We start from the raw sequence: 57671 nt of genomic DNA on the forward strand, positions 1-57671 counted from the left end.
AGCGTGATCAATCGTCGTCGATCAGGCGCCCGCGGCACACCCGCCAAGGTCAATGCGACCGCTGGTCTAGCGGCCAGCGAAGGAGTAAACTCGGCCAGCGTCTCGGACGGCAGTCATGAGAGCGTATGACTGCGGTGGAAGGTGCTTTCCTCGCCGTGGATCAGTCGATAATCGATCCTCATGACCCAAAGCATCGTCCCCGACAGCGAAGCGCGCGGCCTGCTTGCGCGCCTGCCGGAAACCCCGCGAATCCTGGCCTCGCTGGCCCGACTCGACCGGCCGATCGGCTGGTGGCTGCTATTCTGGCCGGGAGCCTGGGCGGTGGCGCTGGCGGGCGGTGCCTTTGTCCGCTGGCCGCTGATCCTCTGGCTGCTGCTCGGCAGCATCGCGATGCGCGGCGCGGGCTGCGTCTTCAACGATATCGTCGATCGCGACCTCGATGCGCGGGTCGCGCGCACCGCCGCCCGCCCGCTCGCCAGCGGCGCGATGTCGGTCAAGACCGCCTGGGCCTGGCTGCTCGCGCTCTGCCTGATCGGCCTGATCGTGCTGTTCCAGCTCAGCGGCTATGCCCAGGTCGTGGCCTTGGGCTCGCTGGCACTGGTTGCCGCCTATCCCTTCATGAAGCGGATCACCGGCTGGCCGCAGGTCTGGCTCGGCATCGTCTTTTCCTGGGCGGCGCTGGTCGGCTGGAGCGAGATTGCCGGCGCGCTGACCCTGCCGGGACTGTGCCTCTATGCTGGCTGCATCTTCTGGGTGCTGGGCTATGACACCATCTATGCGCTGCAGGACCGGGAGGATGACGCGCTGATCGGCATCGGCTCCAGCGCCCTGTCGATGGGCCGCCATGTCCGGGGCGGGGTGACGCTCTGCTATCTCGTCGCGCTAGCGCTGTGGGCCAGTGCCATCTGGCAGGTCCGGCCGCAGCTGCTGGCGCTGGTCGCGCTGGCGCCGATGGCGGCCCATCTGCTCTGGCAGGTCGGCACGCTGAAGGAAGACGGCACCGATCCGCTCGTCAAATTCCGCTCCAATCGTTTTGCAGGATTGCTGATGTTCCTTGCCTGTCTGGTCGTCGGGAGTGCCGGCATATGAGCATGACCAACCTTCCCACCCCCGGCGAGGATTGCTGGCGCATAGAGCAGGCGGCGCGCGCCAGCGTGATCGTCGACGCGGACAATTATTTCCGTCTGGCGCGCGACGCGATGCTGAAGGCGAAGCGCCGCATCATGCTGATCGGATGGGATTTCGATCCCGCCATCAGCCTGATCCGTGAAGATGAGGCAAAGGATGGCGCGCCCGTCGTCATTGGTGATTTCATTACCTGGCTGGTTGAACGCACGCCAGACCTGGAGATTTTCCTGCTGCGCTGGGATGTCGGCGCGCTCAAATCGATGGCGCGTCCGTCGCATCTGGTCACGACGCTGCGCTGGATGGCGCACCCGCGCATCACCGTGAAGCTGGACGGCCATCATCCGCCCGCCGCGTCCCATCATCAAAAGATCGTCGTGATCGACGATTGCTTCGCCTTTTGTGGCGGCATCGACATGACCGGCGACCGCTGGGACACGCGGCATCATCGCGACGACGAACTTGGACGTCGCCATCCCGACGGTTCGCCCTATGGCCCCTGGCATGATGCGACCACCGCCTTGCAGGGGCCGGTGGCGATGGCGCTGGGCGACCATGCCCGCGCCCGCTGGGTCGGCGCCGGCGGTGATGAACTGGCCCCGGTCGAGGGCGAATATGATTGCTGGCCCGACGCGCTGCCGGTCCATTTCGAGCATGTCGACGTCGCCATCGCCCGCTCCGCGCCGAAGATGGACGATCAGGACGAACTGATCGAGATCGAGAAGCTCTATCTTCACCAGATCGCGGCCGCCCGGCACTGCATTTATGCCGAAAGCCAATATTTCGCCTCGCGCCGCATTGCCGAGGCGATCGCCAAGCGGCTCGGCGATCCGGATGGACCGGACATCGTCATCATCAACCCGCTCCAAGCCGATGGCTGGCTGGAACAGCAGGCGATGGACACCGCTCGCGCCCGCCTGTTCGAGGCGCTCAAGGAGCGCGACCCGCATGGCAAGCTGCGCATCTATCACCCCTTCACCACGCGCGGCGCCCCCATCTATGTCCATGCCAAGATATTGATCGTCGACGATCGGCTGATCCGCGTCGGTTCGTCGAACATGAACAACCGCTCGATGCGGCTCGATACCGAATGCGACGTGGTGATCGACACCGCGCTGCCCGGCAATGACGGCCGGCAGGAGGCGATCCTGGCCATTCGCGACGACCTGATCGCCGAGCATCTCGATTTGCCGCGCGAGCGTGTGTCGGCGGTGATCGCCCAGCGCGGCCTGATCGCCGCGATCGAGGAATTGCGCACCAAGCCGGGCCGCACCCTGCGCCCCTATGAAGTGCCGGACCTGGCCGATGTCCAGGCCTGGCTCGCCGACAATGAGGTGCTCGATCCCGAAGGCCCGGACGAGATGTTCGAACCGGTCAGCGAGCGCGGTCTGTTCCGCCGGATGAAGGGCTGGTTCGGCCGGAGCTAGAGTGAGGCGAGGGCGGTGGCGATCCGCTCCGCCGCAATTGTGAAGCCCTCGGCCTGCTGCGCGAAGCCCAGCCGCATATGCGCCGGTTGGCCGAAGCAGTCGCCGGGCGCCAGCAGCACGCCCTGCGCCGCCAGCGCCTCGCACAGCGGCCGGCTGTCGCGCCCGTCGCCCAGCCAGGGGAAGGCGGTGGTGCCACCCTGCGGCCGCACCCATTGCAACCTGCCGTCGGCTTCCGCGATCAGTCGGTCGAGGACAGCGATGTTGACAGTCGCAACGGCCTTCAACCGATCGGTAATGGCCCCACTATGCTGCAGCGCATGGGTCGCGAGCCGCTCCAGCAGGGGCGAACTGCTGATCGTGAAATAACTGCGCGCATCGATGATCCGGGCGCGCTGCGCGGCGTCGGGCGCGATGATCCAGCCCATCCGCAACCCCGGCAGCGACAGCGCCTTGGACATGTCGCTGGTGACATAGGCGTTGGGGATGCCGGCGGCCGATTGCTGCGGCGCGCCGAAATAGAGCGGATGATAGACCTCATCGACCAGCAGCGGCACGCCGCGCTCGGCCAGCGCCGCCGCCAGCCGTGCGATCTCGGCGCGCGGCATCACCGATCCGCTGGGATTATGCGGCGTGTTGACCACGACGCCGGCGGTGTCGCCATCAACCAGCGCCAGGATCGCATCCACATCCTGCGCAAAGCCGGTTTCGCGGGTCAGCGCATAGTGCCGCGTTCCCAGCCCCCAGGCCTGCGCCACCGCCGCATAGGCCGGATAGCCCGGATCGGGCATCAGCATATGCGCGCCCGGTCGCGCCGCGAGGCAGAAGAAGATCGACAGGGCCTCCGACGATCCGGTGGTGACCACCACCCTGTCAGCTTCGCTGTCATGAAAGGCGGCGATCGCCGCGCGCAACGCCGCGCTCCCCTCTGGCGGGGCATAGCTCAGCACGGTGTCGTCGATCGCCAGCGGCGCGTCGCCCAGCGCGCAAATCTCCGCTACGCTCCAGCGCGGCCCGGTGCTCGACGCCAGATTATAGGCGATCGGCGGCGTCGCGAAATCATAGGCCGACAGCCAATGGTCGAGGGCAAAGGGCGGCAGGTCCATGGCACAACTCCGTGATCAGGCCACCACAGTCGACAATCGACGCCGACCGACAAGGTCCAGTCGCGGAAAGGCGGCTCCTAGAGGCCAAGCGCCTTGCGCAATTGCGCATTGATCCGGCTCTGCCAGCCCGGACCGGTCGCGCGGAAGGCGTCCAGCACCGCCTGATCGAGCCGCAGAGTCACTTGTTGCTTGGGCTGGTCCGATTTCGGCCGGCCGGGACGGGTAAGCGTGCCGGTGCCAGGACGAACAATCTTCCCACCGACCCGAAATTCAGCATGCGTGAAGAAATGGTCGTCCAGTTCCGGCGCATCATCTGGGTCGACCCAAGGCGTTTTCAAATCTGGCTCTTTCTCGGTCATTTGCATGTCCCATTGAAATGATGCGCCGTCCGTCGTCGCGTGGTGTCCACACCAAAATTACCGCCCTGCCATGGAGATAGCCATAGGTGATGAACCGATCCTCACCATAGTCCTTGCGGTCGTCCAGAGCTGTCAGTTCCGGCCCTTCGAACAGCGTAAGCGCATCAGCAAAGTCCAGCCCACGCTCTTCCAGCGTTGCCTGCCGTTTGGCGGGATCGAAACTGATGTTCATCATTCCACCTCACCGTTGAGGATTATCCGTTTTTTATCGGCGGGGTGGAAAATGCCATTGCCAAAGTCGCATAATAGCGGTGAGTCGTCAATATTTGTAACTACAAAAACTATTGCGCCGCCAGCAGCGCTTCGGCGCCGTGCAGGTTGACCGACACCAGCCGGCTGACGCCGCGCTCGACCATGGTGACGCCGAACAGGCGGTGCATGCGCGCCATCGACACCGCATTATGGGTGACGATCAAGTAGCGGGTCCGGGTCTGGGCGACCATCGCGTCGAGCAGGTCGCAGAAGCGCTCGACATTGGCATCGTCCAGCGGCGCGTCGACTTCGTCCAGCACGCAGATCGGCGCCGGATTGGTGAGGAACAGGCCGAAGATCAGCGCCACCGCGGTTAGCGCCTGTTCGCCGCCCGACAACAGGGTCAGCGCCGCCAGCTTCTTGCCCGGCGGCTGGGCCATGATCTCCAGCCCCGCCTCCAGCGGATCGTCGCTGTCGATCAGTTCCAGATGCGCCTGGCCGCCATTGAACAGGGTGGTGAAGAGCCGACGGAAATGGCCGTCCACCGCCTCGAACGCGGCCAGCAGCCGCTGCCGCCCCTCGCGGTTGAGGCTGCCGATCGATCCGCGCAGCTGGTTGATCGCCTGGGTCAGTTCCGCGCTTTCGGACCGGCTGGTCGCTTGGATCGTCTCCAGTTCCTCCAGTTCCTGCGCCGCGACCAGATTGACCGGGCCGATCCTCTCGCGTTCGGCCGAGAGACGATCATGTTCGGCCTGCTCGCTCTGGGCGATGCGGATGTCGGCGCTGGGAAAGCCCAATTTTTCTGGCAGCACCGGAGGTGGGCATTCGAACCGCTCGCCCGACAGGCGATTGGTCTCGATCCGCCGCTCGTCCGCCGCCTCTGCCCGCGCCACCGCCGTCGCCCGCGCCTCGCGCGCGCCGGCCAGCGCCTCGCCGGCGTCGGCCGCGCGCTTTTCGGCTGCCATCTGGGTGGCTGCGGCCTCGATCTCGGCGCGGCGGGCCTGTTCGGCGCGTTCGACCTGCGCCTCGCGCTCCTCGGTCAGCGTGGCGATGCTGGCGCCCAGCGCCTCGGGCTGGCCCTCGATCGCGGCGCGCTCCTGCACCACCGTCTCGCCGCGCGATGCCATGGCAGCGATGCGCTTGGCGGCCTCGCCGGCGCGGGTATTCCATCCCTTGGCCTCGGCATCGGCCGCCGCCATGCGCTCGCGGTCGCTGGACAGTGCCCGGTCGGCCAGCGCCTGATCGGCCTGCAACTGGCTGACCGCCATGCGTGTCTTCTCGCTCGCCTGCGACAGCGCCGCCACCTGCGCCCGCGTTTCGGCACCATCGGGCAGGGCGGCCCGCGCGGACGATGCCTTGTCATGCTCGGCCTGCGCCGCCGCTTGGTCCCGCCGGGCCTCGGCCAGCCGTTCCTCGATCGCCTCGCGCTTGGCGCTCAGCCGCTCCAGCGCGCCCGCCGCCTCGTCCGCCGCGCGCAGCGCCGTGCGCAGCCGCTGGTCCGCATCGCTCAATTTGGTGCGGCCTGTCGCCAGCGCATCCACTGCCGCCTTCTCACGCGCGCCAGCCTCGGCCTGCTCCGCCTGTGCCGTCTCGACCGCCTGCGCCGCTGCCGGACGCGCAGCATCGATCGCCTCCAGCCGGTTGATGCGGATCAGCCGTTCGGCGGCCGCCGCGCCGCCCTCGACCGCGACATAGCCGTCCCAGCGCCGCAATTGCCCATCCAGCGTCACCAGCCGCTGGCCGACCTGCAGCGCCTGGCCGCTATCCTTCTCCACCACCGCCACCTGCGCCAGCCGCCGCGCCAGCGCCGCGGGTGCGGTCACGTGCGCGGCCAGCGGGCTGGCGCCGTCGGGCAAGCCGGGATCATCCTTCAACGCTTCAGCGCCCGCCCAGCGGCGCGGCCCTTCCGCCCCGATCGGCGCCTCCAGATCATCGCCCAGCGCCGCCGCCAGCGCCCGCTCATAGCCCGGTGCAGCCTTCAACTGGTCGAGCGCCCGCGCCCGGCCGCTGCCGCCAGTATCGATGGCCTTGCGCAGCGCCGTCGCCTCGCTGTCGAGCGCCGCCAGCGCGGCCCGTGCCGATGCCAGCGCCGCCTCCGCTGCCGACCGCGCCTCGCTCGCCGCCTGCCGCTCCGTCTCGGCCGTCGCGATCGCTGCCTCCGCCGCCTCGCGATCGTGATTGGCGCGGACCTGCGCCGCCGCCGCCTCGTCGCGCTTGGCTTCCAGCGGCGCGGCATCGGGCAAGGCTGCCGCCTCCCCCTCCAGCCGTCGCATCGCCTGCTCCGCCCGGCCCAGCCGGTCACGCGCCGCCGCCAGCGCCGCCTCGGCGACGCGCAGCTCGGCCTGCTCGCCCGCCTGCTTGGCCATCGCCCTGGCCAGCTCCAGCTCGGCATCGCGCGCACCATCCTCGGCGCGGGCGATGCGCGCGGCGAAATCGGGACGCATCGCCTCGGTCTCGGCAATCCGGGCCTTCAGGCTCGCAACCTCGGCCGTCAGCCGCGCAATCGCCTCGGCCGCGTCATTGGCCAGCGTCCCCTCGCGCTCGCGATCCTCTTCCAGCCGCGCCGCCTGCTGCGCCAGGTCATGCAGCCGCCGCACCACCCCGTCACGCTCGGCCTTCAGCGTATTGAGCTGGTGGCCGGATTCGCTGGCGGCATCGCGCGTCGCCAAGGCCTCGGCCCGCCGCTCGGCCAAGGCGGTCACGGCCGCACTGCTATGGACATTGGCCGCCGTCAGCGCCTCCTGCGCCGCGCCCACCGTCGCCTCGGCCAGCTTCGCCTCGGCCCGCGCCGCTTCAGCACTGGCATTGGCCTCGCGCCAGCGGGCGAAGATCACCCGGCCCTCGGCAACGCGTATCTGTTCGGACAGGCGAATATAGCGCTCCGCCGCGCGCGCCTGGCGCCGCAAATTGCCGGCGCGACTGTCCATGTCGGCCAATATCTCGTCCAGCCGGGCCAGATTGCCCTCGGCCGCGCGCAATTTCTGCTCGGCATCCTTGCGCCGGACATGCAGGCCGGCGATCCCCGCCGCCTCTTCCAGCATGGCGCGCCGTTCCTGCGGCCGGGCGGCGATGACGGCGGCGATCCGCCCCTGGCTGACCAGCGCCGGGCTGTGCGCGCCGGTGGCGGCATCGGCGAAGATCAGCGCCACATCCTTGGCGCGCACATCCTTGCCATTGGCGCGATAGGCGCTGCCCGCGCCGCGTTCGATCCGGCGCGTGACTTCCAGTTCGCCATCGGCGCCGACATCGACCGCGTTGAACAGCTCGCCCTGTTCCTGGATGGTCAGCAGCGACACTTCGGCAAAGTCGCGCTGCGGCCGGCTGGTGGTGCCGGCGAAGATCACATCCTCCATGCCGCCGCCGCGCATGGACTTGGCGCTGGATTCGCCCATCACCCAGCGGATCGCTTCCAAGAGGTTGGACTTGCCGCAGCCATTGGGGCCGACAATGCCGGTCAGGCCCGGCTCGATGCGCAATTCGGTTGCATCGACGAAGCTCTTGAAGCCCGAGAGCTTGAGCCGTTTTATCTGCATGGGGAAACGCCGGGGCAGGGTGCCGCCCCGGTCTCCTTGGGCCTCAGGCCTTCAGATGTCGCCCCCCCTTGCGCCAATCAGATACCCGCTTCCTTGAGCTTGTTCTTCAGCACCGGCCAGGACGAGGCATTTTCGACCACCACGCCATTCATCAGGAAGGTCGGCGTGCCGGAGATATTATATTGGGCATTGGCCGCTTCGACGCCCTTGGCCAGCTTCTCGGCAGTTGCCGTGTCGGCCAGGCACTGCTTGGCCTGGTCCTCGGCGATGCCGCGCTGCTTGGCATAGTCAATGAGGCCCAGCGCGTTGGCCAGCTGGCCGAAACGCTGCGCCGGCGGCGCCGACACCATCGCCTGATAGGGGGCGTCGCCCAGGCCCTGCGCCTTTTCGAACATCGCGCTCTGATTGGCGAAGAACTGTTCCGACAGCGGATAATAGATGTCCTTGCCGCCGCAACGGGCCAGCAGCGCCGTCGTGATGTCGATCGGATCGCGGACATAGACGCGGAATTCGTAGCTGATCTTGCCGCTATCGACCATCGCCTTCAATTCTTCCGACGATTCATGGGCGAAGTCGCGGCAGTGGCTGCAGGTGAAGGAGCCATATTCGACCAGCTTCAGCTTGGCATTGGGATTGCCCATCACGAAATTGCCTTCGGGCGTTTCGGCGACGGTTTCCGACCAGCTGGTGCCGGCGGGCGCGGCCACGGCGGCGATCGGCGCGGCGGAGGTTGCATTGCCCTCATCCTTCTTGCCGCAACCGGCAAGCGTCAGGGACAGGGCGATAAGGGCAAGGCCGGACAGGACTTTCACGACGGGCGACGCTCCGAATTATGGATAGTTGGGGACGGTTTAGATCAGCGGGCGGCTGCGGGCAATGCGGCCTTGAGCAACTCCCAGGTCGATCCCTGGACCAGCGTGCCGTTGACGACGAAGCCGGGCGTGCCGGTGATCTTGACCTTGTTCCACGCCTCGTCGGTCATCGCCAGGATCGCCTTTTCCGAAGCCGGGTCGGCGATGCAGGCGTCGAGCTGCGCATTGGTGAAGCCGCGCTTGTTCATCAGCGTATAGAGGCCGGTCTTCTGGCCGATGTCGCGCAGCGCCGCCTTCTGCTCGGTCGGCTTGGCCGCGCCCTTGTCGTACGCCATGATCTGCTCCATCCAGGCATCCTGGTTGGCGAACAGCGCCTCATGATTGCCCATGAAGCGCTTGGCGCCGCCGCAACGGGCCAGCAGCGCGGCGGTCAGGTCATATTTGTCGCGCACGGCGTTGCGCACTTCGGCGCTGACCTTGCCACCCTTCACATAATCGGCCTTCAGCGATGCACTCGCGTCATTCACGAAATGCGCGCAGTGGCTGCAGGTATAGCTCACATATTCGACCAGCTTGGTCGGCGCGGCGGGGTTGCCCATGACATGGCCGCCGATCGGCGAACGCACCACCTGCGCGACCCAGTTGGGCGCGGCGGCGACGGCGATGGCGGGAACGGCGATCAGGGCAAGCAGGGAAAGGCGGAACTTGGTCATGGGGCAGTCCTAAGGCATCGCCCCGGACGGGGCGGGTTGCATCAACCGATCTTGGGCAGGCCATTCGAATTCGCAAGCCCCTGTGCCAGCGATTCGAGGACTTTGCGCAATTCCGGATCACCGATGTCGCGCAGGGAGTCCCCCAGCTCGACCGGAATGGGTTTGAGGTTGCGGGGCGGCGGGCGCCGCTCAACCGGCGCGGGGCCGACCATGCCCTGCTTCATCGCCACCTTGGCGACGGCGGCATAGCCGAAGAAGCGGTTCACCCGCTCGATGATGTCGGGCAGCGCATGCTGGATCATCGGCGCATGGCCGCTCATCACGGTGAGTTGCAGCGTGCCGCCCGATTTCTGGCCGACCGGGAAGCGGATCGACTCGGGCGCGGTGATCGCGGCATAGTCGGCGCCGACGATATCGTTCCAGCGGGTGACGATGCTCGACTGGACGAAACCGAACTTGCGAAAGGCGGTGCGGCCGATCTCCGGCATCAGGTCGGCGATCGCGCGCGGCGCACCCACGCGGGGGCGCTCGGCCGGCGGCGCGGCGCGGCTCGTCTTTTTCGCGGTCGGGGGGCGTTCCGTCATGGCGCGCTACATGGCATAGGGCCGCCATGCGCGTCGAGATGTCGGGTTCAAAAATCGCACGGGATCTGCTGGCCCATTATGACGTCCATGCCCGGCGCCTGCCCTGGCGTGCGCCGCCGGGGGCCAATGCGGCCGATCCCTATCATGTCTGGCTGTCCGAAGTGATGCTGCAACAGACCACGGTCGCGGCGGTCGGCCCCTATTTCGAGAAATTCACGGTCCGCTGGCCGACGGTGGAGGATCTGGCCGCCAGTGCCGACGCCGACCTGATGGCCGCCTGGGCGGGGCTGGGCTATTATGCCCGCGCCCGCAACCTGCTGGCCTGCGCCCGCGCCGTAGTGGCCGATCATGGCGGCCGCTTCCCTGACACCGAAGAGGCATTGCGCGCTCTGCCGGGCCTGGGCGCCTATACCGCCGCCGCCGTCGCCGCGATCGCCTTCGGCCGGCGCGCCGTGGTGGTCGACGCCAATGTCGAGCGGGTGGTCGCTCGCCTGTTCGCGATAGCGACGCCCTTGCCCGCTGCCCGGCCGGCCATCCGCGCCGCCGCCGACAGCATCACGCCGGACCTGCGCGCCGGTGATTTTGCCCAGGCGATGATGGACCTGGGCGCCACCATCTGCACCGCGCGCAACCCGGCCTGCGGCATTTGCCCGCTGCGTCAGGATTGCGCGGCGGTGCGCACTGCCGATCCGGCCGCCTTCCCGGTCAAGGCGCCGAAAAAGGCCAAGCCCCATCGCCTCGGCCATGCCTGGTGGATTGAACGCAGTGATGGTCAGGTCTGGCTGGTGCGCCGCCCGGACAAGGGATTGCTGGGCGGCATGCGCGCGCTCCCCAGTTCCGACTGGAACGCTGCGCCCGACGCCACGCCGCCCTTCGCCGCGCCGTGGCAGACCATCGATCCGCCGGTCGCCCATGTCTTCACCCATTTCTCGCTGGCGCTCAGCGTCCACACTACCCATGTGGGGCCGGACCATGTGCCGGCGGGCGCGGGCGAATGGTGGCCGCGCGACCGGATTGGCGAGGCGGGGCTACCCACCCTGTTTGCGCGGGCGGCCGATGCGGCGATGAAGGAGTTGACGGACGATGCACGGAACTGACCCCCAAGCGCACGGCCTGCCCGGTTTCGTTGGCGGCACGCTCGACCGGGTCGATCATATCCGCAGCAATCCCGCGCTCCATGCGCAGGCTTTTGCCTCGCCTGACGCCTGGCTGCTGATCCTCGAAGGGCTGGAGCCGGTGACGGACGATCATGGCCTGGCCCTGGCGCCGCTTGGCCCCGACGCCCGGATCGAGGAGCATGTGCTGCTCGGCGTCGATCTGCATAACCGGCCGATCTTCGCCCATCTGGTCGAGACGCTGGAACAGGGGCCCAATGCGACGCCGCGATCGCGTGGCCTCGCCGATCTCGTCTCCGCGTCCGATGTCGCGCTCTACGGCACCGCGCGCAGCCTCGTCTTCTGGCATGCCCGGCATCGTTTCTGCTCGGTCTGCGGTGGGCCGACCCATGCGCACAAGGCCGGCTGGGCGCGCCGCTGCGAATCCTGCGGCTCCGAACATTTCCCGCGCGTCGATCCGGTTTCGATCATGCTCGCCGAGCATGAGGGCCGTGTCCTGCTCGGCCGCCAGCATAGCTGGCCGCCCGGCCGCTATTCCGCGCTCGCCGGCTTCATCGAACCGGGCGAGACGGTCGAGGAAGCGGTCGCGCGCGAACTGAAAGAGGAAGCCGGCATCACGGTTCATTCGGTCCGCTATGTGATGAGCCAGCCCTGGCCCTTTCCGTCCTCGCTGATGATCGCCTGCGTCGCCCAGTGCGACGATCCCGCGCTGACCCTGGACGAGACCGAGATCGAACATGCCTTCTGGTGCGATGCCGATGGCGTCGCCGCCGCGCTGGCGGGCGATCCCGACGCGCCCTTCCTCGCGCCGCCGCGCATGGCGGTTGCCTGGCACCTGCTCGACCATTGGCTGCGCGGCGCGGTTGCCCCGTCCGACGCAAGGGCGTAAGGCCCGGCTTCGTCTTCACTACAGGATCGACCTCCCCTTATGCTCAGCCTCGAAGAAGCCCAGTCGCGCGCGCAGGATCTGGTGACGGCGGCGCGCAAGGCGGGGGCGGACGCGGCCGACGCCATCTATGCCTGCAACGCCTCGACCACGGTGGCGGTGCGGCTCGGCGCGCTGGAGGATGTCGAACGGTCCGAGGGCGAGGAGATCGGCCTGCGCGTCTTCATCGGCCAGCGTTCGGCCAGCATTTCCGCGTCGGACATGAACCCGGCGACGCTCGCCACCCTGATTGATCGCAGCATCGCCATGGCGCGCGAAGCGCCCGAAGATCCCTATGCCGGCCTCGCGCCGGAGGATCGGCTGCTCAGGAAGCGCGCGCCCTCGCTCGACCTGGTCGATGAGGAAGAGCCTGAACCCGCCGCGCTGCGCGAACGTGCGCTGATCGCGGAAGAAGCGGCGCGCAGCATTCCCGGCATTACCAACAGCGAAGGCGGCGGCGCCGCCAGCGGCCGCAGCCAGGTCGCGCTCGCCACCAGCCATGGCTTCGCCGGCGCCTATGCCGCGACCAACCATTCGACCTGGGCCAGCGTGCTCGCGGGCAGCGGCGCCGACATGCAGCGCGACCATGCCAGCCATGCCAGCCGCCATCTCAAGGATCTGGACGATGCCGAAGCGGTCGGCATGCGCGCCGGCCAGCGCGCGGTCGCCCGGCTCAATCCCGGCAAGGTCGACAGCGGCGTCATGCCGGTCATCTTCGATCCGCGCATCGGCTCCAGCCTGGTCGGTCATCTGATCGGCGGCATGGTCGGCCCGGCGATCGCCCGCCGCTCCAGCTTCCTGCTGGATTCGCTGGGCGAAACGCTGTTCGACAGCAAGATCACGATCATCGACGATCCGCTGCTGCTGCGCGGCCTGCGCTCGCGTCCGTTCGACGGCGAAGGGCTGCCGGTCGAGCGTCGTGCGCTGATCGAGGATGGCGTGCTGACCGGCTGGCTGATGGACAGCGCCTCGGCCCGCCAGCTTGGCCTGGAACCGACCGGCCATGCCAGCCGGGGCGGTGCCGGTGCGCCGGGCGCGGGCATCACCAATGTCCATATGGAAGCGGGCAGCCTGTCGGTCGGCGAACTGATGGCCGATGTGAAGCGCGGCATCTATGTCACCGAACTGATCGGCATGGGCGTCAATGGCGTCACCGGCGACTATAGCCGCGGCGCGGCCGGCTTCCTGATCGAAAATGGCGCGGTCGGCCCGGCCGTGTCGGAAATCACCATCGCCGGCAATCTGAAGGACATGTTCCGCACTCTGGTGCCGGCCAATGATCTGATGTTCCGCTATGCGATGAACGTGCCGACCCTGCGCGTCGACGGGATGACTGTTGCCGGCGGCTGAGCCTCTGTTGCCGGCCGTCGTCGCGGCGGTCACCGATGCGGCCGATCGCGCGCTGGCGCTATGGGCCGATGGCGAGACGCGCGTGCGCCAGTGGGAAAAAGTGCCCGGCCATCCGGTCTGCGAGGCGGACCTGGAAATCGACGTCATGCTGCGCGAACGGCTGGCGGCGATCGATCCGCAGGCCGGCTGGCTGTCGGAAGAAACGGCCGATACCGTGCATCGCCTGGGCGTATCGCGCGTCTGGGTGGTCGATCCGATCGACGGCACCCGCGACTATCTGCGCGGCCGGCCCGGCTGGGCGGTCTCGGTCGCCCTGGTCGAGGATGGCGCGGTCCGTCTGGGCATCCTGGCGGCACCCGCGCGCAAGGAATTGTGGATTGCGCAGGCAGGGCAGGGGGCGACCCGCAACGGCGTGCGGCTCCATGCCGGCAATCGCACCATGCTGCCCGGCGCCCGCGTCCCCGCCGACCAACTGCCGCGCGCCGACCGCGATCTCGTTACCGTGGACAAGCCCAACAGCATCGCGCTGCGCATGGCGATGGTCGCCGCCGATGAGGCTGATCTGGTTGCCACCGTGCGCTGGGGCAATGAATGGGACGTTGCCGCCTCCGCCCTGATCGCGCAGGAGGCCGGCGCCATCGTCACCGATGCGCTGGGCGATCCGCTCGCCTTCAATCGGCCACAGCCGGTCGCCTTCGGCCTGCTCTGTGCGGCGCCGGGCATCCATGCCGCCGCCGCCGCCCGCCTCGCGCCGCGTGCGAAGGAGATATTGGGCAAGGCCTGATCAGCCGGCGCAGGCCTTCACCGACTTCTCCGGCAGGACGTCGTTCAGCTTGGCCCGCACCACATCGGTCCAGATGCGATAGCCGGCCGCATTCATATGCACCTTGTCGGCCTGATAATTGTCGCCCAGCCTGCCGTCCTTCAGCAGCGGGGTGGTGATGTCGGCATAATGGACATTCTGCATGTGCGGGATCAGCCGCCGGGTCGCATCATTATAGATTTGTTGCTGCGGATAGATCGCCCAGCGCCCCGGACTGGGCTTCATCGACAATATGATGACCGGCACATCGCCCAGCAATTGCGTCCGCATCTCCAGGAAGCGCGCCAGATCGTGGAAGATCGGCCGCAGCTGTCGTCCGCCCGCCAGGTCATTCTCGCCGGCATAGAGGATGATCGCCGCCGGTTTTGGCGTTCCCGGCTCGATATTGGCGAAACGCGGCAATATCTCGTTGAAGGTGGCGCTGTTGATGCCGCGATTATGCGCGATCCAGGGCGCCATGTCCTTCTCCAGGCTGGTCCAGCGCTTGATCGACGAACTGCCCACGAACCACAGGGCGCACGGCCCCTCGCGTCCCTGCCCATCCGGCAGGGTCTGGCTGGCGTCGCGATAATGGGTGAAGGCGAACCAGCCCCCGACTATCACGCAAAAAATCGACAGGGCCAGCAGACGCTTGCCCAATGGGGAATCCAGTCTCTGCAAGATGACGGCGACCTTCCTGCTAATGGCCGAAGTCTAAACGATATTTTCCTTAAGAAAAGATGGCTGCGGCGGAATGAGCGGACGCAGATTTTAAGATAATGGCAATCTTGTAACGCTATCGTTTCAATGCCCAATTTGTGAGCATAACGTGACCAAGAATCCGTCGGTCGACCTGCTGAAAGGCTTGCTGATCCTGCTCGTCATGGGCGGGCACGCGATGGAATTGACGCATCAGCAGCATGTCCTGCTGTGGATCGGTTCGGGTTTTCGCATGCCGTTGATGATCGGCATTTCCGGCTATCTGCTCAACGTCACCCGCACCCGCTCCATGCCGACCGGTGAGATGTTCAGCCGCTATGGCCGGCGCATGCTGCTCCCTTGGGCGGTGGCAATGCTCGTCTACTGGCTCGCCAGCGGCGGCCTGCTTTCCTGGCAGACGCCGCTCGACCTGCTGCTGCGCCCGCCCTTTCATCTCTGGTATGTGCCGGCGCTGTTCCTGTTGATCCTAGTGACCCGATTGCTGCCGTTTTCGCCGCTCTTGCTGCTCGCGATCGGCGCGCCCGTCAGCCTGGCCACCATGTACAGTTTCGGCCTCGACCATGGCGCGGTCGGCGGCAGCCTGTTGTCGCCCGACAGCCGCTTCCTGCGCTATCCGGTCTATTTCTTCTTCGGCATGCTGATGGCCGAACGGGGCATGCCCAAACGCTATCTATGGCCCGTGCTGCTGGTCGGGGCGCTGGGGCTGTTCTGGTGGTCGGATCTGTATGGCACCGGCAATGCGCTCGCCTTCGTGCCCGCCCGCTTGCTGATGTGTCTGGCGCTGATCGCGCTGCTGCCCAGCGTGTCGGCGGTGCGCCTGCATTTCGGCCCGATCAACCGGATCGGGCGCGAAAGCCTGTTCTTCTATCTCTGGCACCCGCTGGTGATGGGGCTGGTGGCGATGCTCGACCCGCATGGCGCCGTCATTCTCGCTGGTGCGGTGCTGTTGCTTTACATCGCCAGCGCGCTTGCGGGGCAGGGGCGACTGCCGCCCCTGTTGCTGGGCGCGGTGCCGCAACGCAGGCCGGCCCCGGTCGCCATGCAACCGGAACCGATCACGATCTAGATCTTGCCATATTTCGCTTCGAAACCGGCAATGTCACCAGCAGCGAGATATTTGGCCTGGTCGATCCACTGGTCGCGCACCGGGCGTCCCTTGAAATTGCCCAGCTTCGTGTCGATCGCGGCGATGTCGCTGTCGCTCCAGCCGGCGATCTGGGCATAGCGCGTCACGCCTAGATCGGTCAGAAGGGCGCCCAGCTTGGGGCCAACGCCCTTCAGCTTCAGCAGGTCGTCGGCGTCATCGCTCGGTGCCGCGACGGCAGGCGATGCCGGGATCGGTGCAGGGGCCGGTTCGACCACGGGGGCGGGCGCAGGGGCTTTCTCGATCACCGGCTCGACCGCGACCGGCTCGACGATCACGGGATCGACGACCGGCACCGGATCGGGCGTGGCCACCAGCGGCGCCACCGCGAGCTCGGCAATCGGCTCGGCGGCCACGGGCGGTGCCACCGGCGCGGGGTCTTCCACCGCAGCCGACTTGCCCTTGCCCGACAGCAGGAACACCAGGCCGATCACGACCAGCAGCGCGATCAGCAGCCACAGGCCATAGTCCATGAAGAATTCCTGCATCGCCCTTTGCCTCCCGGAATGGATATGTCGCCCTATTTAAGGACGCTTGGCGGCGCGGGACAAGGGGGACATGTCCCGATCCCGCGCCGGTTTGGCCCTTATTGCGCCTCGCGGGCGACCTCGCGCCAGCCAATGTCGCGGCGGCAGAAGCCGGTCGGGAAGTCGAGCGCGTCGACCGCGGCATAGGCGGCGGCCTGCGCCGCGCCCACCGTATCGCCGGTCGCGGTGACGTTCAGCACGCGGCCGCCATTGGCGACGATCATGCCATCCTTCTCCGCCGTGCCGGCATGGAAGACGCGGGCGCCCTGTGCTTCGGCTGCGTCGATCCCCTTGATCGCGCCGCCCTTTTCCGGCGTGCCGGGATAGCCATTGGCGGCCATCACGATGGTCAGCGCGGTGCGATCCGCCAGCGCGACCGGCCCTTGCTCGGCCAGCCTGCCTTCGGCCACCGCCAGCAGCAATTCGACCAGATCGCCGTCGAAGCGCATCATCAGCACCTGGCATTCGGGGTCGCCGAACCGGGCATTATATTCGATCAGCTTGGGGCCTTCCTCAGTCAGCATCAACCCGGCATAGAGCACGCCCGAATAGGGCATGCCTTCGGCCGCCAGCGTCTCGACCGTCGGCTTGATGATCCGCTCGATCACCTGCGCCTCCAGTTCGGGCGTCAGCACGCGCGCCGGGCTGTAGGCGCCCATGCCGCCGGTATTGGGGCCGGTGTCGCCATCGCCGACGCGCTTGTGATCCTGGGCCGAACCAAAGGGCAGGATCGCGCTGCCGTCCGTCAGGGCAAAGAAGCTCGCTTCCTCGCCGGTCATGAACTCTTCCAGCACCACTTCCTCGCCAGCCTTGCCGAACGCGCCGGAGAACATGGTGTCGAGCGCGTCGAGCGCTTCCTGCCGCGTTTCGGCGATGATCACGCCCTTGCCCGCGGCCAGGCCATCGGCCTTGATCACCACCGGCAAAGTGAAATCGTCGAGCGCGGCGATCGCGCCATCCTTGCTGGTGACACGGATGTAGCCGGCGGTCGGGATGTTGGCGCGCTGGCACAGATCCTTGGTGAAGCCCTTGGAGCCTTCCAACTGCGCCGGCTTCTTGTCGGGGCCGAACACGGCGACGCCCATGGTGCGCAGATTGTCGGCCAGGCCGTCGACCAGAGGCGCTTCCGGCCCGATCACCACCAGCGAAATCGAATGGCGGGTGCAGAAATCGAGCACCCCGCGATGATCCGTCGCGTCGAGGTCGACCAGCGTGGCATGCTGGGCTATGCCGGGGTTGCCAGGCGCCGCATAGAGCGTCGAGAGGCGTGGCGATTGTGCCAGCTTCCACGCCAGCGCATGTTCGCGGCCGCCGCCGCCAAGCAGAAGGATGTTCATCTCGGCCATGTCCCCGGAATTTGATGCCTATGACAGTTCGGGCCGCCTGTTAGCCGAGGAAAGGGCGGGGGACAACGCGCCGCCGCTCAGTGTCAGCGAATTGTCGGGCCTGTTGAAGCGCACGGTCGAGGATCGCTTCGGCCATGTCCGCCTGCGCGGCGAGATTTCCGGCTTCAAGCGCGCGGCCTCGGGCCATCTCTATCTGGCGCTCAAGGACGACAATGCCGTGCTCGACGGGGTGATGTGGAAGGGCGGGGCTCAGCGGCTCGCCTTCCAGCCGCAGGACGGGGTGGAGGTGATCGCCACCGGCAAGCTCACCACCTATCCCGGCCGGTCCAAATATCAGATCGTGATCGACCGGATGGAGCTGGCGGGCGAAGGCGCGCTGATGGCGCTGCTCGAAAAGCTCAAGGCCAAGCTGGCGGCCGAAGGGCTGTTCAACCGCGACCGCAAGCGCCGCCTGCCCTTCCTGCCGCGCACCATCGGCGTCGTCACTTCGCCCACTGGTGCTGTGATCCGCGACATTCTCCACCGTCTGGCCGATCGCTGCCCGACCCAGGTGCTGCTCTGGCCGGTGCTGGTCCAGGGGCAGGGCGCAGCCGAACAGATCGCCCGCGCCGTGCGCGGCTTTTCCGCCATGGACGGCAGCGGCCCGCTGCCCCGGCCCGATCTCGTCATCGTCGCGCGCGGTGGTGGCTCGATCGAGGATTTGTGGAGCTTCAACGAGGAAATCGTCGTCCGCGCGGTCGCCGAATGCTCGATCCCGACCATTTCGGCGGTCGGGCATGAAACCGACACGACCTTGTGCGACTATGCCGCCGACATGCGTGCGCCCACGCCGACGGCCGCCGCTGAAATGGCGGTGCCGGTCCGCGCCGAACTGCTGGCGATGCTGGGTGAAATGGGCCTGCGCTCGGGCCGGGCGGTGCGGCGCGGGGCGATGCAGGCACGCGAGCGGCTGGAGATGCAGGCGCGGCTGATGCCGACGCCCGACACGTTGCTCGCGCCGCAGCGGCAGCGGCTCGACCTGCTGTCCGACGGCCTCAACAGCGGCCTGCGCCACCGGCTGGTCGATGCCCGCGCCCATCTGGGCCAGGTCAGTGGCGCGCTGCGGCCGGCCTTGCTGCGCCAATATGTCAGCCGCGCGGCCGAGCGGGTCGACCGGCTGCGGCTGCGCCCCGACTATCTGACCCGCGTCTATCGTGACCGCGCCACCGCCTTCGATCGCCTCTCGCGCCTCTTCACCTCGGTCAATCCCGATCTGCCGTTGCAGCGCGGCTTTGCTCGGGTGATGGCGGGCGATCGGTTGATCCGCTCGGTCACCGATGCACAGGCCGCAGGCCAGGTCAGCCTGCACTTCGCCGATGGCGCCGTGGCCGCCGCGATCGACACCGCCGCGCCCCTTGAGGCAGCGCCCGCGCCCGCTATATCCGCCCCATCCCGTCCCGCGCGCAAGCCGCGCGACACCGTCGAAGGCGGCCAGCAGGATCTCTTTTCCTGATGCGCCGCAGAAAGGCCTGATTCATGTTGATGTCCAACCGCGACCGCCCGGCCCGGCTGCATTATATGCCTTACAGCTTTCGCGTGCTGCAGGCCGGCGACCATGTGCTGTGCGCCGTGTCCGGCCAGCGCATCCCGCTGGAGGATCTGCGCTACTGGTCGATCGCCCGACAGGAGCCCTATGCCAGCGCCGCTTTGTCGGTCGAGGCGGAATTGAAGGCGCGCCCGGCCGGATGATCCGTCGCGCTGCTGTTTTGCTGGCGGTCGCTGCGCTGCCGCTTGCCCCGGCGATGCTGCGCGCGGCGCCGGCTGTGGTGGCTGGACCCGATTTCATCCTGTCCGGCCCGGCGATCCAGGGCGGCACTTTGCTCGGCACCGCGCCGGCCGGCACGGTCGCGCTGCATTTTGGCGATCAACTGGTGCCGGTCGATGCCGATGGCCGCTTCCTGATCGCCTTCGATCGCGACGCGCCGCCGCCGGCGAAGCTCAGCGCGCGCCTGTCGGATGGCCGGGTGATCGATCGTGCCCTCATCGTCGCACCGCGCGAATGGCGGCTGGAACGGATCAACGTGCCGCTCCGCCCGACCAAAAGCAGCGAGGCCTTCCTCGCCCTGCGCAAGCCCGAACTGGAGCAGATCGCCGCTGCGCGCGACAAGGTGACGGACGCGCAGGGCTGGCGCCAGACCTTCATCTGGCCGCGCCTCGGCCGGATTTCCGGCCTGTTCGGATCGCAGCGCATCTATCAGGGGCAGCCGGGCGCCTATCATGGCGGCGTCGATGTTGCCGGCGCGACCGGCGAGCCGGTGGTGGCGCCGGCGGACGGGGTGGTGATCCTGGCCGCCGATCATCCCTTCACGCTGGAGGGCAATCTGCTGATGATCGACCATGGCCATGGCCTCAACAGCGCCTTCCTGCATCTGTCGCGGATCGACGTGAAGCCCGGCGACCATGTGGCACAGGGGCAACGCATCGGCGCGATCGGCGCCACAGGGCGCGCCACCGGACCCCATCTTCACTGGGGCATGAAATGGAACGACGCGCGCATCGACCCGCTGCTGCTCGCCGGGCCGATGCCGCAACCGCGATAGGGATCAGCCGACCCGCTTGAGCCGCACGGCGCGTCCGCCCTCGACCTTGCCAAGGAAGCTGCCGATCGCCCCGCGCTTGATTTCGATCGTCATGCCGGGCTTCGGATCGCGGCCGGTAACGGCTTCGGTGGTCATCCACTGCGCGCCATCCTCCAGGGTGATCAGCCATTTGCCATAGCCCATGCTCTTCACCGCTGAGATTTTCGCCTCGATCTGCGACAGGCCTTCGGCCTCGGGCGTGTCCGTCTTGTCATCATCGCCCCCCAGGAACGGCAATTTGGGGAAGGAGAAGCCGAACAGCGTGCGTCGGGTCTTGGTCAGTTCGCTCTTGTCGAGCACGACCACCTCGTCGCGCTGCGCGGCACCATCCATCGCGGCAACCTGCCGATCGAAGCAGGCCAGGCGCGTTTTGTCGTCCGTGATTTCACGACATTTCAGAAGGTCGGTGAAAATTTCGGGCTTGGGCTGCTGGCGAGGGGCGGCGATGCTTTGGGTTGTCGCCAGGCAAAGGGAAAGGGTAAGAAATAGGCTTGAAATGGCCTTGATGGGCATGATTCTTTCTCGCTCGCCGGATTAGGACCGCAGCATGCACCGGCCTGAAAGAAGGTCAAGGGCGGTCGGGTCGGTGTAGCGGTGATGGGCTCTGGGTCATATTATGCCCGCTGATTTGCTCGCAAATGCAGCATTGCTGCAATCATTTCAATAACCGTGAAATTATCTTGCTTTGCGAGCGTAAAATTGCGTGTGTTGCGCCTTGTTGCATTTTTGATACAGCCCTGTCCAAAAGCGGCAAAGTGCGATTTCCCGCGCTTTACAGCGGCTTTCCCACCGCGCAGGTTCCGCCAATCCATACGGGGGGATCGCTGTCGGGCACCATATCCCCTTGTAGGTACACATGAAGGCAGGTGACTGCCCAACTCCAGAGCAAGGGACTGGAAACGTGAAGACATTTTCGAAGAGGGCACTGCTGCGTGCCAGCGCCGCTCCGGCGATCCTCGGTGCGTCGCTGATCGCGACGGCCGCGTTCGCGCAGGATGCGCCGCAGGCTGCCGATGCGGAAGCCGCCGACACCATCATCGTCACCGGCTCGCTGATCAAGAATCCGAACCTGGCCCAGTCGACGCCGGTCCTGGCGACCACGTCGGACGAAATCGAACTGAAGCAGAGCAGCAACGCTGAACAGTTGCTCCGTGAAATTCCGGGCGTCGTTCCCAGCATCGGTTCGGCCGTGAACAACGGCAACGGCGGTGCATCGACCCTCGATCTTCGTGGCCTGGGCTCGAACCGCAACCTTGTCCTGATCGACGGCCGTCGCATGGTGCCTTACGGCCTGGGCGGCGTTTTCGATCTTAACAACGTTCCGCTGGCTCTCGTTGAGCGCGTCGACGTGCTGACCGGTGGTGCATCGACCACCTATGGCGCTGACGCCATCGCCGGTGTAGCCAACTTCATCCTGAAGAAGGACTTCTCGGGCTTCGAAGCGAACGTTTCGGAACAGCTGACCGAACAGGGCGACGGCAACACCTTCCGCGCCGACGTCACCATGGGTGCGAACTTCGATGATGGTCGCGGTAATGCCGTGTTCAGCATCGGTTATCAGGAAGTCGATCCTGTCTATCAGGGCGACCGTTCCTTCTCGAACACCTATCTGGAATCCTATCTTGCAGAGTGTATCTCGTGCCAGGGTTCGGGCACTGCCACGCCTTCGCGCATGACCGTGCCGGGCAGCGGTACGCTGCAGGTTTCTCCGGACGGCAGCTCGCTGGTTCCGACCTACTCGCGCTACAACTTCAACCCGTACAACATCTTCCAGACGCCGTTTAAGCGTTTCAACATGTTCGGTCAGGCCAATTACGAGATCAGCGACTCGGTCAAGGCCTACACCCGGGGCATGTTCTCGAAGAACACGGTCAACACCATCATCGCTCCGTCGGGCGCCTTTGGCCTTTCGGTCGTGGTTCCCTACAGCAACCCTTATCTGACTGATGGCATCCGCAACCAGTTCTGTAACGGCAATGGCCTGACCGCCGCGCAGTGCTCGGCTGCTGCCGCTGCAACGGATCCGAACGATCCGAACTACCGTACCTTCAGCACCACGCTGTCGCGTCGTGCGGTCGAAGCTGGTCCGCGTATCTCGGAATTCAAGACCACCTTCTTTGACTATGCACTGGGCTTCCAGGGCGACATCGGCTCGCACCTGAGCTGGGACGTCGGTGGCTCCTATGGCGAATCGGAGCAGGTTCAGACGCAGAAGGGCTACACGCTCAACTCGCGCGTTCGTAACGCGCTGCTGGCGACCAACACCACCACCTGCCTTGACGGGTCGGATACGTGCGTTCCGCTGAACATCTTCGGCCCGACCGGTTCGATCACGCAGGACATGGTCGACTATCTGACTGCCAACAGCCAGATCACCACCAAGACCACCCTGGCCCAGGCGCACGCCACCCTGAGCGGTGACTTCGGCGTGACCTCGCCGCTGGCGTCGAACCCGATCGGCTTCGCCGTCGGTGGCGAATATCGCAAGTATACCGCGTCGATCGAATCCGACCTGCTGTCGCAGGCGAACGATCTGGGCGGTGCTGGCGGTGCCCAGCCGAACGTCGACGGTGGCTTCGACGTCTATGAAGCCTATGGCGAACTGATTGCCCCGCTGATCGAAGACCGTCCCTTCGCGAAGCTGCTGTCGGTCGGCGCTGGCGTTCGCTACTCCAGCTACTCGGTCGACGCGCCGAGCAGCCCGAGCTACGACACCTGGACCTACAAGTTCGAAGGTAGCTGGGCTCCGGTCGCTGACCTGAAGTTCCGTGGCAACTATTCGCGCGCCGTCCGTGCGCCGAACGTTTCGGAACTGTTCACCCCGCAGACCATCGGCCTGACCAACCTGGCCTCCGACCCCTGCGCCGGTACCAACCCGGTCGGCAATGCCAACCTGACGGCGATCTGTATCGCTCAGGGCGCGCCTGCTTCGACCATCGGTCTGATCGAGCAGCCGTCGGCTGCGCAGGTGAACAACCTGAGCGGCGGCAACCTGAACCTCAAGCCGGAAACTTCGGACAGCTGGGGCGTTGGCGCCACCTTCACGCCGACCTTCCTGCCGGGCTTCAACGCCACCATCGACTATTATAACATCAAGGTGAAGGACGCGATCACCACCCCGACTCCGGGCGACGTGATGGACGCTTGCTTCGGCAACGTCACCGCAGCCAGCGCCTCGAGCGCCGCCTGTCTGAACATCGGTCGCGGTGAAGATGGCAGCATGAACGGTCTGGTTGCGACCGGCCTGTACATGCCGCTGTCGAACCTGGGCCGCCTGAAGACCGACGGCATCGATCTGTCGCTGAACTACAAGCATGAGTTCAACTTCGCGACGCTGAACCTGTCGTTCAACGGCAACTGGACGAACAGCTCGACCTTCCAGTCGAGCCCGGAATCGGCGAGCCGTGACTGCGTTGGCTACTATTCGGTCAACTGCGCCTCGATCCAGCCGAAGTTCTCCTGGTCGCAGCGCACGACCTTCACCTTCGGTGATGTCGACCTGTCGCTCCTGTGGCGCCATATCGACAATGTGAAGTTCGAGCCGCAGCAGCTGGCTGACGATATCCAGGCCGGTCTGGACTCGGGTTGCGAAGACCCGGCCGGTGCGGATCCGGATGGCTGCGTGGTTGACTCGCAGTTCCGCAAGATCAAGGCTTATGACTATTTCGACCTGACGGCCCGCGCCGCCGTGTCGGATAACGTGACCCTGACCTTCACCGTCATGAACATGTTCGACAAGAAGCCCCCGATCCTGGGTGGTTCGGTTGGTTCGACCGCCTACAACAGCGGCAACACCTATCCGTCGACCTATGACGCTCTGGGCCGTCGCTTCGCCGTCAGCGCGAAGATGAAGTTCTGATCCTGATCGGAACCATCTGAACAAAAAGAGAGGCGGATCGCAGGATCCGCCTCTTTTTTATTGTCCAATCGATATTGCGTCGGCGCTGGGCCGGCGGGTTCGCCTTATCCGGTCAGGCCATGGTCCAGTTGCATCGGTACTTCAAACCGCGTCGCCAGTTCCTCGGCCCAGCGCAGCACCATCGCGATCTCCTCGCCATGGGCGGCGATCGCCTGCCTTTTGTCGTCGCTGCGCCGTTCGCTGCCAAAGGCGTTGCCCGTCTTGCTGTCGGTGGTGAAGGCGGGGCCGGCCAATATCGCATCGATCCCGCCGTCGTCGGTCGACAGGCGGAAATGGCGGATCAGTTCCGTCATGCTGCCGGCCGGGTCAGCCATCAGCCGGTCGCTGTCCAGGGATCGCACACGATCAGGGCCGAGTGACTGCAGCAGTGCGGCAAATTGCGCCTTCTGGGCCAGCCATCCCACTGCAGCCACCTGCAGGTCGGTCAGTTCCAGATAGTCGCTCTGTTCAAAGCCGAAGGGTATGGCGCCGTCGCGTATCTGCTTGATCAGCAATTCCCGCGCCCAGCGGCGGCTCCACAGTCCCTTGCGGGCGATGGAGGAGAGATATTGTTCCAGCGGCGCGTAGAGCAATAATCCCTTGGCATCCGGCTTCATCGCCATCATCGCCGGGATCAACCCGTTGACGAGGTTGGAGGGTTTGATGATCATGGCTTCGCCGGCCACGAACGGACGGGCAAGCAGGCCCAGCCCCTGATCCATCACCATCGCGATCTGCCGTCCCGTGCCGCCCCGATGGCGCCAGCCGACCATGTCGTTCAACAGAACGGGTTCCTTAAGCGTCGAAGCCACGCCCGGTCGATCCAGCGCGCGTGCGAGTAGCGTGGAGCAGCAATAGGCCGAGTGAAAGATAAAATGTATCGGCGCCGGAGCGCGCGCCTCAGCCAGCATTGCGCTGCGGGTAACCACCAATGGTGGATCGGGTTTCAGATATTCGTCGGTCAGGAACGTTGCGGACGCGCGTTGTTCGCGGTCCACATGGATCAGATGAAGCCGGTCCTGTCGTTCATCGTAACGGTGCGCCAGCCAGGCCGGATTGCGGGCGATCGCGCCCATGTCGGTGACCTTGTCATTCATTGCCGCAGCCATCGCATGCTCCCCTCGGAACGACAAGCGTCCGACCGCCGATTTCGGGTTGCCGGATGGCCGGCCCTTGGGCAGTTTCGGTGCAGGGGGAATGATGATGACGACAATGGTGGAAGACTATTTGCGCGCTGCCGATGGTGCGCGCAGCCGGGGGGATCGCGCCGAGGAAGCGCGGCAGTTGGACGCCGCATTGCGGCAGGCAGACAGTTCGCCGCAACTGCTCAATCGGCGTGGCATGCTGGCCCTTACAATGGGGCAAGCTAAAGAAGCTTTTGGCTTTTTCGAGCGGGCGGCGCAGCTTGATCCGAAGGAGCCGGCGCTGTGGATGAATCTTGCGACGGCGGCCCGCGGTGCGGGGAACAGCGATGGCGAACGGCGGGCGCTGGCACAGGTGGTCACGCTCGACCAGACTCATTTTATGGCCCAGCTAAGGCTGGCGGAATGGGAGGAGCGGGCAGGAGAGTTGGCGGCTGCGACTCAGCGCTGGGGCAACGTCCTTGCACTGGCGTCGGCTTATGACGATCTGCCGCCAGCCTTGGCTGATCGTTTGGCCGAAGCCCGCAGCTTCGTTGCACAGCGGATGTCGGGTTTCGCGCAAGAAATGGATGCCGCGCTTCAGCCGGCTATGGATGGGCTTGATCCTGCCGAGACACGACGGTTCCAGGCGGGCATGGACCGGCTGCTGGGGCGTCGGCGCATCTATCATAATGAATGTTCGGGTCTTCATTTTCCGTTTCTGCCAGCCGATGAATTTTTCGACCGCTCTCACTTCCCATGGATGGCGCAGCTTGAGGCGAAAACCGATGCGATCCGCGCCGAACTGCTCAACCTGCTTGAAAATGGCGATGACCTGCTCCGCCCTTATGTCCGGCTGGAAGATGGAACGCCGACGAACAAATGGACGGCACTGGACCAGTCGCTTGACTGGGGTGCCTGTTTCCTGTGGGAATATGGTCGTCGCAATGATGCGGTCTGCGATTTATGCCCGGAAACGGCCGCCATCCTGGAGTCGCTGCCGCGCAGCGACATCGATGGACGTGCCCCTTCGGCCTTTTTCTCGCTGCTGCGGCCGCATGCTCATATTCCGGCGCATACCGGCGTCACCAATATCCGCACGATCATCCATCTGCCGCTGATCGTGCCGCCCGGTTGCCGCTTCCGTGTTGGTGGTGAAACCCGCGCCTGGGTCGAGGGCGAAGCCTTTGCGTTTGACGATACGATCGAGCATGAAGCGTGGAATGAAAGTGACGCCCTGCGGGCTGTCCTGATATTTGACGTTTGGAATCCGCATCTTACGCCGCTGGAGCAACAATTGTTGGCTCGCTATTATGCAGCTGCAGATCAGAGTTCGCATCGGCCGCCGGAATAAGGACGCGCAACGCAGTTGTGACTTGCTGTGATGCGGCATTTATATCAGGATTATTGCATGGATTTCGGTTCGACCGAACCGATGGCTGGAGTTTCATCATGAAGGTGTTTTTGGTTCAACTGACCCTGGGGCTGACGCTGCTCGGCAGCAGCGTCGTCGTGGATGCGCAGGCCCCTGCGGCGGACGCGAAGCTAGATCGGAATGATCCAAATGCCGTGCGTTGCCGCCGTCTGGAGGTCACGGGCTCGCTGGTGCGCAAGGAGCGTGTCTGCAAGACTAATGCCGAGTGGCGGGCGATCAGCGAGCAGCAAAATCGGGACGCAGATGATATGATCACCCGTAGCCGGGCCGGCATGAATCCCAATGGATAAGAGTGTCCGTCGCCCATCATAGGTGAAAGCGACGATTTGCATTTGATCGACGGGAGCGGATGCCATTGGCGCACGCTCCCGTTTTCGTGTTTGCTCGTCATTTATCCTCTATCGTCTGCGATTATCTCCTCTGCCTAGAACAGTTTCTGGCGCGACAATTTTTGCGGTAGAGCTTGGTAACATAACTACGCAATCGATGGTTCTAGCCGTCGATCGTCTCATCCAGTTGCACAAAAATACCGATAATCTGGGGGTTTTGGAGCGCTCGCGCCGCCGCCATTCCACAGAATTTCATTTAGTTTCAACACCGTAATGGTGTTGCTGTAATGTTGCACATTTGTAAAAATCGTAACGTTTCGTAACGCAACCGGGTTTACAGCCGGTTCCATGGGGCGCACCCATGCCCCGCCTTGTGGTTCCGCAGGGTCGCACTGGTCACAGCAGGCAGACAAATCTGCCGCTCCAGATAAGGGACTGGAAATTTGAAGAACGCATCGATTGCCGCATTCTTGCGGGCCGGAGTCGCGCCCGTCATTCTCGCCACCGCGCTGTTCCAGGCGCCCCTCCATGCTCAGGATGCCGCCCCCCAGGCCGATGATGGCGCGAACGACACGATCGTCGTGACCGGCTCGCTGCTGCGCCGCATCGACAAGGAAACCATCTCGCCGATCACCACCGTGTCGTCGGAAGATCTGGCGATCCGCGGCATCACCACGGTCCAGCAAGGTATCCAGAATCTGTCGGCCAATAACGGCCCGGCACTGACCAACGGCTTCTCGGCCAATGGCGCCTTTGCCGGTGGTGCGTCGGCGGTCTCGCTGCGCGGCCTGTCCACCTCCTCGACGCTGGTGCTGTTCGACGGCCTGCGCGCCGCTTATTATCCGCTGGCCGATGACGGCACGCGCAACTTCGTCGATCTCAACACCATCCCCGATGCCATCGTCGATCGGGTCGAAGTGGTGAAGGACGGCGCGTCCGCCACCTATGGCGCCGACGCGGTTGCGGGCGTGGTCAACATCATCACCAAGCGCGAAGTGAAGGGCCTGCACCTTCAGGCCGAAGCCGGCGTCGCCGAAAAGGGCTATGGCGCCAACCAGCGCCTGTCGGCCACCTATGGCTATGGCGACCTCGCCGAGCAGGGCTTCAACGCCTATGTCAGCGCCCATTATCTCAAGAGCGCTGCGGTCTATAACAAGGACCTGGGCTATCCCTACAACAGCGACGACCTGTCGGGCATCTGTCATGACGGCGTCTGCGGTCCCAACAACATGGCCAATGGCGTCGACCCCAGCATCGGCTTCACCGGCCTGTCGACCGCGACCAATGTCTTCATGGTCCGTCCGTTCGATGCCGCCACCGGCGCAGGCACTGGCCGTTACGAGCTGCTGAACGCCGCTGCCGGCTGCGGCAGCCTCAATCCCTACACGCTGACCGACGCGGAATATGCGGCCAATGCAACTGCGCCGCATACCGTTTGCCAGCAGGACATCACCCACGACTACAGCCAGGTTCTGCCGGAACAGCAGCGCTGGGGCATTTCGGGCCGCTTCACCAAGATCGTCGGCGACAGTGGCGAAGCCTATCTCGAACTCAACTATGAGAACAGCAAGTCCTCCTATACCGGCCTTGCCTCGATCATTCGCGCCAATGCGCCGGCCGGCATCGACTATTCGGCCTATTCGACCTCGACCGGCGCTGGCCTGCTGCGCCTGCCGGTCTATGTCTGCGCCCGCGGCACCGCCAACTGCGACGCCAGCAACGGCACGCTGAACCCGAACAACCCCTATGCCGCCCAGGGTCAGGAAGCCGCCATCATCGGCCGCCTGCCGACCAGCACCGAATATAATGAATCGGTCAGCCAGGTCTTTCGCGCCGCTGCCGGCATCAAGGGCGATTTCGGCAACGACTGGCATTATCAGGTCGATGGCACCGCCATGGTCTCGAAGCTGAAGACCACGGCCAAGGGCTATGTCTATATCCAGCATCTGCTCGATGTGATCGCGGACGGTTCGTATAATTTCATGAACCCGTCGGCGACCTCGCAGGAGACGCTCGACTATCTGACCCCGACCCAGATCAACCACAGCAAGACCCAGCTCTATCAGGGCCAGGCCAGCATTTCGAAGGAAGTGTTCGACCTGCCGGGTGGTCCGCTGCAGGTCGCAGTCGGCGTCGCCGCGCGTTATGAATCGCTCAACAATCCCAGCGGCAATCCCGACTATGATGGTCAGACCGAGCGCTATTTCCGCCTGAACGCCTTCGGCGCCAAGGGCCATCGCGACGTCGAATCCGCCTATTTCGAACTGAGCGCGCCGATCGTCGAGCAGCTCGAACTGACGGCGGCGGGTCGCTATGACCATTATTCGACCGGTCAGGACAATTTCTCGCCCAAGTTCGGCGCGAAGTTCAAGCCGATCCGCGAACTGATGTTCCGGGGCACCTTCTCGAAGGGTTTCCGCATCCCCAGCTTTGCGGAAATGGGCGCCCTGCCGACCACCGGCTATGTCACCCAGTCGATCGGTTCGATGCCGCAGGAATTCATCGACCAGCATCTGAACTCGGCCGGCACCGGTCCCAACACCTATCTGACCAACTATTCGATCGGTCAGACGACGGTAGGCAACCCGAACCTGAAGGCGGAAAAGTCGCGCAACATCACGCTTGGTGCGACCTTCCAGCCGCTCAACAATGTGTCGTTCAGCGTCGACTATTATAATATCAAGAAGACCGGCGCGATCACCTCGGTGAACTTCTCGAACGCGATCGCCAACTATTACGCAACCGGGGAAACCTCCTATGATGGCGTGACGGTGATCCCGGACGAAGTCGATCAGGAACATACCGGTTCGCAGCGCCGCATCGCCTTCGTGCAGGGCAGCTTCATCAATGCCAACACGATCAAGACGTCGGGTATCGATTTCAACGCGATGGGCAAGTTCCGCCTGAGCGACAACATCACCTTCTCGACCTCGATCGATGCGACCTATGTCATCAAGCTGAACACCGAATATCCCGACGGGACGGTTGAACATTATGTCGACACGCTCGGCAACTTCAACCTGACGGCCGGTTCGGGCACGCAGCAATGGCGTGGCAGCTGGCAGAATACGCTGGACTTCGGCAAGGCCTCGCTCAGCGCGACCGCCTATTACACCGATGGCTATAATTATTCGGCCGAGGATCAGGGCGGCACCGCCGGCGACTGCAGCCTGGTGCCGACCAACTATGATGGCGACGCCTATCAGGGCTGCCGCGTGAAGTCGTTCATCAGCGTCGACATGACGGGCACGATCAAGGTCAACGACCAGTTCGAGCTTTATGCCAACGTCATGAACGTCTTCAACAACAAGCCGCCGATCGATGCGACCACCTATGGCGCCTATCTCTACAACCCGGTGGTTGGCGAGTCGGCGATCCTGGGCCGCTCCTTCCGCATCGGCGCGAAGGCAAGCTTCTAAGCCAGATAATATAAAAGGGCGGCCCTCCCTTGCGGGGCCGCCCTCCTTTCAGGACCAACTGGCGCGCGGCGCGCCCGACTTAGCCGACACTGGGTCTCAGTGCGCCGTCGCCGTCTTCACCCCATCGCCGACCGGAACCAGCCGGTCACCGACGTCCGGGCCGCACCCGCCGAAGGCGCGACATAGCTGACGCTGTGCAATTGCGGCACGCGGAACAGATCGAGCCTGTTGAAGGCCGGAGCCCGGCCGGAAAAGCTGCCATCGGCACCATGGAACATCAGCAAGCCGCCCCATTCGGTCCGCCATCCCTCGGTCAGGCCAAAGACATAGGCGGCGTGCCGATTCTTGCCCGCGACCCCATCATCATGGCCGGTCAGGAAATCGCCGCTGACATAGCGGGTTGCCTGCCCGTCGGCGAAGCCGATCGCCTCGCTGCCGGTGATCGCCCGGACCAGTGCCAGCACTTCCGGCCCCGTCATGAAGCGGACAAAGGCGTCGAGCAGATGGGACGACTGCCGACGCGCCTGCTCCTCGTCGGGCACGCGAATGCTGCCATAGCGGAACTGGAAGCCATGCCGGGCCGCTTCATGCACCGCCTGGTTCAGGGCGCCCCATTGCTGCGGCGTCATCGATTGCGCTGTCGGGCGATCGATCTCGAACAGTTTCTCGTCCGAATTGAGGACGATCCGCCAATCCTCGCGCGTGTCCAGATGCGCGGCCAGCGCGCGGGCCGCCGCATCGGTCAGGAAGGGACCGATGCGGGCATGCCCGTCGCGCTGATAGTCGGATCGTAGCCGGTCGATGTCGATCCCATCGGCCAGCGCGAAATCCGCCACCTTTGTCGTCATGCGACGCTGAGCTTCAGTGCGCCGTCGCCATCTTCCACCGTCACCGTCGATCCGTCCGGCACCTCGCCGCGCAGGATCAGGTCGGCCAGCGGATCCTGCAGGTAACGCTGCACCGCCCGCTTCAATGGTCGCGCGCCATAGACCGGATCATAGCCGACCCGGCCCAGCCAGGCGCGCGCGCCGTCGGTCAGGTTCAGCACCACCTTGCGGTCCTTCAGCAGCTTCTGCACCCGCGCCACCTGGATATCGACGATCGGCGCCATATGGCCGGCCCCCAAACGGTGGAACAGGATGATCTCGTCCAGGCGGTTGAGGAATTCGGGGCGGAAATGGCTGCGCACCATCTCCATCACCTGGTCCTCGACCTTCTCGACCGGCTCGTCGTCGGGCTGGGCGGCAATATATTGGCTGCCCAGGTTCGACGTCAGCACGATGATCGTGTTGGTGAAGTCGACGGTGCGGCCCTGGCCATCGGTCAGGCGGCCATCGTCCAGCACTTGCAGCAGTATGTTGAACACGTCGCCATGCGCCTTCTCGACCTCGTCGAACAGCACGACCTGATAGGGCCGGCGCCGCACTGCCTCGGTCAGCACGCCACCTTCCTCATAGCCGACATAGCCCGGAGGCGCGCCGATCAGTCGGGCGACCGAGTGTTTCTCCATGAACTCGCTCATGTCGATGCGCACCATCGCGCTCTCGTCGTCGAACAGGAAACCGGCCAGCGCCTTGGTCAGCTCGGTCTTGCCGACGCCCGTGGGGCCAAGGAACAGGAAGCTGCCCAGCGGCCGGTTCGGATCCTGCAGACCCGCGCGGCTGCGGCGCACGGCGGTCGCCACCGCGCGCACGGCATCGGCCTGGCCGATCACCCGCTTGCCCAGTTCCGCTTCCATCGCCAGCAGCTTCTCGCGCTCGCCTTCCATCATCCGGTCGACCGGAATGCCGGTCCAGCGCGACACGACGCTGGCAATATCCTCGGCCGTCACTTCCTCGCGCAGCATCGCGCCCTTGGACGCGCCCTGGGCTTCTGCCAGCTGCTTTTCCAGCTGCGGGATGGTGCCATATTGCAGCTCGCCGGCCTTGCCATAGTCGCCGCCGCGCTGCGCCTGTTCCAGCTGGAGCCGCGCGGCGTCGAGCTGCTCCTTCAGCTTGGCCTCGCTGGCGATCTTGTCCTTCTCCGCCTGCCAGCGCGTCGTCAGCTCGGCCGACTGCTGCTCCAGATTGGCGAGGTCGGTCTCCAGATTGGCCAGCCGGTCCTTCGACGCCTGGTCGCTTTCCTTCTTCAGCGCCTCGCGCTCGATCTGCAGCTGCATGATCCGGCGGTCGAGATTCTCGATTTCCTCGGGCTTGCTCTCCACCTCCATGCGGATGCGGCTCGCCGCCTCGTCCATCAGGTCGATCGCCTTGTCGGGCAGGAAACGGTCGGTGATATAGCGGTTGGACAGGGTCGCCGCCGCCACGATCGCGCCGTCGGCGATGCGCACGCCATGATGCGCCTCATATTTGTCCTTGATGCCGCGCAGGATCGAAATCGTGTCCTCGACCGTCGGCTCGCCGACGAACACCGGCTGGAACCGCCGCTGGAGGGCCGGATCCTTCTCGACATATTTGCGATATTCGTCGAGTGTGGTCGCGCCGATGCAATGCAGCTCGCCCCGTGCCAGCGCCGGCTTCAGCAGGTTGCCGGCATCCATCGCGCCTTCGGATTTGCCCGCGCCGATCAGCGTGTGCATCTCGTCGATGAACAGGATGATCTGGCCGTCCGCCCCCTTCACCTCGTCGAGCACGCCCTTGAGGCGCTCCTCGAACTCGCCGCGATATTTGGCGCCGGCGATCAGGCTGCCCATGTCGAGCGCCATCAAGGTGCGGTCCTTCAGCGTATCGGGCACGTCGCCATGGGCGATGCGCAGCGCCAGCCCTTCCGCGATCGCGGTCTTGCCGACGCCCGGCTCGCCGATCAGCACCGGGTTGTTCTTGGTCCGACGCGCCAGGATCTGGATGGTGCGGCGAATTTCCTCGTCGCGGCCGATCACCGGGTCCAGCTTGCCGGCCTTGGCCGCATCGGTCAGGTCGCGCGCAAATTTCTTCAGCGCATCATAACGGTCTTCCGCGCCCGCCGTATCGGCGGTGCGGCCGCCGCGCAGCTGGTTGATCGCGCCGTTCAGCGCCTCGGCGCGCACGCCGGCGGTCGCCAACGTCTTGCCCGCTGTCGTGGTCGTCGCCAGCGTCAGCGCCAGCAGCAGCCGTTCGACGGTGACGAAGCTGTCGCCCGCCTTCTGCGCCACCTGCTCGGCGGAATCGAGCACGCGCACGGCATCATTGTCCAGGCCCGGCGTCTGCTGCGCGCCGCTGCCCGATACCGCCGGCACCTTGGCCAGCGCGGCATCGGTCTCGCGCAGCGCGGTCGCGGCATCGCCGCCCGCCGCCTTGATCAGGCCCGATGCCATGCCCTGCTCATCTTCCAGCAGCGCCTTCAACAGATGTTCGGGGCTGATCCGCTGGTGGTTCATGCGGATCGCAACGGTCTGCGCCGACTGGAGGAAACCCTTGGCGCGGTCGGTGAATTTTTCGAGGTTCATTAGCATCCCCTTCAAGGCATTGCTGGCGATGTAATGTTGCAAAAATGACACACAAGGGGCGCGGGCAAAAAATCCGCGCCCCTTGCATATTTATCTTACTGCTTGGGCGCCTTGGCCGCTTCCGGTGCGAACAGATCGCCGAAGAAGTCCGCCTTGTACCATTGCGGCGGGGTGTCGCTATCGGTCATAACCCGTGCAATGCGATAATTTGCCTCGGCAAAGCGGGCGCCGGCGTCCCAGTCGATCTTCTGCGTCATGTCATCACCGGGATGGTGATAGGCGCCGCTCAGAAATTCGCCCCAGGCCTTCTCGCCGCCATTGGCATAGCCGGTCGCCAGGAACACGGCGGGCACGCCCTGCTTCACGAACATATAATGGTCCGACCGCACGAAGATGGTTTCCTGCGGCATCGGGTCGGCGGCCAGCTTGATCCCCATCGGCGCAACCGCCTTGGCGACGATCGGCCCCAGCGTCGAATGGTCGGCGCCGAACGCGATCACGTCGGTGAAGGGGTAGAGCAGCAGCGGCATGTCGAGGTCGACATTGCCGACGATCTGCTTGCCCGGCACGGTGGGGTGGCGGGCATAATAGTCCGCGCCCAGCAGGCCCTTCTCCTCGCCGGTGGAGGCCAGGAAGACGATCGACCGGCGCGGCTTGTTGGGCGACTGGGCCATGGCGCGCGCCACTTCCAGCATGGTCGCGATGCCGGCGCCATTGTCCAGCGCGCCATTGTTGATCCGGTCCTTGTCGGCCGGATCGCCCGGCTTTGCCGGGCTGATGCCGATATGGTCGAGATGCGCCGACAGGACGACATATTCTTGCCTAAGCTTGGGGTCGCTGCCGGGCAGGATGGCGACGACATTGGGGCTGGTCACCCGCTCGCTGACGCTTTCGACCTGGATCTGGGCAGTCGACTTGAGCGCAAAGCCCTTAGGCTTGCCGCCGGCCTTGTCGGCGATCTTGCGGATCGCGGCGATGCTGGTCGGTGCGCCGGCGAACACCGCCTGCGCTGCTGCGTCGTCCAGGCTGGCGCCGACCCGGATGCCGGGGGCGGCGTCGAACGGCACGCCCTCGGGCGAGACCCAGGTGAAGTCGGGCTCGTCGGCGAACTGGACCATGCGGTTCCAGGGGCGGGCCTTCATCGACTGGAGGGTACCGATGGACAGCATGCCGATCGCGCCATGCGCCTCGGCGATCTTGCCCTTGGTGGCGGACAGATGCGCGCCTTCCTCGCTCGGCAGCCCCTTGGGATAGCCGCGCAGGGTGACGACGATCTTCCCCTTCACGTCCAGCCCGGCATAGTCGTTGAGGCCGAGCCGCGCAGTTTCCAGGCCATAGCCCACGAATACCAGCGGCGCCGACACGTCCAGCTTGGGCTCGGCCGCGTTCATGCCGATCAGCACGTCGCCGGCATGGGTGAAGCTTTTGGTGCCGGCCGGGCCGGTGACGGTCAGCGTGCCTGGCGTCTTGGCGCGCTCGGTCTTCTGGAAGCCGATGCGCTGCAGCCAGCTTCCATTGTCGCCGGCGGGCTTGAGGCCGAGGCCATCGAACTGGCTGGCGACATAGCGGGCGGCAATTTCATGGCCTTCGCTGCCGGTGTCTCGGCCCTTCAGCAGATCGTCGGCCAGGAATTCGACATGGGCGCGCACGGCGGCGGCCGAGAAGGTCGGCGTATCGGACGGGGCAGGGGCGGTGGTCTGGGCGGCCGAGGACGCTGGAAGCGCGGCGGGCAGCACAAGGGCGGCGGTGGCGGCCAGCAGGGCCAGGCGTTTCATGGGATCGGGGACTTTCCGTCTCTATGGATGATGGCGTGCAGACTTGCCGCTGCGCCCCGTCGCTGTCCAGCCTCCGCTTGTCGATATCATGCGTATTGCGCCGCTATCACGCCCCGCTATGCTGCGCGCCATCGCGGCGGAGTTCGTTCCGGCCGCATCGACTGCCCTCCTGTCCTAGAGGCCTTCATGATCCTTACCCGCATGTCCCGCCGGCTTCCCCTGATGCTCGGCCTGTCCGCGCTTGCGCTCGCGCCGCTTGGTTCCGCCGCGCAGGCCGCGCCGGCCACCGCAGCCGCCGCGCCCGCGCCGCTCTCCAGCCTCGTTTCGGCGGTGGACATCCCCTATCAGGAATTTCGCCTGCCCAACGGTCTGCGGGTCATCGTCCATACCGATCGCAAGGCGCCGATCGTCGCCGTCTCGGTCTGGTACCATGTCGGTTCGCGCTTCGAGCCCGCCGGCAAGACCGGCTTTGCCCATCTGTTCGAACATCTGATGTTCTACGGCTCGGAAAATGCCGACGGTCCCTTCTTCGGCCGTCTGGAGGATATCGGCGCCACCGACTGGAACGGCACGACCTGGTTCGACCGCACCAATTATTTCGAAACGGTGCCGACCGGCGCGCTCGATCGCGCGCTGTTCCTGGAATCCGACCGCATGGGCCATCTGCTCGGCGCCGTGACCCAGACCAAGCTCGATGCCCAGCGCGGCGTCGTCCAGAATGAAAAGCGTATGGGCGAGAATGAGCCCTATGGCCTGGTCGAATATGCCCAGCTCGCCGGCATGCTGCCCGAAGGCCATCCCTATCGCCACTCGACCATCGGCTCGATGGCGGATCTGAACGCGGCCAGCCTGGCCGACGTCCAGAGCTGGTTCAAGACTCACTACGGCCCCAACAACGCCACCCTGGTGCTGGCCGGTGACATCGACGTGCCGACCGCCAAGGCGAAGGTCGAAAAATGGTTCGGCAACATCGCCTCCGGCCCCGCGCCGCAGGATGTCGACGCGACCGTGCCGACGCTCGACAAGGATGTGGAAAAGGTGATGCACGACAATGTCGCTGCCACCCGCCTCTACCGCAACTGGATCGTCCCCGGCGTCAATTCGCCCGACCTGCAGCAGCTTGACCTTGCCCTCTCGGTGTTCGGTGGCCTCGGCTCCTCGCGCCTCGACAATATGCTGGTCCGCGATGAGAAGGTGGCGGTCGCGGTCAAGGCCAGCATCCAGCCGTTCGAGAAGCTGTCGATGGTCGAGATCACCGTCGACGTGAAGCCGGGCCAGGATCCGGTCGCCGTGGGCAAGCGGCTCGATGCGCTGCTCGCCGACTATCTTGCCAAGGGGCCGAGTGCGGACGAGGTGCTGCGCGCCGCGACCCAGCAGCTCTCCGGCACGATCGGCGGCCTCGAAAAGGTCGGCGGCTTCTCCGGCAAGGCGGTGACCCTGGCCGAAGGCGCGGTCTATTCCGACGATCCGGGCAAATATAAGAAGGATCTCGCCATCTATGCCGCCGCAACGCCCGCCAGCGTCTCGGCCGCCGCGCGCAAATGGCTGGGCCGCCCGGTCTTCCGCCTGACCGTGTCGCCCGGCGAACGCTCGGCCGAGGATAATGCGCTCGCCGGCAATGCGCCCTCGGGCAGCGCCACCATGCATCCCGCCCATTTCCGCGATCCCAATGGCCCCGCGCCCAAGGCCGGCACGCCCCCGCCGCCGACCAAGGTTGCCGAGCCGCCGATCGAGCCGGTCAAGGATCTGGTCTTCCCGCCGGTCGAGCGCGCGAAGCTCTCCAACGGCATGTCGGTCGTCTTCTCGCGCCGCGCCACCGTGCCGGTGGTGAAGGTCTCGGTCGCCTTCGATGCGGGCAATGCCGCCGACAACCGGCAGAAGCTCGGCACCGCCGCGCTCACCACCGCGCTGCTCGACGAAGGCACCACCAGCCGCAACTCGGTGCAGATTTCCGAGGAGCAGGAACGGCTGGGCGCCGGCATCAGCGCAGCCAACAGCATGGATGCGACCAATGTCGGCCTCTATGCGCTCAAGCCCAATCTCGACGCCTCGCTCGGCCTGCTCGCCGACATCATCCGCAACCCTGCCTTCGATCCTAAGGAAGTGGAACGGCTGCGCAGCCAGATGCTGACCCGCATCGCCGCGGAAAAGACCCAGCCCATGGCCATCGCCCAGCGCATGCTGCCGCCGATGCTCTATGGTCAGGCCCATCCCTATGGCATTCCCTTCACCGGTTCGGGCACCGAAAGCGGGGTGAAGGCGGTGACGCGCGCCGATCTGGTCGCCTTCCATGACACATGGATGCGCCCGGACAATGCGACCATCTTCGCGACCGGCGACACGACGCTCGCTGAACTGCTGCCGCTGCTCGAAAAGCGATTCGGCGACTGGAAGGCCCCGGCCATTGCCAAGGGCGCCAAGCTGTTCCGCATGGACCGCATGATGCGCCCGTCGCGCATCGTCCTTATCGACAAGCCGCAAAGCCCGCAGTCGATGATCCTCGCCGGCCAGCTCACCAACAAGGCGGGCACCGACAATCCGGTCACCCTCATCACCGCGAACGAGGTGCTGGGCGGCAGCACCACCTCGCGCCTGACCATGGACCTGCGTGAGGCGAAGGGCTGGGCCTATGGCGCGGGCACCGGCATGCCCGGCGTCAAGGAAACGATCCCGCTGCTGGTCTACGCCCCGGTCCAGACCGACAAGACCGGCGAATCGATCATCGCCGCGCGCCAGGACATCAAGGATTTCCTGAGCAGCAAGGGCACGACCCAGGCGGAGCGCGATCAGACGATCAATGGCCAGATCCTGTCGCTGCCCGGCAGCTTCGAAACCTCGTCCGACCTGCTCTCGGCGATGATGCGCAACAATCTGCTCGGCCGGCCTGACGACTATTATGCCACCCTGCCGGCAACCTATCGCGCGATCACTGCGGCGCAGATGGATCAGGCCGCGCGCGAGGCGATCAACCCCGATCGGCTGATCTGGGTCGTGGTCGGCGATGCGAAATTGGTGAAGCCCCAGCTTGACGCGGTTGGCCTGCCGGTGGAAATGGGCACATTGGCTGATTGACGCTAACGTAAAGGAGAAGTGAGATGGCTGCAGTGGATGGTGCCTATGATTGCGTGGCTAAGACCCCGCTGGGCGAACAGACCGGCGTGTTCACCGTGATCAGCACGGGCGACCGTTTCAACGGCACCTTTGCCGGCATGATGGGCTCGCTCGACGTCAAGGATGGCGTGGTCGCCGGCAACAAGCTGACCTGGAAGATGGAAATGACTATCCCCATGCCGATGACGCTGGAATGCGAAGCCGAAATCACCGGCGAAAGCCTGACCGGCACGATGCAGCTCGGCGCCTTCGGTGCCGCGCCCTTCACCGGCACGCGTCGCGCATAATCCCGATCGGCTGCGGCCCGGTTCATGCCGGGCCGCAGCCGACATTACCAAAAATTCATGGCCGACCCGTTGCACTGTAAAATTAGTTAGCTATCTAAGCGTTCGTGAATCGGACAGACCTTCAGCGCGCCCTGGCGCATAATATGCCGCAGATCGCGCGCCTCTGGCGCCAGCTTGCCGATTCCACCCTGGCCGAATTCGGCGTCTCCAATTCCGCTGGCTGGTGTCTTCTCTATCTCGATCGGCTGGGCGCCGATGTGCGCCAGATCGAACTGGCCGACGTGCTGGGCATCACCCAGCCTTCGCTGGTCCGCACCCTCGACCATCTTCAGGCCGCCGCCCTGATCGAGCGCACCCCCAATCCGGAGGACCGCCGGTCCAACTGCCTGTCGCTCACCACCTCCGGCCGCGACCTGGTCGGCCGCATCGAAACGCGGCTCAGCAACATGCGCAACGACCTGCTCGATGGTGTGCCAGAGGCGGATATCGAGATTGCCGTCAATCTGTTAGAACTGCTGCGACGCCGTATCGGGGAGCGCCGGGGCCAGTCATGAAAAAGGCCGCTTTGTCAGCCTGGAGCGAGCGCCTCGGCGTTCCCGCCGCGCTATTCTCCGTCAAATGTTTCCTGGCGGCGATGCTGGCCCTTTATGTGGCGCTCAGCATTGGCCTGGAACGCCCCTATTGGGCCTTTCTCACCTCCTATATCGTCGCCCAGCCGCTCGCCGGCGCGGTGATTTCCAAGGCGATCTTCCGCGCCATCGGCACCATCGTCGGCGCCGCCTTCTCGGTCGCGATCGTCCCGCCCTTGGTCAATTCGCCCGAACTCCTGACCCTTGCCATGGCCGCCTGGCTGGCGCTTTGCGTCTTCGTTTCGCTGCTCGATCGCACACCACGCTCCTACATGTTCGTGCTGGCCGGCTACAGCGCCTGCCTGATCGTCTTCCCCGACGTCGACTCGCCCCAGACCATCTTCACCGTCGCCACCCTGCGCGTGCAGGAAATCTGGATCGGCATCGCCTGCGGCAGCATCGTCCATGGCGTCGTCCTGCCCGGCTCGATCACCGGCAACCTCTTCGCCCGCGTCGAAGCCATGCTGCGCGACGCCGAACGCTGGTCGCGCGACGCGATCGCGACCGATCCGGTGCCCGGCCTTGATGCCGAACGCCGCCGCCTGGCGCAGGACGTCACCGAATTGCACCAGATGTCGATCCATCTGCCCTTCGACATCAGCCGCCTCGCGCCGCGCGTCCGCACCGTGCGCGCGATGCAGGACCAGCTCTCGCTGCTGCTGCCGCTCGGCGCCGCGGTCGAGGATCGGCTGGCCATGCTGAAACAGGCCAATGGCGGCGTCGTCCCGACACAGGTCGAACAGTTGATCGCCGATGCGCGCGACTGGCTCGATCATCCCGGCACCGACAGCGCCACCCGCGCCGCCGGCGCCCAGGCGCTCATCGACCGCTGCGCCGCGCTGGAACCGGCGGCCGACAGCCATATGGACTGGGCCGGCATGATGCGGCTCAGCCTCTATTCCCGCCTCGGCACGCTGATCGCCGTCCATCGTGACTGCCGCGACCTGTTCGACCAGATGCTGACCCACAGCCGCAGCCCGGTGACGCCGCGCGTCGCCGAACTGCTGGAGGGGCGTCGCAACCGCGAACTGCATCGCGATTATGCCGGCGCCGCGCGCGGCGCCTTCGCCGCCTTCATGACGGTGACGATCGGCTGTGCCTTGTGGATTGGCAGCGGCTGGCATGACGGCGGCAGCGCGGTGATGCTGGCCGGCGTCTTCCTCGCCCTCTTCTCCGCGTCGGACAATCCGCTCGCCCCGCTCAAGGGTTTCATGATCGGCACGATCATCGCCACCTTCCTCGGCGCGCTTTATGGCTATGCCATCATGCCCCGGCTCGACGGTTTCGCGATGCTGGCCATGGCCTATGCGCCGCCGCTGCTGGTGCTGGGCGCAATGATGGCCTCGCCGCGCTGGATGGGCATTGCGCTGCCGACGTTGCTCGGCCTCGGCAGCCCCGTGCTGCTCTCCAGTGCCTATGTCAGCGCCTTCGCCTCCTATGTGAACGGCTCGGTGGCACAGCTTGTCGGCATCTGGTTCGCGATCATCATGGCCGGCCTGCTGCAATCGGCCGGGGTGGAGCGCGCCGTGCGCCGCACCGTGCGCGCCGGCTGGGCGGATATCGCCACCCGCGCCAACCTCATGACCCAGCCCGATGTGCGCGGCTGGATCAACCGCATGCTCGATCGCATCGCGCTGCTCGCCCCGCGCCTTGCCGCCATTCGCACGGACAGCGGCAAGCCGCTCTATGATGCGCTGCGCGACCTGCGCACCGGTGTCGCCATCGGCGAGCTGCGCCAGCTCCGCGTCGACCTGCCGCTGGATGAAGGCGAGCCACTCGGCCGGGTGCTGGGCGGCGTGGCCGACCATTATCGCCGGCTCGATCCCGATGCGCCAGCCGCGGCCGACCCTGCGCTGCTCGACGATATCGACAGCGCCATCGGCGACCTAGCCGCCAATCCCGCGCCTTCGGTCCGCCGCGATGCGATCCTGGCGCTGGTCAGCCTGCGCCGTAATCTCTTCGCCGACAGCGCCGGCTATCGCATGCCCCCCCTGACCCCAAAGACCCCCCTGACCGGAGTTCCCGCATGACCGGCGAATTGTCCATCGACGGGGTCTTCTTCCCCACGCTGCTGGCGCTGGCGCTGGCAGCGCTCATCCTCACTTATGGCCTCACCCGCCTGATCGCGGCGTTCGGCTTCTACCGCTTTCTTGCCTATCGGGCCCTCGTCGACCTCAGCCTGTTCGTGCTGACGCTCGGGGGCCTGTCCATTCTCGTTCCGATGCTGGGAATCCGCCTATGAACCGCCTGACCGGGACGCTGATCCGCAGCGCCGCCACCATCATCATCGTCATCCTCGCCGTCATCGTCGCGGTGTGGATGTGGAACCATTATGAGCGCAGCCCCTGGACCCGCGACGGCCGCGTGCGCGCCGACGTGGTGCGCGTGACCCCCGATATTGGCGGCCTCGTCACCTCGGTCGCGGTGCGCGACAATCAGCAGGTGAAGGCGGGCGACCTGCTCTTCGTCATCGACACGCCGCGCTATGCGCTGGCGCTGGAACAGGCGGAGGCGCAGATCGCCAGCGCCCAGGCCACGCTCGGCCAGGCCCGGCGCGAGGCGACCCGCGATCTGGCGCTGGGCGATCTCGTCGCCAAGGAAAGCCATGAACAGAATGTCGCCCGCGTCGCTACGGCGCAGGCCGCGCTGGCCGAGGCGCGCAGCGCGCGCGATGCCGCCGCCTTGAACCTCAAGCGCACCCAGGTCCGCGCTTCGGTCAACGGCGTCGTCACCAATCTCGATCTTCACCCAGGCGACTATCTGGGCGCCGGCACCCAGGCGATGGCGCTGATCGACAGCGACAGCCTGCGGGTCGAGGGCTATTTCGAGGAAACCAAGCTGCCTTTGGTCTGCGTCGGCGCGCCGGTCACCGTCCGCCTGATGGGCGAGAAGCAGGATCTGCACGGCAAGGTTGAAAGCATCGCCTATGGCATCAATGACTCGACCCGCAGCGACTCCGGCAATCTCCTGCCCACGGTCGAGCCGACCTTCTCCTGGGTCCGCCTCGCCCAGCGCATCCCGGTCCGGGTGAAGCTCACCAATGTGCCGGCCAATATCACGCTGATCTCCGGCCGCACCGCCACGGTCACGGTCGAGCCGGCGAAGAAGGATGCCAAGCCGGGAAGCTGCCGCCATGCGTAAGGGCTTTGCTGCATCCTTGATGGCACTGGCGCTCAGCGCCTGCGCCACCGCCGGGCCGGATTATCATCCGCCCGAACATTCGGCCGCGACCGCACCGGGCGCGCAGGGCAATTTCCAGTCGGCCCAGGGTGCGGGCTTCAGCAATGCCGACCTGCCCGATCATTGGTGGAAGCTCTATAATGATCCTCGGCTCGACGCACTGATCGCCGAGGCACTGACCGCCAATACCGACCTGCGCGTCGCCGACGCCAATCTGACCGCGGCACAGGCCGTGCTGCGCGAGACCGAGGCGGGGCGCCAGATCAGCACCACGATCAGCGGCGGCGAAACGCTGGCGCGTCCGTCGGGCGTGACCCAGCATCTGCCCGGCTCGGTCAGCTATGATTTCGGCCTCAGTGCCTCCTATCCGCTCGACCTCAACGGCCGCATCCGCCGCGCGATCGAATCGAGCGGTGCCAATGTCGAGGCGGTGACCGCCGCGCGCGACTATGTCCGCGTCAGCGTCGCCGCCGCCACGGCCAAGGCCTATGCCCAGGTCTGCGCCGCCAATTATGCGCTCGGCGTCAATCGCCGGGTCGTCTCGCTCCAGCGCGATACGCTCAACGCCACCCAGCGCCTGTTCAAGGGCGGTCGCGGCACCGCCTTCGACGTCAGCCGCGCCCAGGCGGCAGTGGACCAGAGCGAGGCGACGCTGCCCGTCTATGAGGCGCAGCGCCAGAGCGGCCTCTATCTGCTCGCCACCCTGCTCGGCCGTCCGCCGGCCGATTACCCCAGGGACGTGGAAGGCTGCACCACCCTGCCGTCGCTCGGTGCGCCGCTGCCGGTGGGCGATGGCACCGCCCTGATCCGCCGCCGCCCCGACATCCGCCAGACCGAACGCATGATCGCCTCCGACACCGCGACCCTGGGCGTCGCCATGGCCGATCTCTATCCGCAGGTCAGCATCGGCGGTTCGGTCGGCCTGTCCGGCCCGCTCAAGGATTTCGGCTCCGGCTCCGCCTTCGGCTTCAGCCTCGGCCCGCTCATCAGCTGGACCTTCCCCAACCGCCCGGTGGTCCGCGCCCGCATCGCCCAGGCCGATGCCCAGGTGCAGGCCGATCTCGCCAGCTTCGACGGCAGCGTGCTGGAAGCGCTGCGCCAGACCGAAACCGCGCTCGAAACCTATCGCCGCGACGCCGAAAAGGCCGCCGCGCTCGATCGCGCGCGCGATAGCGCCAATGTCTCGGCGGGGCAGGCGAACAAGCTGTTTCGCTTTGGCCGCAGCGATTTCCTCGACCTGCTCGATACCCAGCGCAGCCTCGCCAGCGCCGAATCCTCGGCCGCGGCCGCCCGCGTCCAGCTGGTGCAGGACCAGATCGCCATCTTCCTGGCGCTGGGCGGCGGCTGGACCTCAGACGATGCCGGCAACCAGAGCGCGGGGAACGCGCAGCAATGATCCGTGGCGCGCGCCGGCCGGCATGGTCAGGCGCGCGCTGACGTCGGTCCAGTTGACCATGTCGCGCGTCATCGCCGCGCCCCAGCGCCCCTCCTTGTAGACGTCATAATAGCAGAGCAGCGCATCGCCGACCTGCGCGCTCATCGGCCCCTCGACCCAGCCGGGGGAGAAGGGCGGCGACAGGGGGCCGAACGGCCCGGTCGGGCTGTCCGCCTTCGCCACCTGCAGCCATTTATGCGGCGGCTGCACCGTCTCATCCTTGACGATCAGATAGAGACCGCCGCCCGGAGCCTGCGCGAACGTCCCGTCGATCACGCTGAAGCCGGGATCATAAAGCGGCGCGGGCGCGCTGAACGTCTCGAAATCACTGGTGCTGACCGACCAGAGCCGATGATTATAGCCCGATTCCGACGTCCCCGCCGTTTCGGTGAAGCGGCCCTCCACCGTGCTCGACCAGAACAGGATATGCCGCCCGGTCGCCGGATCGCGCACCGCCTCGGGCGCCCAGCAATTGCGGGTGCCCGGCACGTCCTGCATCACCGGGATGGCGCGCTGCGGCGACCAGTGGACCAGATCGCGGCTGGTCGCATGGCCGATCGTCACCCCTTCCCAGGCGGTGGTCCACAGCAGATGATAGACGCCCTGATCCGCGAACAGATAGGGGTCGCGCATCAGCTTCTTCTCGCCCACCTGCGGCACCAGCAGGCTGCGCCCGTCCGCCAGCGTGCGAAAGGCAAAGCCATCCTCGCTCACCGCCAGTTTGAGGCCGTCGGCCTCGCCCTTGCCGGTGGTGAAATAGGCGAAGACCAGCAGATCATCGGCGCGCGCCGCCGATCGGGTGGCGCACCCCGCCAGCGCCAGCGCGCCCAGTCCCAATGTGAAGTCGCGCCGTCTCATCAGCGATAATCCTTGGCCATTTGCGGGTAGAGGTCGAGCAGCTTGTTGGCGACATAGTCGCCGCCATGGCCCATCGGCCCGGTCGGTTCGGGCTTGGGGGCAACCGGCTGCTGCGATGCCAGTCCGCCCGGCGCCTCCGCCCCGTTCAGCCCCTGGCTGATCAGGTCGGGCTTGGCCCCTTCGCCGGCATTATGCCCGTCCTGGTCGAAAATCGCCTCCTGGTGCCGGATCGGCTCCCAGATGAAGCTGCCCCAGCCATGCTTGCCGGGCAGGGCATGGACCAGATCGTTGATATAGCGCTTGCGGCTCGAATATTCGGCAACCAGCAGCCCCTTGTCGGGATAGCGCTTCACATATTCGCTGAAGGTCGTGGCCCAGTCGCCCTGCGCCCGCTGCTGGTAGCAGGAAAAGCCGACCACATCGAAATCCACCTGCCGCGCGATCAGCGCATCGGTCCATTCGCGCACGATCGGCCAGTGCCGGCCCAGATGATTATGTACCTGGATCGCCACCCCCGGCTCGGCCCGGCGCGCACCGGCAATCCCCGCGCGCAGCAATGCGGCAAAGCCGTCGAACCCGCCAACCTCGCCAACCTTGGCATGATTGGCGTCGGTCACCGGATTGCCGGTCGACGTCGACAGCTTCACCCGGCCATGGGGCCACAACATGCCGAAGCTCGTTTCATTGCCGATCACCGCCATGTCGACCGGCGCGCCGCCCGCCCGCATCGCCACCAGCACGTCATGGGTATGCGCCTCGACCGCCTTGGCCAGCGCCGGCAGGTCATAACCGGCCCAGGCCGCCGGCACGCCCTGATGCTCCGGGTCGGCCCAGGTGTCGCTATAATGGAAACTCAGCACCAGCCCCATGCCGGCGTCGCGCACGCGCTTGCCCAGCTTCACCGTCTGGGCGAGGCCAGCCCAGCCCTTGTCCGGCTCCCGCCTGGAATAGCCCTTGGCCGGATCGACGAAGATGCGCAGCCGGATCGCGTTGAATCCGGCATCGCGCAGGATCAGGATCGGGTCTTTCTGCACCCCGTCCACGAAATAGCGCGCCCCAGCCGCCTCATCCTCGGGCACCCAGCTTATGTCGGCGCCGATCAGATAGGGGCCGGGCCGTGCGCCATTTTTGCTCACCTTGGCCAGCGCCGGCCGGGCCAGCAGGGGCAGGGTGGCAAGGCCGAATGTGCCGCGCCGCGTGAAACGGGTCATGCCTTCACCTCCATGCGATATTCCGGAACGATGCGCAGCGTCTCCAGCGTCGCGACCTGTGCCCCCGCCGGCAGCTTCGCCCGCGCGGCATCATCCAGATAGATGGGTGCATCGGCGCGCAGCGGCATCACCGTCAGCGTCCAGGGTCGCCCCAGCCGCGCGGCAAAGCGCTTGAGCCCGATCCGCCAGACCCGTCCGTCCCAATAGGCATCGTCCAGCATGTCGGGGCCATCGAACAGCCGGCCGATATCGCCGCGCCAGTCGATCTCCAGAAAAGCGTCGCCACCCTCGGCCAGAACATCCTTGGGAATGGTGAAGCTAAAGGCCGCCGCCGCCTTGTGCGCCTCGGGCAGGGGCTGCATCGCCGCCTTGGCCGGTCCGCCAATCTCGATCGGCGGCGCCGTGCCGGCCTCGCGCGTCTGGGTAAAGGGCAGGGGCGCAACCCCTGTCGCCTTCGCCGTCATCATCGCCGCCTTGCCGGGCAATATCTGCCAGGCGAAACGCGCCTCGCCACGCTGGCGCAGTTCCAGCCCGTCCGGCCCGAACAGCGCATCCGCCGCGCTCAGCACCACGCGCCGCTCGCCACCGATCTCGCCGACCCAGATGCGCTTTGCCGCCTCCCGGTCGATCAGCAGCAGCCGCACCGATCGCCCGTCCGCGCCGGTCACCCGCACCGGGCGCGTCGCGGATGGGGGCACCTGCACGATCACCCGCCCGCCTTCGCTGCGCGCCGGCGCATCGACCTTCGTGCCCGCCGGGAAAGCCAGCTCCACCGGGCCGGGCAGGCAGGCCGCCATCACATGGATCGGCCCGTCCCTGTCGGCGATGCGCGTCACCGGCTGCGTCGTCGCCCAGTCGAGCCGCACCCCGTCCAGATCCATGCCGATCGGCCAGAAGAAATTGTCGCCCGGCGCGATCGTCACCGGCCGGCTTGGCAGGCGAACCGTGCTACCGGCCAATGTCACATTGAACTGCGTGCCGGGATGCGCAGCCGTGCCATATTGGCGGACATGATTGTTGACGAACAGGAAGCCGGTGTCGCCCTTGGCCCGCACCGCCCAGCGGAGTGTCTTCAGGTCATCCTTGTCGGTCGGCAGCACGGCTGGCGCATGCACCGTCATCGGCGCGAGCGTCTCGCCATATTCGGCCAGGAAATAATGGAGCGGGCGCAGCGCCGCGCTCACCGGATTGACCTCGCCATATTGGCCGATCGGCGCCTGGAAGTCATAGGCGATCGCCGGGCAGTCATTATAGCCGCCCGACCGCTGCGTCTCCTCCAGCATGCGCCCGTTCGCCATCGGATTGGCGCCGCCATGGAACATATAATAGCCCAGCAGATTGACGCCCGATCCCACCTGCGTCGTCACCGCCGCCGCCACGTCAGCCGGCTGCAGCAATGGCCGCCGCCGATACATGACCGGCACGCCGCCGCCATATTCCGCGCCCAGGAAGGGCGTGTCTGCCATGTCGCTATCGGCGTCACCGCGTCGCCCGCCGCGCGTCTGCGCGCCCAGGTCGCCGCTCACCCGGCTGTCGAAGCGGAACAGGTAATTTTCCTTGGGCGGCAGTTTCACCGTCTTCGCCGACCAGGGCTCGTCGGGATAGCCGCCATGCACCGGCACCACCTCGCCCTTGGGATAGACCGTCTGGTCCCATCCGGTCACGGTATAGAGCGGCACGTCGAAGCCGATCCGCAGCGCCAGCGCCTTCAGCGCGGCGATATGCTCCCGGCCCTGTCCGGGACCGCCCAGATTATATTCATTCTCGACCTGCATGCCGACGATCGGCCCGCCATCCTTCCACATCAGCCCGGTGAGCTGATCGTGCAGCCCGCGCCAGAAGCGCTCGACCTGCGCCATATAGGCGGGGTCGTTGCTGCGCGTGCGGGTGCTGCCGGCGATCCAGTCGGGAATGCCGCCAAAGCGCGCCTCGGCATGGCCCCAGGGGCCGGGCCGCAGGAAGAAGAGCAGGCCATGTTTCTGGCAGAGCCGCACGAAACGCCCGATATCGCGGTCGCCGGTCCAGTCGATCGTGCCGGGCGCCAGCTCGACATGGTTCCACAGTATATAGGATGCGACGATGCCGACGCCGGCCGCCTTCATCTTCAGCAATTCCTCTTCCCAATATTCGCTCGGGAAGCGGGTGAAGTGAAACTCGCCCATCACCGGCAGCCAGGGCCGGTCGTCGCGGGTCAGATAGAGATTGGTGATGCCGATCCGCCCCTGCGGCCCGGCGCCGGTGCCCATGTGGAGATGCCCGGACTTGAGCGGCAGGCCCGGCTTGCGGGCATCGAGGCTGTTGGCCGTCTGGGCCAGCGCGTCAGCGGGAAGGGCGAGACCCAGGCCGGCAAGGCCCGTGGCAGTCAGCGCCGTGCGCCGGTCGATATCGGGCATCCGTCCTCCTGTGATGGGTCGGGAGGCTGAGCCCTCCTCTTGGATCGGGGGTGTCCTGCGCCCCCCTTAGGGAACGGGCGCAGGACGGGATATCAGCGGGCCAGCCAGCCGCCATCGACGGCGAGGACATGGCCATGGATGTAATTGGCCGCCGGCGAGGCCAGGAACACGGCCGCGCCGCCAATATCGCTGGGGTCGCCCCAGCGGCCGGCCGGGATGCGTTCCTGGATCTGACGGTTGCGGGTCTCGTCGGCCTGTAGCGCGGCGGTGTTGTTGGTGGCGATATAGCCCGGCGCGATCGCGTTGACGTTGACGCCCCTGGCCGCCCACTCGTTCGCCAGCAGCTTGGTGAGGCCGGCGACACCACTCTTGGACGCAGTATAGCTCGGCACGCGGATGCCGCCCTGGAACGACAGGAGCGAGGCGATGTTGACGATCTTGCCGCTGCCCTGCGCCAGCATGTGCCGCCCGGCCGCCTGCGCCAGGAAGAAGGTGGACTTCAAATTGGTGTCGATCACCGCGTCCCAGTCTTCCTCGGTGAAGTCGACGCTGTCGGCGCGGCGGATGATGCCGGCATTGTTGATCAGGATGTCGAGCCCGCCCAGCTTCTCGATCGTCTCGTCGACGACGCGCTGCACCGGTTCGATGCTGGAAAGATCGGCCGAGACGATCTCGGCCTTGCGGCCGAGTGCGCGGACCTTCTCGACGGTCTCTTCCGCTGGGGTGCGGCCGACTGCCGCAATGTCGGCGCCGGCCGCCGCGAGCGACAGCGCGATCGCCTGGCCGATGCCGGTATTGGCGCCGGTGACGATGGCGACCTTGCCACCAAGATCGAAGATAGTGCTCATGTCAGGACTCCCTGGCCCCTCCCGCTCGCGCGAAAGGGGCGAAAAACCGTCAGGCCAGCTGGCAGATGTCCAGCACGTTCATGTCGGTATAGTCCTGGTTCTCGCCGGCCATCGCCCAGATGAAGGCATAGGCCTTGGTGCCCGATCCCATATGGATCGACCAGGGCGGCGAGATCACCGCTTCCTCATTGGCCATGACGATGTGACGCATCGCATCGCCCTCACCCATATAATGGAAGACGCGGTCGGCATCGCCATCCAGCTCGAAATAGAAGTAGATTTCGCTGCGGCGCTCATGGATGTGCGGGGGCATGGTGTTCCACACCGAACCGGGCTTGAGGACCGTGAGGCCCATCACCAGCTGGGCGCTGTCGCAAATGCCGGGGATGACCATCTGATAGATGGTGCGCTCGTTCGATTCCTCCAGGCTGCCGCGTTCCAGCGTGGTCGCATCGGCGACCGAGATCAGCCGCGTCTTGAACCCCTTATGCGCCGGGCAGGAGGCAAGATAATAGCGCGCGCCGGCGCCGGCGAACTCCACGTCCTTGGCGCCCATCGTCACATAGAGGCAATCCTTGTTGCCCAGGGTGAAGACTTCGCCGTCGACGGTCACGGTGCCTTCGACGCCCGAGACATTGACGATCGCCAGCTCGCGCCGCTCCAGGAAGGGATGGCCCGCTGCCGAGGCCGGCTCGGTCTGCACCGGCAGCTTCACCGGGGCATCGACCACCGCCACGCCGCCGATCACGAAACGCTCGGCATGGGTATAGTTCAGCACGCATTCGCCGTCACGGAACAGCCCGCCGATCAGATAGCGATCCCGCAGCTCCTCGTTCGACACGCACTCCATCATGTCGGGGTGGGTCGCATAATAGGTCTTGTCGAACATCGGGAATCTCCATCTAAACTTTGGCGAAGCTTATAACGGCGCAGGCGGCGAATGTAAGCCTGTTTTCCCGGAATGTGGACTATTGTTCCGACATATGAGGAAAATCGCCGCGTAACAGGATGACATGCAGGAAGCGGGGACCATGGGCGCCGCGCACATAGGTGCCCTCGATATCGGTCGTGCCCGACACGCCCGTGATCCAGTAATGGGCGCGCGGTTGCGGCCCGGCGAGCGGCGCTTCCTCCAGCCAGGGGGCGATGTCGGCCACGCGCAGCAGCACCAGATGATGCAGCGTCAGGAAATTGGGCAGCATCGGCGCCTGCGGGCTGGTCTCGAACACTAGAGATCCGGTCTCGGCAATGCCCTTGCGCGCGATCGCCAGCGTCGCCGCCTCATCGGGGGCGGCATCCTGGTGCAGGGCAAAGCCGCTCCAGTCGCAGCCCGACAGGCGCGGGTCGGGCGGCAGGCAGAGCGCGCGCGCCTCGCCCTGCGCGTCCAGATAGCGCGCGACCGCTGCGGGCAAGTCGGATATCGTTTCGATAACGTCATGACTGGCGCTGACGCGGGGCAGGGCCAGCCGCGCCAGAAACTCCGCCTCGACATGAGCGACATCGACCGCCGGTCGCTCTGGCGTGCCGAGCAGCGCCGCAGCCTCCGCCGCTATGTCAACTTCGCTGTCATCTTTCAGCCGACCAAGGATGGCCTCGCGCGCATTCATCGGCCGTTTTCCTTGCGATATTGGTCCATGAAGGTCTGCGCCGCGGGCTTTGGCATATCGCGGTAGCGGGTCCAGCCGCCCGCCAGCGGCAGTGAACGGATCCAGCCCTTGCTGCCCAGCAGCCGCATCGCCCGCACCGCCAGGCCGGTGCCCATCCGATAGAGGCGCGGCCGGGTCGCGACCCAGGCCCATAGGACCAGACCAGCGCGCAAGGATTGCGGCTCCAGCCCCTCGCGCCAGCTCTTCTCGCGCCAGCCGCGCAGCAGCGTCGGCAGCGGGATCCGCACCGGGCACACTTCCTGGCACTTGCCGTTCATGGTGCAGGCATTGGGCAGGTCGCGGCTCTGCTTCAGCCCGTCCAGCACCGGGGTCAGCACCGCGCCCATCGGTCCCGGATAGGTGCCGCCATAGGCATGGCCGCCAATCTGCCGGAACACGACGCAATGGTTCATGCAGGCGCCGCAGCGGATGCAGCGCAGCATCTCGGCCAGCCCGTCCTCGCGCATCCGGGTGCGGCCATTGTCGACCAGCACGATATGCATCTCTTCCGGCCCGTCCCGGTCGCCGGGGCGCTTGGGGCCGGTGTAGAAGGTCGTGTACTGGGTCAGGGCCGCGCCGGTCGCCGATCGCGCCAGCATCCGCAGCATATGCACGGCATGGGGCATGCTCGGCACGATCTTCTCGATCCCGGCGGTCACGATATGGACGCGCGGGGGAACGAGCGACAGCTCGGCATTGCCCTCATTGGTGACGGTGCAGATCGCGCCGGTATCGGCGATCAGGAAATTGGCGCCGGAAATGCCGACATCCGCGCCCAGCATCTGCGTGCGCAACTCGCGCCGCGCGCTTTCCGCCATGGCGGCGATCGTCTCTTCCTCATGCGGCGTGCGATGCTTCGCCTTGAACAGGGCGGACACCTGTTCGCGGGTCTTGTGCATTGCCGGCCAGATGATGTGCGAGGGCCGCTCGTCGGCCAGCTGGATGATATGTTCGGCAAGGTCGGTCTCGACCCGGCCGATCCCGGCCTCGGCCAGCGCATGGGGCAGGCCGATCTCCTCGCCCAGCATCGACTTGGACCGGGCGACGCTCTTGGCCTTCGCCGCCTTGCACAGGGCGATGACGATGTCGCAGGCTTCGTCGGCGGTACGCGCCCAATGGACCTTCGCCCCGGCGGCGATGGCATTCGCCTCGAACTGCTCCAGATAATGACCCAGATGGGCGACGACATGGTCCTTGATCGCCGCCGCGCGGGTGCGCGCTGCCTGGAAATCGGGAAAGGCGTCGACCGCGACCGCGCGCTTGGCCTCGGCCGTGCCCGCCGTCCGCTCGACCGCGACCTTCAGGATGCGGTCGGCCAGCGCCGTATCGGCGCGCGCCTTGAAGCTGGCCGCCTCGGCCGGTGCGCCGCTCATGCCTCTTCCCCGATCGCCGGGCCATCGCCCATGCCCGCGATCAGCTCGATCGCGTGGAAGGCGCGGACCTTGCTGCCTTGGCGGTTGAGCTTGCCGGCCATGTTCATCAGGCAGCCCAGGTCGCCGGCCAGCAGCAGGTCGGCGCCGGTCGCCTCGATCGCGTCCGCCTTCTCGCCGACGATCGCGTTGGAAATGGCGGGATATTTGACGCAGAAGGTGCCGCCGAAACCGCAACAGGTCTCCTCGCCCGCCAGCGGCGTCAGCTCCAGCCCGGCGATCGGCTTCAGCAACCGGCGCGGCTGCGCCTTGACGCCCAGCTCGCGCAGCCCCGAGCAACTGTCATGATAGGTCGCCTTGGCCTCCATCTGCACGCCCTCGGGCTTCCACCCGCATTGCTCGTCCAGATAGGCCATGATCTCCCATGTCTTGCTCGCCACCGCCTGCGCGCGCGGCAGCCACTCCGGATCATGCTCGAACAGCTCCGGATAATGGCAACGGATCGTGCCGCCGCACGATCCCGACGGCACCACCACCGCTTCATAGGGTTCCAGCGCGACGATGGTCTGCTTGGCCAGCGCGATCGCATGTTCGGTATCGCCGCTGTTGAGCGCCGGCTGGCCGCAACAGGTCTGGCCCTCGGGCACGACCACGTCGCAGCCCGCCGCCTCCAGCGCGCGGATCGCGGCAAAGCCGATGCGCGGGCGCATCATGTCGACCAGGCAGGTGACGAACAGGGCAACCTTATGCTGGGTCACACGCCATGCCTCTTGGCAAAGGCCAGGAACAGATCCGGCCAGGGCGCCGCCGACTGGGCCTGCGCCGTAATGCCGAAGCCATGGCCGCCATTTTCGAACAAATGGCATTCGGTCGGGATCTTCTGCGCCCGCAGCGCCGCCAGCATGGCGATGCTGTTGTCGACCGGCACCGCCGGATCGTCGATCGCATGGGCCAGGAATATCGGCGGCGTCTGCGCGCTCACATCCTGGTCCAGCGAATAGGCGCGCATCCGCTCCGCGCTCGGATTCTCGCCCAGCAATTGCGTGCGCGACCCCTTGTGGACGAACGGCCCCTCCATCTGGATCACCGGATACATATAGGCGGCGACGGCGGCCTTGACCGGCTCGCGATCGGCGGCATCGACCGGCTTGTAGCTTTCCACCGGCGCCCGGCTGGTCAGCCAGGCGGCCAGGTGCCCGCCGGCCGAAAAGCCGATCACGCCGACCCGGTTGGCGTCGAATTTCTCCTTGGCCGCCATCGACCGCACCAGCCGCAGCGCGCGCTGCGCATCCTGCAGCGGCGCCTCGGCCCCGGCGGCCCAGCCATCGGCGGGCAGGCGATAGAGCAGCACGAAGCAGACATAGCCGGCCTCGGCAAAGCGGCGCGCGATCGAATAGCCCTCATGGCCGATCGCCACCCGGCTATAGCCGCCGCCGGGGATCAGCATGATCGCCGCGCCATTGGGTTTTGCCGGCCGCAACAGGGTCAGGGTCGGGGTCACGATATGGGCGAACACGCCATCGTCAGGCCCGCTGTCGGGTCGGCGCAGCGTCTCCACTTCCTTCACCGTCACATGCTCGCTGCCCGGCGCCTTGCCCGGCCAGATCGGAAAGCGGACGAATCCCTGGGGCAGCGGAAAGCTCTGCGCCAGTGCCTCGCCCATCGGCGCAAGCGCGGCGGCAACGGCAGCGCCGGTCAACAGGCCGCGACGGTCAAGCATGGTCATTGGCATTCGGTCCTTCCCAGCGGCGTGGTCCGATCGAGTGCCGGCCGGCTCGCCAGTACCTTGGCCGAAATCGGCAGGTTCAGCGCCTTGAGGCCACCGGCGACCAGATCGGCGACATTGCGCGCGCCCAGTTCGCTGAAATGGGTATCGTCATCGATCCCCTTGGGGAAGCCGGGCATCTTGTCCTCCGCCTTGTAATGGAGGAAATAGGCCTTCGCCTTGTCCGGCCCGGCCCGGTCGACCCAGGCACGCGACAGCGCTTCCAGATCGATGATCGGCACATGCGCGTTCGCCGCCAGCTCGCGCATCACCGCGGAATATTCGGCGAAGTCGGCCTTGGCCTTGCCGTCGGCGCCATAGCTGCGCCGCGTCACCGGCGTCACCAGCACCGGCGTGCCGCCCGCGCTGCGCACGTCCCAGATGAAGCGCAGCAGATTGTTGCGATAGTCGGTCTGTGCCGGCGCCCAGCGCTGCGGCTTGGCGCGATAGGCGTCATTATGGCCGAACTGGATCAGCACCGTGTCGCCGGGCATCAGCTCGCTCATGAGTTTGGTCCAGCGCCCTTCCTCGATGAAGGTGCGGGTCGACCGCCCCCCCATCGCATGGTTGGATACCCGCACCTCGGGCGACAGGCCGCAGCCCAGCATCATGCCCCAGCCGGTCTGGGGATAATTGCCCTTCTTGTAATTGGCCGCGGTCGAATCGCTGGCGATCAGGATCGTGTCGCCCGGCTGCGTCGCCAGCGCCGGCAAGGGCGTGGCCAGCAGGGCGAGGGCGGCGGCGGCTTTGGTGACGATCCTCATCGGCGATGTCCTGTTTCCTGAATACCGTCATCCCCGCTTTCGCGGGCATGACGGCGCTCAATATCTTATTGCAGGTTCACATACATGCCGCCGTCGACCAGCAGCGCCGCGCCGGTGACATAGGCGGCCATGTCCGACGCCAGGAAGACGATCGGCCCGGCCAGGTCTTCGGGCGCGCCCAGGCGGCCGAGCGGGGTGCGCTTTTCCATATATTCGCGCTTCTCGACATCGGCCAGATCATCCTTGTTGATCTCGGTCAGGATGGTGCCGGGCAGCACGCTGTTGCAACGGATGCCATATTTGCCGAGCGCAATCGCCGTGGACTGCATCAGCGAATGCACGCCCGCCTTGGTCGGGGTGTAATGCGTCTGATACTCGCCGCCGACCAGCGCCGAGATGGAGGAGACGGCGACGATCGACCCGCCATGGCCCTGCTTCACCATCTGCTGCGCGGCCGCCTGCACCATGAAATAGGCGCCGTGCAGGTTCACCTTGAAGGTGCGCTCCACCACGTCGACCGGCATGTCGAGGAAGCCATGGAACGGGCAGATGCCGGCATTGCTGACCATCACGTCGACCTTGCCGAACGCCTCGACCGCCTTGGCAACGAAGTCCTGCGCGGTTTGCGGATCGGCGACATCGCCCTTCACCGCGATCGCGCGCTGGCCCAGCGCCTCGATCTCGGCGACGCAGCTGGCGGCCGGGCCGTCGCTATGGGCATAGTTGATGACGACGTCGGCGCCATGCTGGGCGGCGCCGATGGCGGCCGCCCGGCCGATGCCGGTCGATGCGCCGGTGACGAGGACGGTCTTGCCTTCAAGCAGCTTCATGCGAGCATTTCCTTGGATTAGCGCCGCACCGGGCGGCGGGGGGATTTGACGCCGGGGGTCCAGCCCAGATCGGCGCTGACCTTCTGCGCGGCGGCGCGGACCTCGTCGCTCAGCGATGCCATGCGCTCATCGTCCATATATTGGGCGGCGCTCGACAGGCTGATGGCGGCGACGATCGCGCCCGATGCATCGCGGATCGGGGCGGCGACGCAGCGTATCTGGTCCTCATTCTCTTCCAGGTCGAACGCGCGCCCGGCCGCGACATAGCCGCGCATCCGCTCCAGCCATGTGGCCGGGTCGGCATCATGGGTGCCGTTCTCCCGCTCGCTCTCCAGCAGCCGGGTCCAGCCCGCCTCCGGATCGTCCAGCATCAGCGCCTTGCCAAGGCCCGTCGAGGTCAGCGGATGGCGATCGCCGATCCGGCTCGAAATCTCGACCCGGCGGCGGCCGGGGATCTTGTCCAGATAGAGCGCCTGGTCGCCGTCCAGCCGGCCCAGATGCACCACATCCTCGCTTGCGGCGGCCAGCGCTTCCAGATGCGGGCGGGCAATCTGCACCACGTCGGCCTGGCTCTGCGCCAGGAAGCCGAGCTGCAGCAGCTTGGGGCCAAGCTGATAGCCCTCGCGCGGCAGGAAAGTCAGGAAACCGCGCTCGACCAGCGCATTGGCGAGGCGATGGGTGGTGGAGCGCGTCAGGCCCATGCGCTCGGACAGGTCGGCAAGCTTCACCGGCCCGTCGATCACCTGGTCGAGCAGGTCCAGCCCGCGCTGAAGGGTCTGCGACCCCTGCGTCTTCGACTTTTCCTCTCGCGGACCCGATTCCGGGTTTGACGTATTTTGTCTCATCTACTAACACTCTATCCCACAAAATGAGAAAAACAAGGGTGTAGGAGAGGCCGGACGCGATTCTTCCCCTCAATTGCCCCACGTTGTGCGCATTTTGTCCATATGGTGGAAGTGTTATTGCCCATCCCCTTGCGATGGGTCTGGCCCAAGGGAGTTTCAGCGTGCCCATCGTGACGTTGCCGAAGATCAAGCATGTCCGCGCCTTCACCGTGCGCGGCGGCGGTGCCGATTATCATGACCAGGGCGAAGGCCACTGGATCGACGATCACATCGCGACGCCGATGTCGAAATATCCCGAATATCGCCAGTCGCGGCAGAGCTTCGGCATCAATGTGCTCGGCACCTTGGTGGTGGAGATCGAAGCGGAAGACGGCACCGTCGGTTTCGCCGTGACGACCGGTGGCGAGCCCGCCGCCTATATCGTCGAAAAGCATCTCGCCCGTTTCCTCGAAGGCCGGTCGCCTACCGACTATGAGAAGATTTGGGACCAGATGTATTTCTCGACCCAATATTATGGCCGCAAGGGCCTGGTCATCAACGCCATCTCCGGCGTCGACCTCGCGCTCTGGGATCTGCTCGGCAAGCTGCGCCAGGAACCGGTTTATCATCTGCTCGGTGGCGCGGTCCGCGACGAACTGCAATT

49 protein-coding genes (1 of these 49 running past the window's edge) are annotated in these 57671 nt (G+C 66.0%); 22 read left to right on the top strand and 27 right to left on the bottom strand.

The features are described from left to right. Positions 1 to 180: 180 nt before the first annotated feature. The gene (ubiA, locus tag CG471_RS03015; protein WP_099230531.1) at positions 181 to 1089 is read left to right on the top strand and encodes a 4-hydroxybenzoate octaprenyltransferase; all 909 of its coding nucleotides are present in this window, start codon (positions 181 to 183) and stop codon (positions 1087 to 1089) included. After that, the gene (locus CG471_RS03020) at positions 1086 to 2552 is read left to right on the top strand and encodes a phospholipase D-like domain-containing protein (RefSeq protein ID WP_099230533.1); all 1467 of its coding nucleotides are present in this window, start codon (positions 1086 to 1088) and stop codon (positions 2550 to 2552) included. Before ubiA ends, CG471_RS03020 begins: the two co-directional genes overlap by 4 nt. On the opposite strand, the gene CG471_RS03025 is transcribed toward CG471_RS03020, so the two are convergent. The 7 genes from CG471_RS03025 to CG471_RS03055 form a co-directional block, all read right to left on the bottom strand. Then, on the bottom strand, positions 2549 to 3655 hold the full coding sequence (locus CG471_RS03025) for a pyridoxal phosphate-dependent aminotransferase (RefSeq protein ID WP_099230535.1): 1107 nt from the start codon (positions 3653 to 3655) through the stop codon (positions 2549 to 2551). The genes CG471_RS03020 and CG471_RS03025 overlap by 4 nt on opposite strands. A gap of 77 nt (positions 3656 to 3732) precedes the next feature. Continuing rightward, entirely contained in the window at positions 3733 to 4014 is a 282-nt protein-coding gene (locus CG471_RS03030; protein WP_099230537.1) for a BrnA antitoxin family protein, read from the bottom strand. Then, positions 3965 to 4249, bottom strand: a complete 285-nt coding sequence (locus CG471_RS03035) for a BrnT family toxin (RefSeq protein WP_257211407.1) — start codon at positions 4247 to 4249, stop codon at positions 3965 to 3967. Before CG471_RS03035 ends, CG471_RS03030 begins: the two co-directional genes overlap by 50 nt. A 106-nt stretch (positions 4250 to 4355) precedes the next feature. Next, complete coding sequence (gene smc / locus CG471_RS03040) at positions 4356 to 7799, bottom strand: chromosome segregation protein SMC (RefSeq protein WP_099230539.1); 3444 nt, start codon at positions 7797 to 7799, stop codon at positions 4356 to 4358. Positions 7800 to 7876: 77 nt separating this feature from the next. After that, on the bottom strand, positions 7877 to 8611 hold the full coding sequence (locus tag CG471_RS03045) for a thioredoxin domain-containing protein (RefSeq protein ID WP_010337523.1): 735 nt from the start codon (positions 8609 to 8611) through the stop codon (positions 7877 to 7879). Between the two features lie 44 nt (positions 8612 to 8655). After that, a complete protein-coding gene (locus tag CG471_RS03050) occupies positions 8656 to 9324 on the bottom strand; it encodes a thioredoxin domain-containing protein (RefSeq protein WP_010337522.1) in 669 nt (222 codons plus the stop codon). Positions 9325 to 9365: 41 nt separating this feature from the next. After that, on the bottom strand, positions 9366 to 9908 hold the full coding sequence (locus tag CG471_RS03055; RefSeq protein WP_069338756.1) for a DUF721 domain-containing protein: 543 nt from the start codon (positions 9906 to 9908) through the stop codon (positions 9366 to 9368). 26 nt (positions 9909 to 9934) lie between these two features. On the opposite strand from CG471_RS03055, the gene CG471_RS03060 reads away from it, so the two are divergent. Genes CG471_RS03060 through CG471_RS03075 form a run of 4 tightly spaced genes read left to right on the top strand, consistent with a single transcriptional unit; the run spans position 9935 to position 14082 of the window. After that, positions 9935 to 11005, top strand: a complete 1071-nt coding sequence (locus CG471_RS03060; RefSeq protein WP_099230541.1) for an A/G-specific adenine glycosylase — start codon at positions 9935 to 9937, stop codon at positions 11003 to 11005. Further along, positions 10992 to 11912 carry an NAD(+) diphosphatase gene (gene nudC, locus CG471_RS03065; protein WP_099230542.1) on the top strand — a complete coding sequence of 307 codons (921 nt, stop codon included), beginning with the start codon at positions 10992 to 10994 and terminating at the stop codon, positions 11910 to 11912. The genes CG471_RS03060 and nudC overlap by 14 nt, the downstream gene beginning before the upstream one ends. A gap of 39 nt (positions 11913 to 11951) precedes the next feature. Further along, the gene (locus tag CG471_RS03070; protein WP_099230543.1) at positions 11952 to 13298 is read left to right on the top strand and encodes a TldD/PmbA family protein; all 1347 of its coding nucleotides are present in this window, start codon (positions 11952 to 11954) and stop codon (positions 13296 to 13298) included. Next, positions 13285 to 14082, top strand: coding sequence for a 3'(2'),5'-bisphosphate nucleotidase CysQ (locus tag CG471_RS03075; protein ID WP_099230544.1), 798 nt, complete (start codon positions 13285 to 13287; stop codon positions 14080 to 14082). Before CG471_RS03070 ends, CG471_RS03075 begins: the two co-directional genes overlap by 14 nt. Here the strand turns inward: CG471_RS03075 and CG471_RS03080 are convergent, their stop codons facing one another. After that, complete coding sequence (locus tag CG471_RS03080; protein WP_099230545.1) at positions 14083 to 14760, bottom strand: GDSL-type esterase/lipase family protein; 678 nt, start codon at positions 14758 to 14760, stop codon at positions 14083 to 14085. It abuts the gene before it with no gap. A 169-nt stretch (positions 14761 to 14929) separates the two neighbouring features. Here CG471_RS03080 and CG471_RS03085 point away from each other — a divergent pair, with 169 nt between their 5' ends. After that, positions 14930 to 15886 (top strand): acyltransferase, encoded by a 957-nt coding sequence (locus CG471_RS03085; RefSeq protein ID WP_099230546.1) that lies wholly within the window; start codon positions 14930 to 14932, stop codon positions 15884 to 15886. Here the strand turns inward: CG471_RS03085 and CG471_RS03090 are convergent. Further along, the gene (locus CG471_RS03090) at positions 15883 to 16452 is read right to left on the bottom strand and encodes a hypothetical protein (protein ID WP_099230547.1); all 570 of its coding nucleotides are present in this window, start codon (positions 16450 to 16452) and stop codon (positions 15883 to 15885) included. The two genes, CG471_RS03085 and CG471_RS03090, sit on opposite strands and share 4 nt — an antisense overlap. A gap of 98 nt (positions 16453 to 16550) precedes the next feature. Continuing rightward, a complete protein-coding gene (purD, locus tag CG471_RS03095; RefSeq protein ID WP_099230654.1) occupies positions 16551 to 17828 on the bottom strand; it encodes a phosphoribosylamine--glycine ligase in 1278 nt (425 codons plus the stop codon). Positions 17829 to 17835: 7 nt separating this feature from the next. Here purD and xseA point away from each other — a divergent pair, with 7 nt between their 5' ends. The 3 genes from xseA to CG471_RS03110 are packed head-to-tail and all read left to right on the top strand — an operon-like array spanning position 17836 to position 20416. After that, on the top strand, positions 17836 to 19329 hold the full coding sequence (xseA, locus tag CG471_RS03100) for an exodeoxyribonuclease VII large subunit (RefSeq protein ID WP_099230548.1): 1494 nt from the start codon (positions 17836 to 17838) through the stop codon (positions 19327 to 19329). Between the two features lie 23 nt (positions 19330 to 19352). Beyond that, positions 19353 to 19565, top strand: coding sequence for a DUF2093 domain-containing protein (locus CG471_RS03105; RefSeq protein WP_037508030.1), 213 nt, complete (start codon positions 19353 to 19355; stop codon positions 19563 to 19565). Beyond that, positions 19562 to 20416 (top strand): M23 family metallopeptidase, encoded by an 855-nt coding sequence (locus CG471_RS03110; RefSeq protein WP_099230550.1) that lies wholly within the window; start codon positions 19562 to 19564, stop codon positions 20414 to 20416. The genes CG471_RS03105 and CG471_RS03110 overlap by 4 nt, the downstream gene beginning before the upstream one ends. A gap of 3 nt (positions 20417 to 20419) precedes the next feature. On the opposite strand, the gene CG471_RS03115 is transcribed toward CG471_RS03110, so the two are convergent. Then, positions 20420 to 20968 (bottom strand): hypothetical protein, encoded by a 549-nt coding sequence (locus CG471_RS03115; protein ID WP_099230552.1) that lies wholly within the window; start codon positions 20966 to 20968, stop codon positions 20420 to 20422. A gap of 388 nt (positions 20969 to 21356) precedes the next feature. Here CG471_RS03115 and CG471_RS03120 point away from each other — a divergent pair, with 388 nt between their 5' ends. Further along, a complete protein-coding gene (locus CG471_RS03120; RefSeq protein ID WP_099230554.1) occupies positions 21357 to 24314 on the top strand; it encodes a TonB-dependent receptor in 2958 nt (985 codons plus the stop codon). 104 nt (positions 24315 to 24418) lie between these two features. Here the strand turns inward: CG471_RS03120 and CG471_RS03125 are convergent, their stop codons facing one another. Further along, positions 24419 to 25450, bottom strand: a complete 1032-nt coding sequence (locus tag CG471_RS03125) for a hypothetical protein (RefSeq protein ID WP_099230556.1) — start codon at positions 25448 to 25450, stop codon at positions 24419 to 24421. A gap of 103 nt (positions 25451 to 25553) precedes the next feature. Here CG471_RS03125 and CG471_RS03130 point away from each other — a divergent pair, with 103 nt between their 5' ends. The 3 genes from CG471_RS03130 (at position 25554) to CG471_RS03140 (ending at position 30657) form a co-directional block, all read left to right on the top strand. Then, complete coding sequence (locus CG471_RS03130) at positions 25554 to 26828, top strand: aspartyl/asparaginyl beta-hydroxylase domain-containing protein (RefSeq protein WP_218964229.1); 1275 nt, start codon at positions 25554 to 25556, stop codon at positions 26826 to 26828. A gap of 98 nt (positions 26829 to 26926) precedes the next feature. Further along, complete coding sequence (locus tag CG471_RS03135) at positions 26927 to 27199, top strand: hypothetical protein (protein WP_004209319.1); 273 nt, start codon at positions 26927 to 26929, stop codon at positions 27197 to 27199. Between the two features lie 482 nt (positions 27200 to 27681). Next, positions 27682 to 30657 (top strand): TonB-dependent siderophore receptor, encoded by a 2976-nt coding sequence (locus CG471_RS03140; RefSeq protein WP_099230560.1) that lies wholly within the window; start codon positions 27682 to 27684, stop codon positions 30655 to 30657. 116 nt (positions 30658 to 30773) lie between these two features. Here the strand turns inward: CG471_RS03140 and CG471_RS03145 are convergent, their stop codons facing one another. The 3 genes from CG471_RS03145 to CG471_RS03155 all read right to left on the bottom strand — a co-directional run bounded on the left by CG471_RS03145 (position 30774) and on the right by CG471_RS03155 (position 35856). Beyond that, the gene (locus CG471_RS03145; RefSeq protein WP_099230562.1) at positions 30774 to 31505 is read right to left on the bottom strand and encodes a 2OG-Fe(II) oxygenase family protein; all 732 of its coding nucleotides are present in this window, start codon (positions 31503 to 31505) and stop codon (positions 30774 to 30776) included. After that, positions 31502 to 34081, bottom strand: coding sequence for an ATP-dependent chaperone ClpB (gene clpB / locus CG471_RS03150; RefSeq protein ID WP_099230564.1), 2580 nt, complete (start codon positions 34079 to 34081; stop codon positions 31502 to 31504). Before clpB ends, CG471_RS03145 begins: the two co-directional genes overlap by 4 nt. A gap of 95 nt (positions 34082 to 34176) precedes the next feature. After that, on the bottom strand, positions 34177 to 35856 hold the full coding sequence (locus tag CG471_RS03155; RefSeq protein ID WP_099230566.1) for a M28 family metallopeptidase: 1680 nt from the start codon (positions 35854 to 35856) through the stop codon (positions 34177 to 34179). Positions 35857 to 36042: 186 nt separating this feature from the next. On the opposite strand from CG471_RS03155, the gene CG471_RS03160 reads away from it, so the two are divergent. The 7 genes from CG471_RS03160 (at position 36043) to CG471_RS03190 (ending at position 44459) form a co-directional block, all read left to right on the top strand. Further along, positions 36043 to 38928, top strand: a complete 2886-nt coding sequence (locus tag CG471_RS03160) for a pitrilysin family protein (RefSeq protein WP_099230568.1) — start codon at positions 36043 to 36045, stop codon at positions 38926 to 38928. Positions 38929 to 38951: 23 nt separating this feature from the next. Continuing rightward, a complete protein-coding gene (locus CG471_RS03165) occupies positions 38952 to 39254 on the top strand; it encodes a hypothetical protein (RefSeq protein WP_004209325.1) in 303 nt (100 codons plus the stop codon). 143 nt (positions 39255 to 39397) lie between these two features. Next, a complete protein-coding gene (locus CG471_RS03170) occupies positions 39398 to 39808 on the top strand; it encodes a MarR family winged helix-turn-helix transcriptional regulator (RefSeq protein ID WP_373562040.1) in 411 nt (136 codons plus the stop codon). After that, positions 39805 to 41913: an FUSC family protein gene (locus CG471_RS03175; RefSeq protein WP_099230571.1), complete on the top strand. Its 2109-nt coding sequence runs from the start codon at positions 39805 to 39807 to the stop codon at positions 41911 to 41913. Before CG471_RS03170 ends, CG471_RS03175 begins: the two co-directional genes overlap by 4 nt. Continuing rightward, positions 41910 to 42125: a DUF1656 domain-containing protein gene (locus tag CG471_RS03180; RefSeq protein ID WP_099230573.1), complete on the top strand. Its 216-nt coding sequence runs from the start codon at positions 41910 to 41912 to the stop codon at positions 42123 to 42125. Before CG471_RS03175 ends, CG471_RS03180 begins: the two co-directional genes overlap by 4 nt. Next, on the top strand, positions 42122 to 43024 hold the full coding sequence (locus CG471_RS03185; RefSeq protein ID WP_099230575.1) for an efflux RND transporter periplasmic adaptor subunit: 903 nt from the start codon (positions 42122 to 42124) through the stop codon (positions 43022 to 43024). Before CG471_RS03180 ends, CG471_RS03185 begins: the two co-directional genes overlap by 4 nt. Continuing rightward, positions 43017 to 44459 carry an efflux transporter outer membrane subunit gene (locus CG471_RS03190; protein ID WP_099230577.1) on the top strand — a complete coding sequence of 481 codons (1443 nt, stop codon included), beginning with the start codon at positions 43017 to 43019 and terminating at the stop codon, positions 44457 to 44459. Before CG471_RS03185 ends, CG471_RS03190 begins: the two co-directional genes overlap by 8 nt. Here CG471_RS03190 and CG471_RS03195 read toward each other — a convergent pair. From CG471_RS03195 to CG471_RS03250, 12 genes are all read right to left on the bottom strand, one after another. Continuing rightward, positions 44415 to 45356, bottom strand: a complete 942-nt coding sequence (locus CG471_RS03195) for a glycoside hydrolase family 43 protein (protein ID WP_099230579.1) — start codon at positions 45354 to 45356, stop codon at positions 44415 to 44417. The genes CG471_RS03190 and CG471_RS03195 overlap by 45 nt on opposite strands. Then, positions 45356 to 46567, bottom strand: coding sequence for a glycosyl hydrolase 53 family protein (locus CG471_RS03200; RefSeq protein ID WP_099230581.1), 1212 nt, complete (start codon positions 46565 to 46567; stop codon positions 45356 to 45358). Before CG471_RS03200 ends, CG471_RS03195 begins: the two co-directional genes overlap by 1 nt. Further along, positions 46564 to 48960 (bottom strand): beta-galactosidase, encoded by a 2397-nt coding sequence (locus CG471_RS03205; RefSeq protein WP_099230583.1) that lies wholly within the window; start codon positions 48958 to 48960, stop codon positions 46564 to 46566. Before CG471_RS03205 ends, CG471_RS03200 begins: the two co-directional genes overlap by 4 nt. A gap of 92 nt (positions 48961 to 49052) precedes the next feature. Then, positions 49053 to 49808: a 2-dehydro-3-deoxy-D-gluconate 5-dehydrogenase KduD gene (gene kduD / locus CG471_RS03210; RefSeq protein WP_037508047.1), complete on the bottom strand. Its 756-nt coding sequence runs from the start codon at positions 49806 to 49808 to the stop codon at positions 49053 to 49055. Positions 49809 to 49857: 49 nt separating this feature from the next. Next, positions 49858 to 50697, bottom strand: a complete 840-nt coding sequence (gene kduI, locus CG471_RS03215) for a 5-dehydro-4-deoxy-D-glucuronate isomerase (RefSeq protein ID WP_099230585.1) — start codon at positions 50695 to 50697, stop codon at positions 49858 to 49860. 79 nt (positions 50698 to 50776) lie between these two features. Next, entirely contained in the window at positions 50777 to 51415 is a 639-nt protein-coding gene (locus CG471_RS03220) for an LUD domain-containing protein (RefSeq protein ID WP_099230587.1), read from the bottom strand. Further along, entirely contained in the window at positions 51412 to 52827 is a 1416-nt protein-coding gene (locus CG471_RS03225) for a lactate utilization protein B (protein WP_099230589.1), read from the bottom strand. Before CG471_RS03225 ends, CG471_RS03220 begins: the two co-directional genes overlap by 4 nt. Next, complete coding sequence (locus CG471_RS03230) at positions 52824 to 53582, bottom strand: (Fe-S)-binding protein (protein WP_099230591.1); 759 nt, start codon at positions 53580 to 53582, stop codon at positions 52824 to 52826. The genes CG471_RS03225 and CG471_RS03230 overlap by 4 nt, the downstream gene beginning before the upstream one ends. Continuing rightward, complete coding sequence (locus tag CG471_RS03235) at positions 53579 to 54550, bottom strand: alpha/beta hydrolase (protein ID WP_099230593.1); 972 nt, start codon at positions 54548 to 54550, stop codon at positions 53579 to 53581. The genes CG471_RS03230 and CG471_RS03235 overlap by 4 nt, the downstream gene beginning before the upstream one ends. Continuing rightward, positions 54547 to 55353: a rhamnogalacturonan acetylesterase gene (locus tag CG471_RS03240; RefSeq protein ID WP_099230595.1), complete on the bottom strand. Its 807-nt coding sequence runs from the start codon at positions 55351 to 55353 to the stop codon at positions 54547 to 54549. Before CG471_RS03240 ends, CG471_RS03235 begins: the two co-directional genes overlap by 4 nt. Positions 55354 to 55418: 65 nt before the next feature. Continuing rightward, a complete protein-coding gene (locus CG471_RS03245) occupies positions 55419 to 56183 on the bottom strand; it encodes an SDR family NAD(P)-dependent oxidoreductase (protein ID WP_099230597.1) in 765 nt (254 codons plus the stop codon). Positions 56184 to 56200: 17 nt separating this feature from the next. Then, a complete protein-coding gene (locus CG471_RS03250) occupies positions 56201 to 57028 on the bottom strand; it encodes an IclR family transcriptional regulator (protein ID WP_004209343.1) in 828 nt (275 codons plus the stop codon). A 134-nt stretch (positions 57029 to 57162) separates the two neighbouring features. On the opposite strand from CG471_RS03250, the gene rhmD reads away from it, so the two are divergent. Further along, on the top strand, positions 57163 to 57671 hold the 5' end (the start) of the coding sequence (rhmD, locus tag CG471_RS03255; RefSeq protein ID WP_017500963.1) for an L-rhamnonate dehydratase. Its footprint extends 712 nt past the window's final position; the window shows 509 of its 1221 coding nt (coding positions 1–509); the start codon lies at positions 57163 to 57165; its stop codon lies beyond the right edge, outside the window.

It is taken from the genome of Sphingobium sp. IP1, assembly GCF_002708645.1.
In the GTDB taxonomy this organism is placed as follows: Bacteria; Pseudomonadota; Alphaproteobacteria; order Sphingomonadales; family Sphingomonadaceae; genus Sphingobium; species Sphingobium yanoikuyae.

Coding starts and splice junctions, on each gene's coding strand:
- ubiA (WP_099230531.1), top strand. CDS start 181: ATGACCCAAAGCATCGTCCCCGACAGCGAAGCGCGCGGCCTGCTTGCG.
- CG471_RS03020 (WP_099230533.1), top strand. CDS start 1,086: ATGAGCATGACCAACCTTCCCACCCCCGGCGAGGATTGCTGGCGCATA.
- CG471_RS03025 (WP_099230535.1), bottom strand. CDS start 3,655: ATGGACCTGCCGCCCTTTGCCCTCGACCATTGGCTGTCGGCCTATGAT.
- CG471_RS03030 (WP_099230537.1), bottom strand. CDS start 4,014: ATGACCGAGAAAGAGCCAGATTTGAAAACGCCTTGGGTCGACCCAGAT.
- CG471_RS03035 (WP_257211407.1), bottom strand. CDS start 4,249: ATGATGAACATCAGTTTCGATCCCGCCAAACGGCAGGCAACGCTGGAA.
- smc (WP_099230539.1), bottom strand. CDS start 7,799: ATGCAGATAAAACGGCTCAAGCTCTCGGGCTTCAAGAGCTTCGTCGAT.
- CG471_RS03050 (WP_010337522.1), bottom strand. CDS start 9,324: ATGACCAAGTTCCGCCTTTCCCTGCTTGCCCTGATCGCCGTTCCCGCC.
- CG471_RS03055 (WP_069338756.1), bottom strand. CDS start 9,908: ATGACGGAACGCCCCCCGACCGCGAAAAAGACGAGCCGCGCCGCGCCG.
- CG471_RS03060 (WP_099230541.1), top strand. CDS start 9,935: ATGCGCGTCGAGATGTCGGGTTCAAAAATCGCACGGGATCTGCTGGCC.
- nudC (WP_099230542.1), top strand. CDS start 10,992: ATGCACGGAACTGACCCCCAAGCGCACGGCCTGCCCGGTTTCGTTGGC.
- CG471_RS03070 (WP_099230543.1), top strand. CDS start 11,952: ATGCTCAGCCTCGAAGAAGCCCAGTCGCGCGCGCAGGATCTGGTGACG.
- CG471_RS03090 (WP_099230547.1), bottom strand. CDS start 16,452: ATGCAGGAATTCTTCATGGACTATGGCCTGTGGCTGCTGATCGCGCTG.
- purD (WP_099230654.1), bottom strand. CDS start 17,828: ATGAACATCCTTCTGCTTGGCGGCGGCGGCCGCGAACATGCGCTGGCG.
- xseA (WP_099230548.1), top strand. CDS start 17,836: ATGTCCCCGGAATTTGATGCCTATGACAGTTCGGGCCGCCTGTTAGCC.
- CG471_RS03105 (WP_037508030.1), top strand. CDS start 19,353: ATGTTGATGTCCAACCGCGACCGCCCGGCCCGGCTGCATTATATGCCT.
- CG471_RS03110 (WP_099230550.1), top strand. CDS start 19,562: ATGATCCGTCGCGCTGCTGTTTTGCTGGCGGTCGCTGCGCTGCCGCTT.
- CG471_RS03115 (WP_099230552.1), bottom strand. CDS start 20,968: ATGCCCATCAAGGCCATTTCAAGCCTATTTCTTACCCTTTCCCTTTGC.
- CG471_RS03125 (WP_099230556.1), bottom strand. CDS start 25,450: ATGAATGACAAGGTCACCGACATGGGCGCGATCGCCCGCAATCCGGCC.
- CG471_RS03130 (WP_218964229.1), top strand. CDS start 25,554: ATGATGACGACAATGGTGGAAGACTATTTGCGCGCTGCCGATGGTGCG.
- CG471_RS03135 (WP_004209319.1), top strand. CDS start 26,927: ATGAAGGTGTTTTTGGTTCAACTGACCCTGGGGCTGACGCTGCTCGGC.
- CG471_RS03145 (WP_099230562.1), bottom strand. CDS start 31,505: ATGACGACAAAGGTGGCGGATTTCGCGCTGGCCGATGGGATCGACATC.
- clpB (WP_099230564.1), bottom strand. CDS start 34,081: ATGAACCTCGAAAAATTCACCGACCGCGCCAAGGGTTTCCTCCAGTCG.
- CG471_RS03155 (WP_099230566.1), bottom strand. CDS start 35,856: ATGAAACGCCTGGCCCTGCTGGCCGCCACCGCCGCCCTTGTGCTGCCC.
- CG471_RS03160 (WP_099230568.1), top strand. CDS start 36,043: ATGATCCTTACCCGCATGTCCCGCCGGCTTCCCCTGATGCTCGGCCTG.
- CG471_RS03165 (WP_004209325.1), top strand. CDS start 38,952: ATGGCTGCAGTGGATGGTGCCTATGATTGCGTGGCTAAGACCCCGCTG.
- CG471_RS03170 (WP_373562040.1), top strand. CDS start 39,398: ATGCCGCAGATCGCGCGCCTCTGGCGCCAGCTTGCCGATTCCACCCTG.
- CG471_RS03175 (WP_099230571.1), top strand. CDS start 39,805: ATGAAAAAGGCCGCTTTGTCAGCCTGGAGCGAGCGCCTCGGCGTTCCC.
- CG471_RS03180 (WP_099230573.1), top strand. CDS start 41,910: ATGACCGGCGAATTGTCCATCGACGGGGTCTTCTTCCCCACGCTGCTG.
- CG471_RS03185 (WP_099230575.1), top strand. CDS start 42,122: ATGAACCGCCTGACCGGGACGCTGATCCGCAGCGCCGCCACCATCATC.
- CG471_RS03190 (WP_099230577.1), top strand. CDS start 43,017: ATGCGTAAGGGCTTTGCTGCATCCTTGATGGCACTGGCGCTCAGCGCC.
- CG471_RS03195 (WP_099230579.1), bottom strand. CDS start 45,356: ATGAGACGGCGCGACTTCACATTGGGACTGGGCGCGCTGGCGCTGGCG.
- CG471_RS03200 (WP_099230581.1), bottom strand. CDS start 46,567: ATGACCCGTTTCACGCGGCGCGGCACATTCGGCCTTGCCACCCTGCCC.
- CG471_RS03205 (WP_099230583.1), bottom strand. CDS start 48,960: ATGCCCGATATCGACCGGCGCACGGCGCTGACTGCCACGGGCCTTGCC.
- kduD (WP_037508047.1), bottom strand. CDS start 49,808: ATGAGCACTATCTTCGATCTTGGTGGCAAGGTCGCCATCGTCACCGGC.
- kduI (WP_099230585.1), bottom strand. CDS start 50,697: ATGTTCGACAAGACCTATTATGCGACCCACCCCGACATGATGGAGTGC.
- CG471_RS03220 (WP_099230587.1), bottom strand. CDS start 51,415: ATGAATGCGCGCGAGGCCATCCTTGGTCGGCTGAAAGATGACAGCGAA.
- CG471_RS03225 (WP_099230589.1), bottom strand. CDS start 52,827: ATGAGCGGCGCACCGGCCGAGGCGGCCAGCTTCAAGGCGCGCGCCGAT.
- CG471_RS03235 (WP_099230593.1), bottom strand. CDS start 54,550: ATGACCATGCTTGACCGTCGCGGCCTGTTGACCGGCGCTGCCGTTGCC.
- CG471_RS03240 (WP_099230595.1), bottom strand. CDS start 55,353: ATGAGGATCGTCACCAAAGCCGCCGCCGCCCTCGCCCTGCTGGCCACG.
- CG471_RS03245 (WP_099230597.1), bottom strand. CDS start 56,183: ATGAAGCTGCTTGAAGGCAAGACCGTCCTCGTCACCGGCGCATCGACC.
- CG471_RS03250 (WP_004209343.1), bottom strand. CDS start 57,028: ATGAGACAAAATACGTCAAACCCGGAATCGGGTCCGCGAGAGGAAAAG.